We start from the raw sequence: 54,775 nt of genomic DNA, 5'->3' as shown, positions 1-54,775 counted from the left end.
CGCTACGCCCGCCGCCATGAGGCGAAGAACGGCGAGTCCGGCCGTGGCGCCGACTGCTTCGGCGCCGCCGCCCAGGACGTGGTGCTGCGCATGCCGGTGGGCACGATCATCACCGACACCGCCACCGGCCAGGTGCTGGCCGAGCTGATCGAGCCCGACGTGCCGGTGCTGCTGGCCAAGGGCGGCGACGGCGGCTTCGGCAACCTGCACTACAAGAGCAGCACCAACCGCGCGCCGCGCCAGTCCACGCCGGGCTGGCCGGGCGAGCGCTTCAACCTGAAGCTCGAGCTGCGTGTGCTGGCCGACGTGGGCCTGCTGGGCATGCCCAACGCCGGCAAGTCCACGCTGATCGCCGGCGTGTCCAACGCCCGCCCGAAGATCGCCGACTACCCCTTCACCACGCTGCACCCCAACCTGGGCGTGGTGCGTGTGGGGCCCGAGAAGAGCTTCGTCATCGCCGACATCCCCGGCCTGATCGAGGGCGCTTCGGAAGGCGCCGGCCTGGGCCACCTGTTCCTGCGCCACCTGCAGCGCACCCGGCTGCTGCTGCACGTGGTGGACATGGCGCCCTTCGACGATGCGGTGGATCCGGTGGCCCAGGCCAAGGCCATCGTCGAGGAACTGCGCAAGTACGACGAGGAAGGTCCGAAGCGCCCGCGCCGCCGCGCCCAGGCGCCGATGCCCGATCCGGACGACGAGGACTGGGACGAGGCTGACGAGGCGTTGCCCGAGGACGCCGTCGAGGCCGACGAGCCCGCCCCGCTGCCGCACCATGGCGTGCCGCTGATGTCCAAGCCGCGCTGGCTGGTGCTCAACAAGCTCGACATGGTCCCCGAGGCCGAGCGCGCCGCCAAGGTCAAGGACTTCGTCAAGCGCTTCAAGTGGAAGGGGCCGGTGTTCCAGATCTCGGCACTGACCCGCGACGGCCTGCAGCCGCTGATCCACGCGATCTGGGACGAGGTGGCCAAGGACCAGCAGAAGATCGTCGAGGCACCGGACCCGCGCTTTGCCACGCGCGATGACGACGCGCCCAGCCCCGCCCAGCGCACCCGCAAGGTCACTGCCGGCGTGCGCACGGGCGGCAGCCTGACCAAGCCCGGTCCCAAGGGCCGTGGCAAGACCGAGAAGGTCATTCCCGCGCCCGAGCGCGATCCCCGCTTCGATCCTCCGACCGACGAGTGATGCGCCGATGAGCGAAGGTCCCCTGAAGAACGCCCGGCGCATCGTCGTCAAGGTCGGCTCCAGCCTGGTCACCAACGAGGGCAAGGGCGTCGATGCCGAGGCCATCGGCAACTGGTGCCGCCAGCTCGCCGCGCTGGCCCACCAGGGCCGTGAGGTGGTGATGGTCTCCTCCGGCGCGATCGCCGAGGGCATGAAGCGCCTGGGCTGGCGCACCCGGCCCAAGGAACTGCATGAGCTGCAGGCCGCGGCCGCGGTGGGTCAGATGGGCCTGGTGCAGATGTACGAGCGCCTGCTCAGCGAGCATGGCATGGGCAGCGCCCAGGTGCTGCTCACCCACGCCGACCTGGCCGACCGCGAGCGCTACCTGAACGCCCGCTCGACGCTGCTGACGCTGCTGGGCCTGAAGGTCATCCCGGTCATCAACGAGAACGACACCGTCGTCAACGACGAGATCAAGTTCGGCGACAACGACACCCTCGGCGCGCTGGTGGCCAACCTGGTCGAGGCCGACGCGCTGGTGATCCTGACCGACCAGCGCGGCCTGTACACCGCCGACCCGCGCAGCAACCCCGACGCCCGCTTTGTCGACGTCGCCCAGGCCGGCGATCCGGCGCTCGAGCAGATGGCCGGCGGCGCTGGCTCGCGCGTGGGCACCGGCGGCATGATCACCAAGATCCTGGCCGCCAAGCGCGCCGCCGGCAGCGGCGCCAGCACCGTGATCGCCTGGGGCCGCGAGCCCGACGCGCTGCTGCGCCTGGCCGCCGGCGAGCCGATCGGCACCGCGCTGCTGGCCGGCACACCCAAGCTGGCGGCGCGCAAGCAGTGGATGGCCGATCACCTGCAGTTGCGCGGCGCGGTGCGGGTGGACGATGGCGCCGTCATCAAGCTGCGCGAGGAAGGCAAGAGCCTGCTGCCGATCGGCGTGGTCGAGGTGGAGGGCGAATTCCACCGCGGCGACGTCATCGCCGTGCGCAACGCCGCCGGCGCCGAGATCGCCCGCGGGCTGTCGAACTACGCCAGCACCGAGGCCCGCCTCATCGCCCGCAAACCCTCTTCACAGATCGAGGGACTGCTGGGCTTTGCCAACGAACCGGAACTGATCCACCGGGACAACCTGGTCCTGGCCTGAGGCCAGGACCAGGTTGCGGCGCAGGCTCATGTCTGCGTAGCCCACGTGAAGGCCTGCAGGGCCGGGCCGCAGCCACAACCCAGCGCGGCGCAGCCAGGGTTGCGGCGCAGGCTCATGTCTGCGTAGCCCACGTGAAGGCCCGCAGGGCCGGGTCGCAGCCACAACCCAGCGCGGCGCGGCCAGGGTTGCGGCGCAGGCTCATGTCTGCGTAGCCCACGTGAAGGCCCGCGGGGCCGGGACGCAGCCACAACCCAGCGCGGCTCAGGCCGCCTGCTCCGGCGGCGGCTCCAGCGTGGCGCCCGGCGGCAGCTCGGGCTCGTTCTCGGCGCGGGGGCGCTGGCCCTGGTGGCGCATGCCGCCGCGCAGGTAGCGGTTGTGGTGGTTCACGCGTGGCAGGTAGCGGGCCAGTTCGGTCAGCGCCATCTGGTAGACGTCGCGCTTGAACTCGATCACCACGTCCAGCGGCACCCAGTACTCGTTCCAGCGCCAGGCGTCGAACTCGGGGTGGTCGGTGGCGCGCAGGTTCATGTCGCTGTCGCGGCCCATCAGGCGCAGCAGGAACCAGATCTGCTTCTGGCCCTTGTAGTGGCCGCGTGCATCCTTGCGGATGAAGTGGTCGGGCACGTTGTAGCGCAGCCAGTCGCGGGTGCGCGCCAGGATCTGCACGTGCTCAGGCAGCAAGCCCACTTCCTCGTGCAGCTCGCGGAACATCGCCTGCTCAGGCGACTCGCCATACTTGATGCCCCCTTGCGGGAACTGCCAGGAGTGGGTGCGCAGGCGCTTGCCCCAGAACACCTGGTTGCGGGCGTTGAGCAGGATGATGCCGACGTTGGGCCTGTAGCCTTCCCGGTCGAGCATAATCGAACCCCAATTCTTGAATTGAAATCAATATAGCACTGGCGGCCGCGCGGGCACAGGTTCTCGCTTTCCCGAGGGGCCGGTCATTGCGCCGACGCCCATGAAAGCCTCCCAGTTCTTCATCTCCACGCTCAAGGAAGCCCCCGCCGACGCCGAGGTCGTCAGCCACCAGCTGATGATGCGTGCCGGCATGATCAAGCGCCTGGGCGCCGGCATCTACAACTACATGCCGATGGGCCTGCGGGTGATCCGCAAGGTCGAGGCCATCATCCGCGACGAGATGAACCGCGCCGGCGCGGTGGAGCTGCTGATGCCGGTGGTGCAGCCGGCCGAGCTGTGGCAGGAGACCGGCCGCTTCGACAAGATGGGCCCCGAGCTGATGCGGGTGAAGGACCGGCACGACCGCGACTTCATCATCCAGCCCACCAGCGAAGAGGTGGTGACCGACATCGCCCGCCAGGAGCTGCGCAGCTACAAGCAGCTGCCGAAAAATTTCTACCACATCCAGACCAAGTTCCGTGACGAGCGCCGGCCGCGCTTCGGCATCATGCGCGGCCGCGAGTTCACGATGAAGGACGCCTACTCCTTCGACCGCGACGCGGCCGGCGCCGCGAAGAGCTACGAGCAGATGTTCGCCGCCTACAAGCGCATCTTCGATCGCTTCGGCCTGACCTACCGCGCGGTGGCCGCCGACACTGGCGCGATCGGTGGCGACCTCAGCCACGAGTTCCAGGTCATCGCCCAGACCGGCGAGGACGCGATCATCTACTGCCCCACCAGCGACTACGCGGCCAACATCGAGCTGGCCGAGGCGGTGGCGCCCGCCACGCCGCGCGGCCCCGCCACCCAGGCGCTGGTGAAGACGCCCACGCCCGGCAAGAGCACCTGCGCCGACGTGGCCGCGCTGCTGGGTCTGGACCTGAAGCAGACCGTCAAGAGCCTGGTGCTGGCCACCGATGAGCTGGATGAGCGCGGCGTGGTGGTCAAGACCACTGTCTGGCTGCTGCTGGTGCGTGGCGACCACGACATGAACGAGGTCAAGGTCGGCAAGCTCGATGGTCTGAAGAACGGCTTCCGCTTCGCCACCGTGCCCGAGATCGAGGCGCATTTCGGCTGCAAGCCGGGCTACCTGGGTCCGATCGGCCTGCTCCAGCCGGTGAAGATCGTGGCCGACCGCACGGTCGCGCAGATGAGCGACTTCGTCTGTGGCGCCAACGCCTGGGACCACCACTACACCGGTGCCAACTGGGGCCGCGACCTGCCCGAGCCCGACCTGGTGGCCGACATCCGCAACGTCGTCGAGGGCGACCCCTCGCCCGACGGGAAGGGCGTGCTGGCGATCGAACGCGGCATCGAGGTCGGCCATGTGTTCTACCTGGGCACCAAGTACTCCAAGGCGATGAACGCCACCTTCCTGGACGAGACCGGCAAGCCGGCGCTGATGGAAATGGGCTGCTATGGCATTGGCGTCACGCGCATCCTGGGCGCCGCCATCGAGCAGAACCACGACGCCCGCGGCATCATCTGGCCGGCCAGCATCGCCCCTTTCCAGGTGGCGATCTGCCCGATCGGCTACGACCGCTCGGCCGAGGTCAAGGCGGCGGCCGATGCGCTGCATGCCGAGCTGCTGGCGCTGGGCGTGGACGCCATCCTGGACGACCGCGGCGAGCGCCCCGGCGCGATGTTCGCCGACTGGGAACTGATCGGCGTGCCGCAGCGCGTGGTGCTGTCTGACCGTGGCCTGAAGGAGGGCCTGGTCGAGGTGCAGGGCCGGCGCGAGGCCGAGGCCAGCAAGCTGGCGCTGGCCGAGGTGGCGGCGGCGGTGAAGGCGCGGCTGGGCGCATGACGGGCCCGCACGCGGCCGGGCTCACGCGCCGCGCGCTGCTGGCCGCTCCGGCGCTGCTGGCGGGCTGGAGCAGCCCGGCCCGCGCCGGCCGACAGGCCGAGGAGCCGCTGGCCGATTCGGTGCGCACCGCGCTGTCGGCCGCGATCGCCAACCCGGCGCCGCCCTCGCCGCAGTTCAGCCGCATCGAGGACCGGCTGGCCTACCTGCGCTGGAAGGGCCAGGCCGCCGACCGCCTGAAGCGCCGCATCGCCGAGTTCCAGACACGCTCCGATTTCCTGGACACCCTCTGGTACGAGAGCAAGCGCGCGGCGCTGGAGCCGGCGCTGATGCTGGGCCTGGTGCAGGTGGAGAGCGGTTTTCGCAAGTACGCGGTCAGCGTCGCGGGCGCGCGCGGCTACACCCAGGTGATGCCCTTCTGGGCGCGGCTGATCGGCGACGGCGACGTGGCCAAGCTCTTCCATATGCAGGTCAACCTGCGCTTTGGCTGCGTGATCCTGCGCCACTACCTGGAGCGCGAGCAGGGCGACCTGTTCTTCGCGCTGGGCCGCTACAACGGCAGCCGCGGCCGCGCCGAGTACCCGGACATGGTGATGGCGGCACGCCGCCAGTGGCTGCTGCCGGCCTGATCAGAGCCCGGCCCAGCGCCTGGGCGCGGCCAGGTCCAGCGCCAGCAGCTCGATCGCCCGCTCCACCGTGTCGTCCACCAGCTCATCGATGCTGGCGGGCCGGTGGTAGAAGGCCGGCAGCGGCGGGAAGATGATGCCGCCCATCTCGGTGACGGCGGTCATGTTGCGCAGGTGGGCCAGGTTGAAGGGCGTTTCGCGCACCATCAGCACCAGTCGGCGGCGCTCCTTCAACGTGACATCGGCGGCGCGGGTCAGCAGGTTGTCGCCGAAGCCATGCGCCACCGCGGCCAGCGTCTTCATCGTGCAGGGCGCGATGACCATGGCATCAACGGCGAAGCTGCCGCTGGCGATGCAGGCCCCCACCTCGCCGATGCCATGGCTCTGGTGCGCCAGCGCCGACAGCGCCTCGCGGTCCAGACCCAGCTCATGGTGGACATTGAGCAGACCGGCCGGCGTGCACACCAGATGGGTCTGCGCCCCCAGGGCCTTCAGGCGTTGCAGCAGCCGCACGCCATAGACGGCCCCGGATGCGCCGGTCAGGCCGACGATCACCCGGGCCGGGCGGCCGGCGCGCTCACTCATGGGATCAGGCGGCCAGGGCCTGCTGCAACTCGCCCGCCTGGTACATCTCCATCATGATGTCCGAGCCGCCGACGAACTCGCCGTTGATGTAGAGCTGCGGGATGGTCGGCCAGTTGGCGTATTCCTTGATGCCCTGGCGGATCTCCTCGTCCTCGAGGACGTTGACGGTGTGGAGCTGGTTCACGCCACAGGCCTTCAGCACCTGGACCGCACGGCCCGAGAAGCCGCACATCGGGAACTGGGCCGTGCCCTTCATGAACAGGACCACCTTGTGGCCCTTGACGATCTGGTCGATGCGCTGCTGGACGTCGCTCATGCGGGAGCCTTTCGGGGGAGTTGGAGCAATCCCTGGATTGTCCGACATCCGCCGAGCCCGCGGCGGTGGCAAGGCTTCACGCGGCTGCGCCCGGACGGTCTGAGACCCGCCGCCGTGCGCGCCTGCGCTTGAGGGGCTCAGAAGGCGTAGGACAGGTTCAGCTGGAACACCGGCGAGAGCTGCATGGCCCGCACCGTGTTGTCCAGGCCGGAGCCGCCGGTCAGTGCGCGCAGGCCCTGGCCGGGGCGCTGCGCCATCAGGCCCAGGTCGGCGCTCAGGCCCACGCCAGCGCGTGTCCACCAGGCGCTGTAGCCCACGCCGACATAGGGCGTGGCGGCCGAGTCCGCCGGGTTGTCCGGCAGGCCCACGCTGCGCCACAACGTGGTGGTGCTGGCGGCGCCCAGGGCCAGGCTGCGCGAACCCAGCAGCAGTGCGCCGGTGGCGCGCAGACCGCCCCCGTCGCCCAGGCGGCCCAGGTCGAAGAACAGGTCGGAGGAGACACGCGCCGCGCCCAGCACCGGCGTGTTGACCAGGCTGGCCGGCACCGGCGGCGACACCGTGACGATGGACAGGTGGGTTTGCCAGGAGGTCCAGCTGCTGGGCTCGGTCAGTTGCAGACCGTCACCCACAGGCGCCGCCTGGGCCGACGACAGCGCGGCCAGGGCCGCCAGACAGACCGTGATGGAGCGGTTCGCACGCATGGGACACCTCCTTGGTCTGACCCATGCTACTCCGATGAGTTCAGCGCGTGCGCGGAAAAACGCACAGGAGACATTGCTGTTGCGTGCATCGACGTGAGCGTCGGTGTCAGTCTGTAGCCGGCCAGCGGCCGCCGCTGCAGCGCGCATGACCGGCGAGGTCCTGCCGCGACTGCACCTCGGTGAACCCGTGGTGGGACAGCAACGCGCGCACCGTCGGCGCCTGGTCCCAGCCGTGCTCCAGCAGCAGCCAGGCGCCCGGCGCCAGATGGTCCGGGGCGCCGGCCAGCAGACACCGGATGTCGTCCAGCCCGTCGGCGCCCGAGGCCAGCGCCGACAGCGGTTCGTGCGCCAGCGCCTGCAGGTGCGGGTCGTCCTGGGCGATATAGGGCGGGTTGGACAGCACCAGGTCGAAGCGCTGGCCCGCCAGGCCCTGCCACCAGTCACCCAGGCGCCAGTCCACGTCCAGGCCGAGCTGATCGCCGTTGGCCCGGGCCTGGGTCAGCGCGGCGGCGCTGGCATCGACCGCGGTGAGCCGCACCGCCGGATGCCGGTGCTTCACGGCCAGTGCGATCGCGCCGCTGCCGGTGCCCAGGTCCAGCACCCGCGGCGCGGGCAGCGCTGTGGCGGCCAGGCGCTCCAGCGCCCAGTCGACCAGGACCTCGGTGTCGGGCCGCGGGATGAGCACCGCCGGTGACACCGCCAGCCGCAGGCCGTGGAACTCGCGCTCGCCCAACAGGTAGGCCACCGGCTCGCCGGCGGCGCGGCGGCGGCACCAGTCGGCCCAGCGCGCGGCCTGGGCGGTGTCGAGCCGCGCCTCGTCGTGGGCGATCAGCCAGCCGCGCTTGCGTTGCAGCAGCGCGCCCAGCAGCACGAAGGCGTCCACCCGGTCCAGACCGGCCGTGCGCGCGTCCTGCAGCGCCTGGGCCACGGTGGTGCTCACTGGCCGGTCTCCAGCGCTGCCAGCTGCTGCTGCGCGCGGGCGGCCTGCAGCGCGCCGATCAGCTCGCCCAGGTCGCCGTCGATCACCGCGCCCAGCTTGTACAGCGTCAGGTTGATGCGGTGGTCGGTCACCCGACCCTGGGGGAAGTTGTAGGTGCGGATGCGGTCACTGCGGTCGCCCGAGCCGACCAGCGCCTTGCGCGTGGCGGCCTCGGCGGCGGCGCGCTCCTGCGCCTCCTTGTCGCGCAGCCGGGCCTGCAGCACGGCCAGGGCCTTGGCCTTGTTGCGGTGCTGGCTGCGGTCGTCCTGGCACTCGGCCACCAAGCCGGTGGGCAGGTGGGTGACGCGGATCGCCGAGTCGGTCTTGTTGATGTGCTGTCCGCCGGCGCCGCTGGCGCGGAAGGTGTCGATGCGCAGCTCGGCCGGGTTGAGCGTGACCTCGGCGGCCTCGTCGGGTTCGGGCATCACCGCCACGGTGCAGGCGCTGGTGTGGATGCGGCCCTGGGCCTCGGTGGCGGGCACCCGCTGCACGCGGTGGCCGCCGGACTCGAAGCGCAGCCGGCCGTAGACGCCGTCGCCCTCGACGCGGATGACGATTTCCTTGTAGCCGCCCAGGTCAGAGGCGTTCTCGCTCATCACCTCGCAGCGCCAGCCCTGGGTCTCGGCGTGGCGCAGGTACATGCGGGCCAGGTCGGCGGCGAACAGCGCGGATTCCTCGCCGCCGGTGCCGGCGCGGATCTCGACGAAGGCGTTGCGCGCATCGTCCGGGTCGCGCGGCAGCAGCGCGGTCTGCAGCTGGGCGTCCAGCCGCGCCAGGTCGGCTTGGGCGCTGGCGATCTCGTCGGCGGCCATCTCGGCGAACTCGGGCTCGGCCTGCATCTCGCGGGCGGCGGCCAGGTCACGCTCGCGCTGCTGGAAGGCGCGCCACAGGCCGGTGACCTCGGCCGCCTCGGCCTGCTCGCGGGCGAGCTGGCGGTAGCGGCCCATGTCGGCCACCACGGCGGGGTCGGCCAGGTTGGCGTCCAGCTCGGCCAGGCGCATCGCCAGGCGATCGAGCTGCTGGCGCAGCGGGTCTTTCATGGGTGTATCCGGTGGGACAGGGGCGGGCGGCGGCAGGCCACCCGGGCGGCGCTCAGGGGCGCGCCGCTAACGGCCGGATTCGTCGGCCGGGTTGCGCGTGGTGGTGCGCAGGAACAGGCGCGAGAGCACCTCGGCCGTCTGGTGGCGCTGCTCGCCCTCGGACGCGTGCAGCTCGGCCAGCGCGCCGTGCAGCATCTTCTGCGTCAGGCCGCGGCTGAGCGCTTCCAGCACGGTGTCCAGGTCATTGCCCTTGGCCAGCAGCTTGCGGGCGCGGGCGATCTCGGTGGCGCGCCAGTCGTCGGCCTGGCGGTTCAGGGCCTGGATCAGGGGCACGCTGGCGCGCTGGTCCAGCCAATGGGCGAAGCTCTGCACGCCGGCGTCGATGATGGCCTCGGCCTGCTCCACCGCGGCCTGGCGCTTCTCGCCGGCGGTCTTGACCACCTCGGTGAGGTCGTCCACGGTGTAGAGGTAGATGTCCGAGAGGCGCGAGACTTCAGGTTCGATGTCGCGCGGCACCGCCAGGTCGACCATGAACATCGGGCGGCGGCGGCGCGCCTTCAGCGCCCGCTCGACCGCACCCAGGCCGATGATGGGCAGCGTGGAGGCGGTGCAGGAAACGACGATGTCGAACTCGTGCAGCCGGGTGGTCAGGTCGGCCAGGCGCAGCGCCTGCGCGCCGAAGCGGCTGGCCAGCTTCTCGCCGCGCTCCAGCGTGCGGTTGGCCACGGCCATGGCCTTGGGCTCGCGGGCGGCGAAGTGGGTGGCGACCAGCTCGATCATCTCGCCGGCACCGACGAACAGCACCTGGCTCTCGCGCAGGTCCTCGAAGAGCTGGGCGGCCAGGCGCACCGTGGCGGCGGCCATGCTGATGGAGTGGGCGCCGATCTCGGTGCTGGTGCGCACCTCCTTGGCCACCGAGAAGCTGCGCTGGAACAGCTGGTGCAGCGTGGTGCCCAGCGTGCCGGCCTCGTCGGCGCCGCGCACCGCCTGCTTCATCTGGCCCAGGATCTGCGGCTCGCCCAGCACCATTGAATCCAGACCCGAGGCGACGCGGAAGGCGTGGCGCGCCGCGTCCCTGTTCTCGAGCACATAGGTGTGGTCGACCAGCTGGCTGCCGCTGATGCCGCCCTGCGAGGCCAGCCACTCGATGGTGGGGCGCACGATCTCGGCGGCCCGGCCCTGGCCGGCCGCCACGTACAGTTCGGTGCGGTTGCAGGTGGACAGGATGGCCGCTTCAGGCACCGCGCGCAGCAGCTGGTGGCGCAGCGCCTGCAGCGCGGGGGTCAGCTGCTCAGGCGCGAACGCGAACCGGCCGCGGATATCCAGCGGGGCGGTGTGATGGTTCAGGCCGAGCGCAAAGACACTCATGGTCCCGGATTATAAAATCCCCAGCTGAAGCTCGAATGACATCAGGTGTGTCAATGTGGTCTGACTTGATGGGAATCAAGATTTGAACCGCATGGACAGCACCTTCACCACCTCGTATTCACCATGGGACCGCTGGACGCGCTCTGGCATTTGCTGAATTTTGCCGCCCCGGCGCTGGGCGTGGGCCTGCTGACCACCGTGCTGGCCAAGGGACTGTTTCGCCGCGAACTGGCCGGCGCCGCATGGCGCGCGCTGCTGGCCTGGAGCGTCGGCGCCGGGCTGGTGGTGCTTTTGGCCGGGCTGGTGGTCTTCGGCCGCGACGGCCGCATGGCCACCTATGGCCTGCTGGTGGCGGCCACCGCGCTGGCGCTGTGGTGGCGGGGCTTTGTGATCAGGCGCTGACCGACTCGCCCACCACCACCGCACCGCGCAGCGAGTGCGGCAGCGCGCTGGTGATGCTGACGTCGATCATCTGGCCCACCAGCCGCGCCGGGCCGGCGAAGTTGACGATCCGGTTGCACTCGGTGCGCCCCATCAGCTCGTTCGGGTCCTTGCGCGACGGACCTTCGACCAGGATGCGCTGCACCGTGCCCACCCGGGCGGCGCTGATCGCCCGCACGTTGTCTTCCAGCCGCGCCTGCAGGGTCTGCAGCCGCGCCAGCTTCACCGCATGCGGCGTGTCGTCGGCCAGCGCGGCCGCCGGCGTGCCGGGACGCGGGCTGTAGATGAAGCTGAAGGACGCATCGAAGCCGACGTCGTCGACCAGCTTCATCAGCTTGGCGAAGTCCTCGTCGGTCTCGCCCGGGAAGCCGACGATGAAGTCGGTGGACAGGCTGATGTCGGGGCGGATGGCCTTGAGTTTGCGGATCGTGCTCTTGTATTCGAGCGCGGTGTAGCCGCGCTTCATCGCCATCAGGATGCGGTCGCTGCCGTGCTGCACCGGCAGGTGCAGGTGGTTCACCAGCTGCGGCACGCGGGCATAGACGTCGATCAGGCGCTGGCTGAACTCGTTGGGGTGGCTGGTGGTGTAGCGGATGCGGGCGATGCCGGGGATCTCGGCCACGTATTCCAGCAGCAGCGCGAAGTCGGCCAGCTCGGCGGTGTCGCCCATCCGGCCGCGGTAGGCATTGACGTTCTGACCCAGCAGCGTCACCTCCTTGACGCCCTGGGCGGCCAGGCCGGCGATCTCGGTGAGCACGTCGTCAAAGGGGCGCGAGACCTCGTCGCCGCGGGTGTAGGGCACGACGCAGTAGGTGCAGTACTTCGAGCAGCCTTCCATGATCGAGACGAAGGCGCTGGCGCCGTCCACCTTGGCCGGGGGCAGGTGGTCGAACTTCTCGATCTCGGGGAAGCTGATGTCCACCTGCGGGCGCTTCGCACGCTGGCGCTCGGCGATCATCTGCGGCAGGCGGTGCAGGGTCTGCGGACCGAAGACGATGTCCACGTAGGGGGCGCGCTCGACGATGGCCGCGCCCTCCTGGCTGGCCACGCAACCGCCCACGCCGATCAGCACGCCCTTGCTCTTGAGGTGCTTGACGCGGCCCAGGTCGGAGAAGACCTTTTCGGCGGCCTTCTCGCGCACCGAGCAGGTGTTGAACAGCACCAGGTCGGCTTCCTCGACGTTGTCGGTGGGCTCGTAGCCTTCGGCGGCGCGCAGCACGTCGGACATCTTGTCCGAGTCGTACTCGTTCATCTGGCACCCGAAGGTGCGGATGTAGACCTTCTTGCCGCTCATGGCCGGGTCCAGGTCTGGGCCACGTAGTCGAACTGCCAGGCCTGGCGTTCGGCGTCGGTGCGGGGCCAGGGCTTGCGCGCGGCCTCGTCGGCGGTCAGCACCCAGATCTCCTTGGGCTGACCCAGCTGGTCGACGGTGTAGTTCACCACGGCCTTGGTGCCTTCCAGCGCGCCGAAGACGATGCCCATGTTCTGTGCGTCGCGGATGTGCGCGCCGGGCGCCAGCTGGGTGGTCTGGCCGTTCAGGCGCACCGTAGGCGGCGCGTCGAACGCGATCTCGCCACGCAGGGCCTGGTAGGGAAAGAGGCGCTGCACCTGGGCCAGGGCCGGTGCAGCAGCGACCAGCGTGGCCGCAAGAAGAACAGAGACCGAGCGGAGCATGGTGTGGATCCAGAGGCTGGGTCAAAACAAAACGGCCCGAAGTGTGAACACTTCGGGCCGGGATTCTGGTGGCGCTTCAGGGACTCGAACCCCGGACCTGCGGATTATGATTCCGTCGCTCTAACCGACTGAGCTAAAGCGCCAAGAGCCCATCAGTATAGCGCATGTTTTTCTGGGTTGCCAAGCCGCCCGCGCGCGCGTGTTCAGCCCAGCCAGCCCTTGATGCGCCGCCCCAAGGCCTCGCGGCTGATGCCGTAGCGGTCGTGCAGCGTGGGCAGGGCGCCGGCGTCCAGGAAGGCATCGGGCAAACCGGCCAGGCGGAAGCGGGCCGGCGTCACGCCGTGGCGCAGCAGCGCGCTGGCCACCGCCTCGCCCAGGCCGCCGATCACCGAGTGGTTCTCGGCAACCACCACCAGGCGGGGTGCCTGGCCCACGGCCTGGACAATGGTGGCCTCATCCAGCGGCTTGATCGTCGGGCAGTGCAGCACCGCCACGCCCAACCGGTCCTGGGCCAGGTCGGCGGCCACCTCCAGCGCGCGCATGGTCATGATGCCGCTGGAAATCACCAGCACGTCGGCCCCCTCGCGCAGCATCTTGGCCTGGCCCAACTCGAAGCGGTAGCCCTCGATCTCGTCCAGCACCAGGGGCACCTGACCACGCAGCAGACGCATGTAGACCGGTCCGGGGTGGGCGGCAATCTGCGGCACGGCCTGGGTGATGTCCAGGGCATCGCAGGGATCGACAATGGTCAGGCCCGGCACGCCGCGCATCATCGCCAGGTCCTCGGTGGCCTGGTGGCTGGGGCCGTAGCCGGTGGTCAGACCGGGCAGGGCGCAGCAGATCTTGACGTTGAGGTGCTCCTCGGCAATCACCTGGTGGATGAAGTCATAGGCGCGCCGGGTCCCGAACACCGCATAGGTGGTGGCAAAGGGCACCAGGCCCTCCTTGGCCATGCCGCCGGCGGCGCCCAGCAGCAACTGCTCGGCCATGCCCATCTGGTGGAATCGCTCGGGGTAGGCCTGGGCGAACAGGTGCAGGTCGGTGTACTTGGCCAGGTCGGCGGTCAGGCCCACCACCTCGGCGTGGGTGGCGGCGTACTCGACCAGCGCCTTGCCGAAAGGCGCGGCCTGCACGCGCTGCCCCTCGGAGGCGATCGAGGCGATCATCGCCGAGGTGGTCAGGCGCTTCTTCTCTGCGACGGGGGCGTTCATGCCAGGGCTCCTTGCGGGTTCTGAAGCGATTGATCGAGGATCTGCAGCGCCTGCTGCCATTCGGGCGGGTCCACGCGGATGAAGTGGTTCTTCTCGCGCTGCTCCAGTAAGGGCACACCCTTGCCCATCAGCGTGTTGAACAGGATCACGCGCGGCTGGGCGGCGGTCAGTGCGCGGGCGGTGTCAAAGGCATCGCGCACCGCCGCCAGGTCATTGCCCTGCACGCGCTGCACATGCCAGCCAAAGGCGGCCCACTTGTCGGCCAGCGGCTCGAAGCCCAGCACCTGGCTCGAGGGGCCATCGGCCTGCTGGTTGTTGATGTCGACCAGGCAGATCAGGTTGTCCAGGCGGTGGTGGGCGGCCGACATCGCGGCTTCCCAGGTTGAGCCTTCGTCCAGTTCACCGTCGCTCATGCTGTTGTAGACGAAGGCCGGGTTCTTCTTCTGTTTCAGGCCCAGCGCCATGCCCACGCCGATCACCAGGCCCTGGCCCAGCGAGCCGCCCGAGATTTCCATGCCCGGCGTGTAGGTGGCCATGCCCGACATGGGCAGGCGGCTGTCGTCGCTGCCGTAGGTCTCGAGCTCGCTCTCGGGGATCACACCGGCCTCGATCAGCGCCGCGTAGTGGGCGATCGCGTAATGGCCGTGCGACAGCAGGAAGCGATCGCGGCCCTCCCAGGTGGGCTCATCGGGACGCAGGTTCAGCGCGTGGCGGTAGGCCACCGCCAGCACGTCGGCCCAGCCCAGCGCCTGGCCGATGTAGCCCTGGCCTTGCACCTCGCCCATGCGCAGCGCGTAGCGGCGGATGCGCCAGGCGGCCTGAGCCAGGTCTTTCAGATCGTGGTCCATGGGGAAGTCCTTTCGGGGAGTCACTTGATGATGCTGGCCGGAACGTACGACACCAGGGCCAGCACGCCGAAGGCCACCAGGTAGAACGGACCCAGCTCGCGCACGGTCTGGCCGACCTTGACCTTGGCCAGCGCGCTGGTGATGAAGAGGGTGGTGCCGACCGGCGGCGTGTACAGGCCGATCGCCAGGTTCACGACCATCATGATTCCCAGCTGGGCCATGTCCATGCCAATGCCATTGGCCAGCGGGACGAAGACCGGTGTCAGCAGCAGCACTGCGGCGGGCAGGTCGATGAACATGCCCAGGAACAGCATCAGCAGGTTCATCAGCAGGATCACCAGCCACTGGGTGTGGACGTTGTCCTGCACCCAGCGGGCGATGTTCTGCGGCATCTGGTCGAAGGTGAGCAGCCAGCCGATGGCGGCCGACGCCATGATCACCAGCAACACCACGCCGGTCGCCAGGCCGGCATGGATGACCGAGTCGTGCAGCCGCTTCCAGCCGAGGTCGCGGTACACCGCCATCGACACCACCGCCGCATACAGCGTGGACAGCACCGCCACTTCGGTGGGCGTGGCGATGCCGAAGCGCAGGAAGATGATGATCAGCACTGGCAGCACCAGCGCGGGCGAGGCATAGGCCAGGTGGCGCCGAAAAGCCGGGCCATCAAAGGGTGCGGTTTCCCGCGGGAAGTTGCGCCGCCGACCCACCCACCAGCAGGCGGCCATGAAGCCGCCGCACATCAGCAGGCCCGGCAGCACGCCGGCCACGAACAGCTCGGCGATCGAGGCGTTGGACGACAGCGCGAACAGGATCATCGGGATCGACGGCGGGATCAGGATGTCGATCGTGGCTGCCGCCGCCAGCGTGGCTGCCGAGAAGGCCGCCGGGTAACCCAGGCGTTTGTGCCAAGGAATGAGCAGCGAGCCGATCGCCGAGGCATCGGCCACGGCAGAGCCCGACACGCCGCCGAACAGCGTCGAGGACAGCACGCCCACTTGCGCCGGCCCGCCATGGAAGCGCCCCAGCAGCGTGGACAGCACGCCCACCAGCGCCTCGCCCAGCTTGCCGCCCATCATCAGTGAGCCGGTCAGCATGAAGAACGGAATCGCGATCAGCGGGAAGCTCTGGACCTGCGCCACCATCTGCTGCACCAGCAGGTCCAGCGGCACCCGATCGGAGGTGGCTGCGGCGGCCATCGCGGCCACCAGCAGCGCGTGGGCAATGGGCATGGCGGCGACGGCCGCGACCATGAACACCCCCAGGATCAATGCAGTCATGTCAACTCCTTGGACGATGGCTCACCAGTGCGCGGCGGGCACGGGGGGCTCGGCATCGGCGACGGCGGCCGGTGGTGCACGCCAGGCGTGCCAGGCCGACTGCAGCGCCAGCAGGCCCAGCAGCGCCATGCCGGCCATGACACAGCCGTAGGTGATCGAGCCGGGCAGCTGCAGGATCGGCGACTTCTCGTCGTGGACGATGTCCAGCATGCGCCAGGTGGCGCCGGCCAGCGTGCCGTACAGCACCGCCACCACCAGCCACGCTGCGGTGGCCACGACGCGTCGGCCGGTGGCTGGCAGCGCCTCCATCAGAAAGGTGGTGGCAATGTGGGCGCCCTGTTGGGCGGCAATCACCACGCCGGCCATGACCAGCCAGGGGAACAGCAGCTCGGGCACTTCGTTGGCCCATTGCAGGCTGCTGCCGGTGAGGTAGCGCAGCACGGTGTTGGCCACCAGGATCACGAAGATCATGCTGGTCGACAGCCACAGCACCAGCTGGCACAGCGTGCCGATGGCGCGATCGATCAGTCCGCGGGGTTCAGTGGACATGCTTGTCTCCTGCAGGGTGGGCGGGCGCCGCCATACGCTGACGGGCGCCCGCGGCGCGTCATTGGCCGGCGGCCACGACCTTCTTCACATAGGCACCGATCGGTCCGGCTTCCCACTTGGCGGTGACCTCGGCGGTGGCCTTGGCGAAGGCTGCCTTGTCCGGCGTGCTGACCTGCACGCCCTTGGCCTTCAGGTCGGCCAGCAGCTTCTCGTCGGCCTCGGCCGAAAGTTTGCGCTGCAGCGCCGTGGCCTCGGCGGCGGCCTCCTGCACCGCCTTCCTGTCGGCCTCAGAGAGACGGTCCCAACTGCGCTTGCTCATCAGGAAGGGCGTCATCTGGAACTGGTGGTTGGTCAGCGCCAGGTACTTCTGCACTTCATAGAGCTTGCTGGCGTGGATGTTGACCAGCGGGTTCTCCTGGCCGTCCACCACGCCCTGCTGCAGCGCCACGTACAGCTCGGCGAACTTGATCTGCTGCGATTCGGCGCCCAGGGCCTTCATGATGTCGACCAGCGTGGCGTCTGGTGGCACGCGCATCTTCAGGCCCTTCATGTCCTCGACCTTGGTGATCGGGCGCTTGCTGTTGGTCATCTGGCGGATGCCGTTGTCCCAGGTGCCCAGCAGGACCAGGCCCTTCTCGGCCGACTTGTCCGCCAGCTCCTTGCCCAGCGCGCCGTCCAGCACCTTGAAGGCGGCGGCCGGGCTGGAGAACAGGAAGGGCATGCCGAAGGCAGCGTACTCGGGCACCGCATTCGCCACCGCACCCTGCGAGTTGGCGCTCAGGTCCAGCGCGCCGGTGCGCAGCGCGGTGACCATCGCGGCGTCATCGCCCAGTTGGGCGGCCGGTGCCACCTGCACCTCGATGCGGCCGGCGGTCTTGGCCTTGAGCACCTCGGCAAACTTGACGGCGGCCTCGTGGCGCGGGTTGCCGATCGCGGCGCCGTGGCCCAGCGTCAGCTTGACGGCCTGGGCCTGCGCGCCGACGGCGCGCATCAGCGCGGCCGTGGCCAGCAAGGAGCGAAGGAAAGTGCTGCGGTTCATGGTGGCTTGTCTCCTGTGTGTGGTGGTGTGTGGACGTCAATGGATCAGCATGCCGCCGTTGACGTCGAGGGTGATGCCGGTGCAGTAGGCCGACAGGCTGCTGGCCAGGAAGACGCAGGCGCCGGCCACGTCGTCGGCGCGGCCCAGGCGGTTCAGCGGGATGGTCGCGTTGATCTCGGCCTTCTTCTCGTCGGACAGCTTGCCTGCGGTGATGTCGGTCTCGATCAGGCCCGGCGTGATGCAGTTGATACGCACGCCCTCGGGACCGAACTCGCGCGCCATCGCGCGGGCCAGGCCCAGCACACCGGCCTTGGCGGCCGAATAGTGCGGACCGCCGAAGATGCCGCCGCCGCGCTGCGCCGACACCGACGAGATGCAGACGATCGAGCCTGCACGCTGCTGGCGCATGGCCGGCAGCACCGCCTGCGACATGTACAGCGTGCCGCGCAGGCTGACATCCAGGATGCGGTCGTAGTCGGCGCCGGTGATCTCCAGCGTCTTCACCGGCTGGGTGATGCCGGCGTTGTTCACCAGCACGTCGATGCGACCAAAGCGCTGCAGTACCGCGGCGGCGGCGGCCTCGCAGGCCGCCTTGTCGGTGACATCGGCCACCAGGCCCAGGTGCTGTTCGCCCAGGCGGGCGGCAGCAGCGGCCGGCTCAGCGCGGGCCAGGTCGAGGATCACCACGGTGGCGCCCTGCGCCGCCATCTGGCGGGCGGTGGCAAAGCCCAGGCCGTTGAGCCCGGCGCCGCCGGTGATCACGGCCACTTGGTTCGTCAGCAGCATCAGCGAGTCTCCTGAAGGGGGTTGCGTTGGGTTCGCATCTTCGGGACCGGCTCAGATGATGACAAGCGAAGTGTTCTCAGCCTAAGATGACATTCCGTCATCTAACGACAGGGTTCACCCGATGTCCAGCCTGCCCCCGGTGGCCAACCTTCAGGCCTTTGAAGCGGTGGCCCGTCGGCGCAGCTTTGCGCTGGCAGCGGCCGAGTTGCACCTCACCGCCTCGGCGATCAGCCACCAGGTGGCACGGCTGGAATCGCAGCTGGGGGTACGCCTGTTCGAGCGCAGTGCGCACGGCGTGCGGCTGAGCGCCGCCGGCGACCGCTACCTGGTGCGGGTGGGCGGCGCCCTGCGGGCGATCTCATCGGCCACCGAGGACCTGCGTCAGGGTGTCAGCAACAGCCTGTACGTGCACTCGGCACCCAGCATCGCCAGCCTGTGGCTGATGTCGCGGTTGCAGGGCTTTGCACAGGCCTGCCCGGACATCTCGCTGAACCTGTCGGCGGCGCACACGCCCAGCGATTTCGAGCTGGGCCAGGCCGACATCGACATCCGCTACGGCGTGCCCAACTGGCCCGACCTGGTGGTGGAGCCGCTGTTCGAGGAGCGCATCCTGCCGCTGGCCAGTCCGGCCTTCATCCGGCAGCACCGGCTGCGGCGGCCCGAGCAGTTGCTGGACGTGCGCCTGATCCAGAGCAACGTCAGCGTGGTGCAGTGGTCAGACTGGTTCGGCCGCTTCACCGCGCTGCGTGCGCCGGAGCGTTTCCCGGTGCGCTTCGACCGCGCGCAGATGTCGCTGGACGCCGCCACCCAGGGCCTGGGCGTGGCGCTGGAAAGCGCCACGATCGCCGGCCACCACATCGCCGAGCGCAAGCTCCGGCCCGTGTTTGATCCGTCGATGGCGGTGCTGGTCAAGGCGCACTTCGTCGTCTATCCGCCGCGCCACGCCAAGCGGCCAGCGGTGGAGGCTTTCCTGGCCTGGATCCATGGTGAGGCCGCGCGCGGCTGAGCCGCTCGGTGTCTCAGGCCGGGTTCTCCAGCAGCACCGCAATGCCCTGGCCGCCGCCAATGCAGGCCGAGGCCACGGCCCAGCGGCCGGCGCGGCGCTGCAGCTCGCGCGCGGCGGTGATGGTGAGGCGCACGCCGCTGGCGGCCAGCGGGTGGCCCAGCGCGATCGCGCCGCCGTTGACGTTGAGCTTGGCGCCGTCCAGTTCCAGCGCGCGCTGCACGGCCAGCGTCTGCGCGCCCTGGGCCTCATTGACCTCGACGAGCGTGATGTCGTCCAGCGTCAGGCCGGCGCGCTGCAGAAGCAACTGGATCGCCGGCGCCGGGCCGATGCCCATGGTCTCGGGCGGCACGCCGACCACGGCCACGGCGGCCACGCGGGCCAGTGCCGGGCGCCCCCAGGCGGCCTTGACGGCACCATTGGCCACCAGCGCCGCGGCGGCGCCATCGGTCAGACCGGAGCTGTTGCCGCCGGTCTGCACGCCGCCCTCGTAGACCGCGCGCAGCTTGGCCAGCACCTCGGGCGGTGACAGGCGCGGGTGGGTGTCCTTGTCGGCCACCGGCGCCTTGCCGGCCAGACGGATGCCGCGGGTCTTGTAGCCACTCAGCTCGAACTTCTCGCTGCTGACGGGCACGATCTCGCCGGCCAGGAAGCCGCTCTCCTGCGCCGCCACCGCCTTGGCGAACGAGGCCGAGGCGAAGGCGTCCACCTCTTCGCGGGTGATGCCGTACTGCCTGGCCAGGTTCTCGGCGGTCTGGATCATCGTGATGCCGGCGGCCGGGTCCTTCAGCATCTCCCACAGGTTGTCGCGGAAGTTGACCGGCGCGCCCAGCTTGAAGCCCTGGCGGTGGTCGAAGGCCATCACCGGGTTGCGCGACATCGATTCGGTGCCCACCACCAGCGCCAGGCTGGCGAGGCCGCTGCCCAGCTGCTCGCCGGCCTGGCGGAACAGCTCGAAGCCGGTGCCGCAGATGCGCTGCACCATCAGCGCCGGCACGTGCTGGGGCACACCGGCGTACAGGCCGATGTGGCGCGGCACATAGAACTGGTCGAAGTCGCCCGGCGCCATGTTGCCGGCCAGCACCGAGTCCACCTGCTCGGCGCTCAGGCCGCTGCGGGCGATCACCTCGCGTGCCACCTTGATGCCCAGGTCGATCGGGTTCACATCGGCCAGCGCGCCGCAGTAGTCGACAAAGGGCGTGCGGAGGCCGTCGAGCATCCAGACATCGTTGAAGGCCTGGAACTGGCCGCGGGCGGTGCTCATCGGGGCGTCCTCTCAGTGACCCAGCGCGACGACGCGCGCGTCGATCGTCTCGGCGTACAGCGTGGCCACCTCCACCGCGCGGCGGCTGAGCACGGCGCGCTGGTTGATGTAGCCCTTGTCGGTGATCTCGCCGGCGTCGGCATTGGGCGGCTCGGTCATCAGCAGCACGCGTGCCGGGCACTGCGATGAGCCGCCGCCGCGCTTCAATTCCTGCAGCGCCGCCTGCACCTTGGCGTGCAGCGCCTCGCGCTCCATCGCCTGGCCGGCGGGGCTGAGGAAGAGCAGCGCGCCGATCTCGTCGCGATCATGGCCGGTGATCACCGCATCGGTGGCCAGCGGCGCCAGCGCCGACACCAGCTTCACCCGCAGCGTGCCCACCGAGACCCAGGTGCCGGTGGTCAGCTTGAAGTCCTCGGCCACGCGGCCATTGAACATCACGCCTTTCTCGGGGTGGGCCGGATCGACCAGGAAGCCGGCGTCGCCGATCCGGTAGTAGCCCTCTTCGTCAAAGGCCTCGGCGCTGAGCTGCGGCTGGCCGCGGTAGCCGGGGAAGATGTTGACGCCGCGCACGCGCAGCTCCAGCTTCTCGCCGTTGGGGATGAACTTCAGCTCGGTGCCGGGCAGCGGCAGGCCGATGCAGCCGGCGCCCTCCAGCATGAAGTGGGCGCTGGTGACGGCCGGCGCGGTCTCGGTGGAGCCCCAGGAGGTGGTGAGCCACAGCGGTTCCTCGCGCACCTTGGCGGCGATCGCCTGCAGCCGCTGCCAGCTGGCCTGCGGCAGCGCGGCGCCGGCGTAGAACACGGCGCGCAGCGGTGACAGCACCTTCTTGGCGAAGGCCAGGTCGTCCTCGAAGAAGCCCATCAGCATGTCCAGGCCGCGGGGCACGTTGAAGTGGATGTTGGGCTGGCAGTCCTTGAGGTTGCGCACCGTCTTCTCGATCGCGCCAGGCACCGGGCGGCCGTCGTCGATGTAGAGCGTGCCGCCGTGGCACAGCACCATGTTCAGGTTGTGGTTGCCGCCGAAGGTGTGGCTCCAGGGCAGCCAGTCCAGCAGCACCGGCTTCTCGCGCCGCAGGAAGCGCCAGGTCTGGGCCATCATCTGCTGGTTGGCGCACAGCATGCGGTGGGTGTTGATGGCCACCTTGGGGTGGCCGGTGGAGCCGCTGGTCAGCAGGTACTTGGCCACGGTGTCGGGCAGCAGGCGGCCGAAGGCCTGCATCACGCCCGGGCCCTCGGGGCGGCTGGCCAGGGTGTCCCAGGGGAAGGCACCGGGCACCTCGTCGGCGCCGGTGCCCAGCACCACCACGCCCTTGAGCGCGCCGCCGTCCAGGCAGGCGCGGATGGCGGGGCCGTAGGTGGCAGCGTCGCTGGCGTAGACCAGCGCCGGATCGAGCATCTGCACGATCTCGCGGATCTTCACGTAGTCCTTGCTCAGGCGGCAGTAGGCGCTGCTGACGGTGCACACCGGACGGCCGATGTGCATGCCCGCCAGCATCAGCACCAGGTGGTCGACCGAGTTGTCGGACAGCACCACCACCGGCTTGTCGGCCGGCAGGTGCAGACCCAGCAGGCCCTGCGCCACCCGGCCCACACCGGCGCGCAGCTGCGCCCAGGTCAGCTGGCGCCAGTCGCCACTGGGCGCGCGCTCGGCCACGGCCAGCGCATCGGGCGTGTCCTTCGCCCACTTCTCCAGCCAGTCGCCGATGCAGCGGGCGTAGGGGCCCAGCGCTTGCGGCGAGCGCAGCACGAAGCTGCCGTCGGTCAGCGTGAGCAGTTCGGCGCGGGGCGGCGCGACGTTGTCGGTGTCGTCGACGAAGGTGGCCATGGGTGTCTCCTGCAGCGGTGGGCGGCCGCGGCGCGATGCACTGTTTTTCTGATCTAGCGCAAAGTGCCGACCGAACGACAGGCATGATACTGCATACGCCGTGAGGGTTAACGCATCAAAGTGCATGGAAAACCCTCAGTCCACCGACACCCCCCGAGGAGACAGCCGTGAGCACCCTGAACACCGACTCGCTGGTCGAGGACCGTGAATCGATCGAGAGCGACAAGTTCGTCGAGGTCAACTACGACGACCGCATCCCCAACAACGTCGACCTGTCCAGCGACCGCCAACTGCAGCGCGCCCTGGAGAGCTGGCAGCCCAACTACGTCGACTGGTGGAAGGAAATGGGCCCCGAAGGCTTCCAGAACGCCGACGTCTACCTGCGCACCGCAGTGGGCGTGGACCCGGCCGGCTGGGCCAAGTTCGGCTATGTGAAGATGCCCGAGTACCGCTGGGGCATCCTGCTGGCGCCGAAGGTGGAAGGCCGCACCATCCCGCACGGCAAGCACAAGGGCGAGCCGGCCTGGCAGGAAGTGCCGGGCGAGTACCGCTCGCTGCTCAAGCGCCTGATCGTGGTGCAGGGCGACACCGAGCCGGCCAGCGTCGAGCAGCAGCGCTGGCTGGGCGCCACCGCACCCAGCCTGTACGACATGCGCAACCTGTTCCAGGTGAACGTGGAAGAGGGCCGCCACCTGTGGGCGATGGTCTACCTGCTGGTCAAGTACTTCGGCAAGGACGGCCGCGAAGAGGCCCAGGCCCTGCTGGAGCGCCGCAGCGGCCACCAGGACAACCCGCGCATCCTGGGCGCCTTCAACGAGAAGACGCCCGACTGGCTGAGCTTCTTCATGTTCACCTACTTCACCGACCGCGACGGCAAGATGCAGCTGGCCGCGCTGGCAGAGAGTGGCTTCGACCCGCTGAGCCGCAGCTGCCGCTTCATGCTCACCGAAGAGGCGCACCACCTGTTCGTCGGCGAGACCGGCGTCGGCCGCACGATCGAGGCCACCTGCGCGGCCATGGTCAAGGCCGGCATCACCGACCCGTACGACACCGACGCCATCCGCAAACTCGGCGTGGTCGACCTGCCGCTGCTGCAGCGCAAGGCCAACTTCCACATGAGCGTGACGCGCGACCTGTTCGGCAGCGAGATCAGCTCCAACGGCGCCGACGCCTTCAACACCGGCCTGAAGGGCCGCTTCAACGAGGCCAAGCTCGAGGGCGACGACCACCAGCTGCAGGACGCCACCTACCCCGTGCAGCGCGTGGTGGGCGGCGAGCTGGTGTGGGAAGACGTGCCGGCGCTGCGCGCCATCAACTCCCGCCTGCTCGACGACTACATCGCCGACTGCCAGGGCGGCATCGACCGCTGGAACAAGATCATCGAGAAGGCCGGCATCAGCTTCAAGATCACCCAGCCGCACAAGGGCTTCAACCGCCGCATCGGCGAGTTCGCCGGCCACAAGATCAGCCCCAGCGGCGAGGTCATGAGCGCCGAGGTCTGGGAGGCCAGCAAGCACGAGTGGCTGCCCAATGCCGAGGACCTGGACTTCATCAACTCGCTGATGAAGCCCCACCACGAGGCCGGCCAGTACGCCAGCTGGATCGCCCCGCCGCGGATGGGCATCAACCAGCAGCCGGTGGACTACGAGTACGTGAAGATCGACTGAGCGCCTCGCGGCGTTGAGCGAACAAGGGGCGTCCCGGGCGGGCGCCCCTTTGTCCGTGGGCGGTCAGTCGGCGGTGACGCCGGTGTCACGCACCAGGCGGCCCAGGCGGACCGATTCGGTGCGCACCAGCTGTCCGAAGGCCTCGGGCGTGCCGGCCACCACTGGCGTGCCGATCGCCTCCCACTTCTGGCGGAAGGCCGGGTCCTTGAAGATGTCGAGGAAGGTGGCGTTGAGCCTGGCGATGATCGGCGCCGGCGTGCCGGCGCGCACCGCCACGCCGTGCCAGGCGGTGGTCTCGAAATTCGCCAGGCCCGCCTCGGCCATGGTGGGCACCTTGGGCAGCGCCGGGCTGCGCTGGGCCGAGGTCACCGCGATCGGCTGGAGCTTGCCCGCCTGGATGTGCGGCAGCGAGCTGCCCAGGATGTCGAACATCACCTTGACCTGACCCCCCAGCACGTCGTTGAGCGCCGGACCGGCGCCCCGGTAGGGCACATGCACCAGCGGCACGCCCGCGGCGCGCGAGAACAGCTCGCCCGCCAGGTGCTGGGGCGTGCCATTGCCCGCGGAAGCGAAGGTGAACGGCTCCTTCTGCGCCTTGGCCACCGCCAGGAACTCCTTGAGCGTCTTCACGTTCAGCGACGGATGCACCTCCAGCACCAGCGGGAAGGCCGACAGCTGCACCACCGGCGCGAGGTCGTTGATCGCATTGAAGGGCATGTTGCGGAACAGCGTGCCGTTGACCGCCATCGGGCCGCTGGCGGCCAGCAGCAGGGTCTGGCCGTCGGCCGGCGCCTGCTTGGCAACTTCCGCGCTGCCTACGTTGCCGCCGGCGCCGCCCTTGTTCTCCACCAGCACCGGCACGCCCAGGCGCTTTTGCAGCTCCGGTTGCAGCATGCGGGCCATCAGGTCGGTGGGGCCGCCGGGCGGGTAGGGCACCAGGAAACGGATCGGCCCGTTGGGGTAGGGCGCCTGCGCGTGTGCCAGCGTGCCCAGGCCCAGGGCCAGGGCGGATACAGCGGTGCGGCGCGACAGCGTCATGGGAAGTCTCCTGTGAGTGGTTGTGGGTCGACCGTGGGTTCAGGCGCCGAAGCGCGCACGGATCTGCGCGGCCGTGGCCAGCGGGCGGCCCAGTGCATGGGCCACTTCGGCGGCCTGGCGCACCAGGGCCGCGTTGTCGGGCGCCAGACGGCCATCGCGCAGGCGCAGGTTGTTCTCGAAGCCCACGCGGGCATGGCCGCCCAGTGCCGCGGCCGCGGCCACGCAGGCGTTCTCGCTGGGTCCGAAGGCGCACATCGCCCAGGGCTCGGTGCCGGTGTGCGCCTGCACGAAGGGCAGCAGCTCGCGCGGGTCGGAGGTCTGGGTGGCGCTGTAGCGGCCCAGCACGAAGAGCAGAAACCACGGCGCGTCGGGCACCGTGCCCGCGCGGCGCAAGGCCTGCCAGCGCTGCAGGTCGGCCAGGTCGTACAGGATCACCTGGGTCATCGTGCGTTGCGCGACCAGCTCGGCCAGGAAGGCGGCCAGACCGGCCTCGCCGATCTCGGGCTGGTCGATCTCACGCAGGCCCACCGACACCGCTTCGGGACGCAGCGTGCGCACCATGGCGATCTGCTGCTCGGCGCGGTAGACCTTGGCGGCTTCACTGGTGATCTGCAGCACCATCGCCTCGCCGACAGCGGCGCGCACCACGCGCAGCGCTTCGCGGTAGCCCTCGACGTCCAGGCTGTGGCGACCCTGCGCATCGCGGATGTGCAGGTGGAGCATGGCGGCGCGCGCGTCCAGGCAGCGCTTGGCCGTGTCGGCGAGGGCCGCCGGGGTGAGCGGCACGGCCGGGTGGTCGGCCGACTGCTTGTAGGCGCCATTGGGCGCGACGGTGAGGATCAGCGGGTCGGTCATGGCGGCGAAGCGGGGGACGAGGGCAGCGGCGGCAGCTCATCGCGCAGCAGGTCCAGGCCAGCGCGCAGCAGGCGGTCGTAGCGGGCACGCTCGGCGTCGCGGCGCTCGTCCGGCCAGTCGGTGAAGCCGGCGCCGGCCTTCATGCCCACGCGGCCCGCGGCCACCTGCTCGCGCAGCACGCGGGCGGGCTGGCTGTCGTTGCACAGACTGGGGTAGATCGTGGCGGCGGCGGCGCAGTGGATGTCCAGGCCCGCGTGCTCGCGCTGCAGCACCGGCCCGGCGGCCAGGAAGCGAAAGCCGAAGCCGAATCGCACGGCCGCGTCGATGTCCTCGGCGCTGGCCACGCCGTCGTCCAGCAGCGCAAAGGCCTCGCGCGCCAGCGCGTGCTGCAGCCGGTTGGCCAGAAAGCCCGGGCGGTCCTTGCGCACCAGCACCGGCACGCTGGCGCAGCGGCGCATCGTGGCCATCAAGCGCTGGGCGCCGGCCTCGTCGCTGGCCGGCCCCATCACCACCTCGACCAGCGGCACCAGGTGCGCCGGCATGAAGAAGTGCAGACCGAACATGCGTGCCTGGGTGGGCAGGCCCTGGGCGATCTGGCTGATCGGCAGGCCCGAGCTGTTGCTGGTGAGCAGCGCGTCGGGCGGCGCGCGGCGCACCAGTTCGGCGAAGAGCTGCTGCTTGGCGTCGAGCTGCTCGACAATGCACTCCACGACCAGGCCGACACCGGACCACTCGACCTGTTCAAGGCTGGCGACCAGGCGCGGCGAATGCGGACGGCCGAGTGCGGCGAGCTCGCGGCCGATGCGCTGCGCGGCGCGTTCGGACTGGGCGGCAGCGCGCTCGACGACGGTCACATGCAGGCCACCACGCGCCAGCACGACGGCCACATCGGCGCCCATCGTGCCGCCACCGATGACCACCGCATGGGCGGGCAGGGCTGGGTTCATGCGGCGCAGTCTAGGAAGCCGCGCTGATCCGGTCCAGTCGCATTTGGCGATGGATTGATAATCCATCATGATCAATTGGACGATCCGCGAAATCGAGGTCTTTCTCTCGCTGGCCGACACGCTCAGCTTTCGGCGCACCGCCGAGCGCATGCACCTGTCGCAGCCCGCGGTGTCCGGCGTGGTGGCGCGCCTGGAGGCCGGATTCGGCGCCGCGCTGTTTGAGCGCAGCACCCGTGCGGTGCGCCTGACCGACGCCGGCCAGGCCCTGCTGGTGCATGCGCGCGGCCTGCAGGCACAGGCCGGCGCGGCCGCGGCGGCGGTGCGCGATGTGGCCGAGCTGCGCCAGGGCCGGGTGCGCGTGGCGGCGCTGCCGTCCCTGGCCGCCACCGTGGTGCCCGCGGTGTTCGCGCGCTTCGCCGCCGAACATCCGGGCGTGCGCCTTGACCTGCTCGACACGCTGTCGGTGGCCTCCTTCGAGCTGGTCCGCTCGGGCGAGGTGGATTTCGCGCTGACGGCCGAGAATCCGGCCTACGCCGACCTGTCCTATGTTGCGCTGGCCAGCGACCCCTTCGTGCTGCTGCTGAGCGCCCGGCACCCGCTGGCGCGCAGCCGTGCGCCGCTGACCTGGCGGCGCGTGGCCGAGCTGCCGCACATCTCGATGCCCGCGCCCACCAGCGTGCGCCAGTACGCCGACGCGGCGCTGCTGCAACTGGGCCAGCGCTTCGAGCCGCGCTACGAGGTGGAGCACCTGGCGTCGATCAATGCGATGGTGGCGGCGGGCCTGGGCGTGTCGGCGCTGCCCGAGCTGGCGGCGCGGGTGGCGCGCGGCGCCGACGTGGTGCAGCGCCGCCTGATCGAGCCGGAGGTGCAGCGCCCGATCGGCCTGGTGACGCTGCAGGGCCGGCGTCTGTCCACCGCGGCGCAGGCCCTGGCCGGTCTGCTGCGTGACGAGGTGCTGCGCACCTTGCGGCAGTCGGGCCGGGGCCGCGGTGCGGCTGTGTAGCCGGATCAGCGCCGGCGGTGGTGGCCGTCGGTCCGCCACCGACCGATCGGCCGCGCCATCACTGGAAGGCGAAATCCAGTTCCGGCTTCATGCCGCTGACGATGCGCGCAATGCTCTTGCCCGAGCCGCAGGCATGCGTCCAGCCCAGCGTGCCGTGGCCGGTGTTGAGGAACAGCTTGCCCACCCGGCTGCGGCCGATCAGCGGCACGTTGGACGGCGTGGCCGGGCGCAGGCCGGTCCAGAACTGGGCCTGCTCGGTGTCGCCGGCGCCGGGGAACAGTTCCTCGGTGCGGCGCACGATGGCTTCGCAGCGCACGCGGTTGAGGTCGCGGTCGTAGCCGTTGAGCTCGGCGGTGCCGGCGATGCGCAGGCGGTCGCCCCCCGGTGTGCCGTCAGGCAGCGCCGGCGAGGTGAGTCTCGAGAAGACCAGCTTGAATTCGTCGTCGGTCAGCGAGACCTGGTGCGCCTTGCTGGCGTCCTTGACCGGCATCGTCACCGAGTAGCCCTTGGCCGGGTAGATCGGCAGCGAGATGCCCAGTGTCTGCGCATAGACCGGGCTCAGCGAGCCCATCGCCAGCACGTAGGCGTCGGCGCGCAGGCGCTGGAAGCGGCCTTCGGCGTCGGTGGCTTCCACGTGGTCGATCTCGCCGCCGGCGGTGCGCAGCGCGGTGACGGTGTGGCTCATCAGGAAGCGCACGCCGTCTTCCTCGCAGCGCCTGACCAGTTCGCGGGCGAAGCGGTTGGCGTCGCCGGACTCGTCCTCGGCGGTGTAGGTGGCGCCGGCGAGCTGCGGGCGGATGTGGGCCAGCGCGGGCTCCAGCTTCACCGCTTCATCGGCGCTGATGACGCGGCGGTCGCAGCCCAGATCGCGCATCTGCTGCGCGGGCGCTTCGGCGGCGTCGAATTCCTTCTGGCTGGTGTAGAAGTGCAGGATGCCCTGGGTGCGCTGGTCGTACTCGATGCCGCGCTCGGCGCGCAGCGCCTGCAGCTCGCTGCGGCTGTAGGTGCCCAGGCGGACGATCTGCTCGATGTTGTGGCGGGTGCGGCCCGGCGTGCACTCGCGCAGGAACTGCAGGCCCCACAGCCACTGGCGCATGTCGGCGCGCAGGCGGAACAGCAGCGGGGCGTCTTCCTGGCCCAGCCACTTCAGCAGCTTGGCGGGGGCACCGGGGTTGGCCCAGGGCTCGGCGTGGCTGACCGAGATCTGGCCGCCGTTGGCGAAGCTGGTTTCAGCGGCCGGCGTGGCCTGGCGGTCGACGACCGTGACCTCGTGGCCGAGCTGGCGCAGGTAGTAGGCGGACGTGGTGCCGAGCAGGCCGGCACCCAACACGATGACGTGCATGGGAGAGTCTCCATTCAAGGATGGGCAGCAATGGCATCCGCAGCGGTGAGGCTGCCGATGTGCCGCTCCCCCTGTCCTTGGTACCTGAGAGATTCGGCGCCAGCCTTGCGGGCCGGGCCTTGCTCCTTCGGTGCGTCAGCCCTGGTGTGAACAGGCGCTGACGGCTCTCCAGACGGCGTGTGTGAGGTGGCAGTACGGGACCTGAGCGTGCATGGGAGTTTGCGCCTTCGGTGGCTGCGGCGCAGGGCCGCAGCACTCTCCTGCCAGGGATCAAGTTTACGCGGGAATCAGGAACCTCCGCGCCAGCAGCGTCCAGTAGGCGGCGCCGACGGCGATGTTGTCGTCGTTGAAGTCGTAGCCGGGGTGGTGGACCATGCAGGCATGGGCCGGCACGCTGGACTCCGGGCCGCCGTTGCCGATCAGCAGGTAGCTGCCGGGCACGCGCTCGAGCATGAAGGCGAAGTCCTCGCTGCCGGTCAGCGGCGGGCCCTGGCGGGTGATGCCGGCTTCGCCGCGCAGCTCGGCGCCCACGGCGCGGGCGAAGGCGGTGGGCTCGGCATGGTTGACCAGCACGGTGTAGCCGGGCCGCCAGTCGACCTCGGCGCGCAGGCCGTAGCCCTCGGCCTGGGCCGCGGCCAGCGCGCGGATGCGCTGCTGCAGCGTGGCGCGCACGCCCGGGTCCAGCGCACGCACGCTCAGCTCCAGCCGGGCGCTGGCCGGAATCACGTTGTTGGCCTGGCCGGCCTGCAGCGCGCCCACCGTGACCACCGCCGCCTGCAGTGGGTCCACATTGCGCGAGACCACGGTCTGCAGCGCCATCACCAGGCTGGCTGCGGCCACCACCGGGTCGGCGGTGTGCTGGGGCATGGCGCCGTGGCCGCCCACGCCGTGCAGGGTGATCGTGGCGTAGTCGCTGGAGGCCATGGCCGGGCCGTCGCGGAACACCAGGTGGCCCTGCGGCGTGCCGGGCATGTTGTGCATGGCGAAGACGGCGTCACAGGGGAAGCGCTCGAACAGGCCGTCGGCCATCATGCGCAACGCGCCGCCGCCGCCTTCCTCGGCCGGCTGGAAGATCAGGTGCAGCGTGCCGTCGAAGCCGCCTTCATCGGCCAGGCGACGCGCGGCCGCCAGCAGCATCGCGGTGTGGCCGTCGTGGCCGCAGGCGTGCATCAGGCCCGGCTTGCAGCTGGCCCAGGGGCGGCCGGACTGCTCGCTGATCGGCAGCGCATCCATGTCGGCGCGCAGGCCCAGGCGGCGCGGGCCGCTGCCGCGGCGCAGCGTGCCCACCAGGCCGGTGCCGCCCAGGCCGGTGACCACCTCGTAGCCCCATTCGCGCAGGCATTCGGCCACCAGGCCGGCGCTGCGGTGCTCCTCGAAGGCCAGTTCCGGATGCTGGTGCAGATCGCGCCGCAGCGCGACGAAGTCGTCCAGCGTGGCGGCACTCATTGCGCTTCCAGCTTGATGGCCTTGGCGATGGCGCGAAAGCGCGCGGTCTGGGCGGCGTATTCGCTTGAGGCATCGGCCAGGCTCAGCGGCTTGGCGGGCATCACCGCCTGCTGCTCCAGCTGGGTGTGCACGGCGGGGTCGGCCAGCACGGTGGAGAGCGCCTTGTGCAGGGCCTGCACCACCGGCTCGGGCGTGTCCTTCTTGACGAAGTAGCCGGTCCAGATGTTGAACGCGAAGTCCTTGACCGACTTGCTGTCGTTGACGCTGGGGTACTGCTTCAGGAACGGGGCTTCCACCTTGCCGGCCGGGGCCAGCGTGCCGATGATCTTCAGGCGGCCACTGTCCACCAGGCCACCCACCTGCGCACCGCTGACGATGATGGAGATGTCCACCATCTCGCCGCCCAGGTCCTGGAAGATCGGCGCGATGCCCTTGTAGGGGATGTGCGTCATCTTCGCGCCGATGGTCTGCGAGAAGTGCTCGCCCAGCACGTGGTAGAACGAGCCGATGCCCACGCTGGCGTAGGTCAGCGGCTTGTTGTCGGCGGCGGCCTTGCGGGCCAGCGCCACCAGCTCATCCACGTTCTTCGCCGGCAGGCCCGGGCGGGCCAGGATGGCGATCGGCGAGACGCCGATCATCTGCACCAGGCGGAAGTCCTCGCTCTTGAACTTGACCGCGTTGCTGGCCAGCGGAGCCAGGATCAGCTCGTTGGGCGAACCCTGGAACAGGTACTGGCCGTCCGAGGGGGCGCCCAGCACCTTCATCGCGCCCAGCGCGCCGCTGACGCCGCCCAGGTTCTCGACGATCACCTGCTGGCCCAGCGCCTTGCCCAGCGGCTGGTTGACGATGCGGGCGATCACGTCCGACAGGCCGCCGGCGGGGTAGGGCACCATCAGGTTCATCGGCTTGGCGGCCGACTGGGCCAGGGCACCAGTGGCCAGACACAGGCTGGCCATCAGCGTGGCGACCAGGGTGGGAATGCGACGCAGCAGGGAAGTCATGGGTCAGGCTCCGGCAGGGGGTGGGTGTCAGGCAGATACTAGGCAGCGCACTCGCGGCAGTCCAATGCATTGCAATGCTCTGTTCAATGAGTTCTACTCATGATCATGACCCTGGTCCAGCTGCGTCACCTGATCAGCCTGGCCGACACCGGCTCGTTCAGCCGGGCGGCCGAGCGCCAGCACCTCACCCAGCCCGCGCTCAGCCGCAGCATCGCGGCGCTGGAGGACGAGGTTGGCGGCCGCCTGTTCGACCGCATCGGCCGCCGCGCCGAACCCACGCCGCTGGGCCGCGAACTACTGACCCGCGCGCGCCAGCTGGTGGCCGATGCCGACGAGCTGGTGGCGCAGGGCCAGGCGGTGCGCGGCGCACGGGCTGGCACGCTGCGCGTGGGCCTGGGCTCGGGTCCGGGGGCGCTGCTGACCGTGCCGCTGCTGCAGCGTGTGGCCGCCCAGGGCCAGGGGCTGCGGCTGGAGCTGCGCCGCGGCGGCACCGCGCTGCTGGTGGACGCGCTGCGCGCACGTGCGCTGGACGCACTGGTGGTGGACGCGTATTCGCTGCCGCCGGCACCGGACCTGCGCTGCGAGATCATCGGCGAACTGCCCGGCGGCTTTCTCTGCCGCCGCGGCCACCCGCTGCTGCGCAAGCGCCGACCGCTGCGCTTTGCCGAGCTGCAGGCCTGGCCCATCGCCGCCACGCCGCTGAGCGACGCGGTGGCCGCGGTGCTGATGGACCGCTACGGTCCCGAGGCCCACCCCGAGCGCTGCGTCACGCTGCGCGGCGACGACCTGGCGGGCCTGGTCGAGGCCACCGCCGCCAGCGATGCGGTGCTGATCGCGGTGCGCGCCGCGGCGCCCGGGCTGGCCGAGCTGAGGGTGGAGCCGCCCCTGCAGGCCGTGGCACGCTTCGGCCTGGTGACGCTGGCCGGGCGCAGCCCGCCGCCAGCGCTGGCGCTGCTGCGCACGCTGGCGCGCGAGCGCTGCGCCTGATCAGCGCGCAGCCAGCTGCCGCGCCAGCGCGCGCAGCGAGGCCTCGTCCAGCGCCGCCAGCGTGTGCCGCTCGGCCTGCGCCAGGCGCAGGAAATCGCCGCGCTGCGAGCGGGCGTAGGCGGGGTCGTAGTGCTGCACCATCAGCGCCTCGAACAGCGGCGCCAGCTCGCCCGCCAGCGCCCAGGCCTGCCACTGGTCGATCGTGGCGTGGGCATGCAGGCCGCGCAGCAGACCGATCTGCCGGGCCAGCGCGGCCGGGTCATCGCCCAGGTAGGCATAGTCCTGCAGCAGGTAGTCCAGGCGCGCCGGCACCGGAGCCAGCAGCTCCACGCAGGGGCTGGCGCGCATGCGCTCGAGCACCGGTGTGGGCAGCTGCACCTGGCCGATGCGCCGGCTTTCGGCCTCGACAAACACCGGCCGAGCCGTGTCCAGCGCCTCGATCGCCTGCCACAGCCGGGTCTCGAAGCCCTTTTGCGTGGGCTGCCGCGCACCGGGCACCTGGCCCAGCACCGAGCCCTTGTGCACCGCCAGCGCCTCCAGATCCAGCACCTGCGCGCCTTCCTCGGCCAGCAGGCGCAGCAGCCGGCTCTTGGCGCTGCCGGTGGGGCCGCAGACCACACGCAGGTCCAGGCGGGGCGCCTTGTCGTTGATGCGGGCGATCACATGGCGCCGGAAGCTCTTGTAGCCGCCCGCCAGCTGCTGGGCGTCCCAGCCCACCATGCGCATCCAGGTGACCATCGAGCCGCTGCGCATGCCGCCGCGCCAGCAGTAGACCAGCGGCCGCCATCGCTCGGGCATGCCGCTGAAGTGCGTGCGCAGGTGGTGCGACAGGTTGGCCGCCACCATTGCGCCGCCGATGCGCCGCGCGACGAAGGCGCCCTGGGTGGCGTAGAGCGTGCCGACGATGCGGCGCTCCTCGTCATCCAGAACCGGGCAGTTGATCGCGCCGGGCAGGTGGTCTTCGGCAAATTCGGCGGGCGAGCGGGCGTCGATGATCGCGTCGAAGCGGCCGAGCTGGTCGACGCCGACGGGGCGGTGGGCACTCATGGCCGCTATTGTCGGCGCCATTCGTGGGGGAGGTCGGGCGCGCCGCCTGGACAAGGCGGGCCGGGCGTGCCAAGGTGCCGCGCTTCACCATCATCCCCGGAGGAGTCACCCATGTCCGATCCCAAGATCCCGTCGCGTTGCCTGCCCGGCCTGCTGCTGGCCGCTGGCCTGCTGGCGGCCGGCGCCGCGCAGGCCGAGCGCGTGGGCGCCTACCACGCCTACCTCACGCCCGAGGGCTGGGCCCAGCGCGGCCGCGTGGCGCCCACCGAGGCGGCCGCCGGCTCGGTGCTGTACTACGGCGGCTCGGTGATTGGCAACGTCAAGCTGGTCTCGGTGATGTGGGGCGCCAACGTGCGCAGCACCACGGTCAGCGGCATCCCGGGCTTCAGTGCGGCCCTGGTCAACAGCAGCTATGTGGACCAGATGGCCGAATACGACACCTTCCTGCGCGCCGTGGATGGCCGCCGCGGCACCAAGCAGCACATCCAGCGCGGCAGCTACCTGGGCCAGGTGCAGATCACGCCCGCCAACACGTCCAAGTCACTGAGCAACGCCGACGTGGTGGCCGAGCTGACCGGGCAGATCGCCGCCGGCGTGCTGCCACCGCAGGACCCGGACACCTTGTACATGGTGTACTTCCCGGCCGACACCTCGGTCACGATCGATGGTCTGCGGTCCTGCACCCACTTTGGCGCCTACCACTTCGCGTCGAAGACCAAGCGGATGCGGCCGGACAACATCCTCTTCTCGGTCGAGCCCGATTGCGGCTACAGCTTCAACACCATCACCTTCATCGCCGCCCACGAGTTCGTGGAGGCCGTGACCGACGCCATCCCCACGCCCGGCAGCAACCCCGCCTACCCGCAGGCCTGGAACACCAGCAATGGCTACGAAGTGGCCGACCTGTGCAGCAACAGCGGCAGCCTGATGACGGCGACCGCCACCTACAGCGTCAGCCAGTTCTACCGCAACACCACGGCGGCCTGCAGCACCGGCAACTACACCAGCCCCTGAGCGTCATCAACACCGATGACGTCAACGCGACTTCTCCTCTGAACAGGGGAGGTTGAGCGGGAACGAGGGCCGCAAGCTGCGGCCCTCGCATGGCCAGTCGGGCCGTGCCATTCAACCCCAGGAGGTCCTCATGTTCCGACGTCACCTGCTGGCAGCCGCCTGCGCGCTGCTGCCCCTGTCCCTGCTGTCCACCGGCGCGCACGCGTCGGGCGACTGGCCCACCACGCTGGAAGGCATCGACCTGGACCCGTCCAAGCCGGGTTTCGAGGCCTACTACGACTCCCGCCTGGGCATCACCTGGCTGACCGACACCGGCGCGGTGCAGCGCAGCACCTACGCCTGGCGGGACGACCGCGCCAACTATGCCAAGGCGCCGCTGACCCAGTTCGACAGCGCCAACGCCTGGCTGGCCGAGGCCACCTTCGGTGGCGTGGGCGGCTGGCGGCTGCCCTCGCGCACCGAGTTCAGCTCGATGTTCTTCCAGACCCTGGGCCACACCAGCAACGTGCTGAGCGAGCGCGGGCCATTCCAGACCCTGGGCGCCTACCAGCCCTACGGCGACTGGATCGGCGCCTATGTCTGGACCAGCGAGACCTGGGGCAGCGTGATCACCACCTTCGGTCTGGATGGCACCGGTTGGAACACCGCGCTGTCAGACAACCCGAACATCGCCTGGCCCGTGCATGACGGCCGCGTCGTGCCCACCACCGGCGTGGCCGGCAAGGCCGACTGGGCCACCACGCCCTATCAAGTGACCTGCACCAACGGCCGCACCGGTCAGACGGTGACCCTGAGGAAGGTGAAGAAGCCCGGCTTCGACTGCCGCGACAGCGGCTTCAGCGCGGCCAGCGGCGATGCGGTGACGGTGACGATCACCGGCACCGTGCGCTGAGCGCCGACGGGCTCAGGCGGCCAGCTGGAACAGGCTGGTCGCCTCCAGGTCCAGCACCTCGGCGCCGTCCTGGTTGAAGAGCTGCCAGCGCCAGCGCAGGATGCCCATGGGCTTGGCCGAGGCGCGGCGGGTTTCGACGACGGTGGCGACCACGCGCAGCGTGTCGTTCGGCCGCACCGGCTTGAGCCATTTCACGTACTGCAGGCCGGGCGAGGCGAAGCTCTCGCTGCCGGCCAGGGCCTTCTCGGCCAGCAGGCGCATCGCGATGCCGCAGGTCTGCCAGCCGCTGGCGATCAGGCCGCCGTGCGGGCCCTGGGCGGCGGCCTCGGGATCGGTGTGGAACCACTGCGGGTCCCAGGCGGTCGCGAAGTCGAGGATCTGCTGTTCGGTGATCGTGTAGGGGCCGGCCTCGATCACCTGGCCGGCGTGGAACTCAGCAAACTTCATGCGGCGCTCCACACCCGCTGGCGCAGCCAGGGGCTGACGCGGTAGCGCTCACCGCGGTAGTGGGTGTCCAGGCGGTCGAGCAGGCCCACCACGGCGGGGGCACCCGCGCGGGCCAGCCATTCAAAGGGACCGGCGGGGTAGTTGACGCCCAGCTTCATCGCGGCATCGGCGCCCTCGGGGCTGCACACGCCTTGCAGCACGGCGTCGGCGGCTTCATTGACCAGCATGGCGATGGTGCGCGCCACGACCAGACCGGCGGCATCGGCCACGCGCAGCGGCTGCCAGCCGGCAGCGGCCAGCACGCCGGCGGCGCGGGCGGCAAAGGCGTCGCTGGCGCCGCTGGCCACCGCGAAGGCGATGGGTGTGCCGGGGGCCACGGTCTCGGTGACGCTCCAGTCGAACACGGCCACGTCGCGCGCGCCGCCTTCAAAGGCGAGCTGGGCCGCGGGTCGGCCATCGGTGGGGCGCAGTTCGCCGCCCTCGGCCAGCGTGATCGCCACAGCGGCGGCCGTGGTGTCACGCGTGACGCTGAGGCCGGCTGCACTGAGCGCGTCGGCGATGCGTGCTGCCCAGGCGCACTGGCCGTGCACGGTGAGCGCGCCCGGCGCGGCCTGAGGCGCGGCGGGCAGGGCCTTGTCGGCGTCGGTCTGGGGGTAGGTGTAGAAGCCGCGACCATTCTTGCGGCCCAGCCAGCCGGCATCCACCAGGTCGCGCTGCACGCCCGAGGGGCCGAAGCGCTTGTCCTGGAAGTAGGCGCCGTAGACCGAGTTCGTCACCGCGAAATTGGTGTCGTGGCCGATCAGGTCCATCAGCTCGCAGGGGCCCATGCGGAAGGCGGCACCGCGCAGGCAGGCGTCCAGCACCCCCGGCGTGGCGGCCTGCTCCTGCAGCAGCGCCAGGGTCTCGGCGTAGTAGGGCCGGGCGATGCGGTTGACGATGAAGCCGGGCGAGCTCTTGGCATGCACCGGTACCTTGCCCCAGGCCTTGGACAGCGTGAAGATGGCCTCGGCCACCGGCGGCTCGGTGTGCAGGCCCGAGACCACCTCGACCAGCTTCATCAGCGGCACGGGGTTGAAGAAGTGCATGCCCACCAGGCGGCCCGGCCGGCGCAGGCCGTTGGCGATGGCGGTGACCGAGATCGACGAGGTGTTGGTCGCCAAAATCGCGTCATCGGCCAGCAGCGCCTCCAGGTCGCGGAACAGGCCGCGCTTGACCTCGAGGTTCTCGACGATGGCCTCCACCACCACGCGGGCGGCGGCGGCCTCGGCCAGCGCGCTGATCGGGGTGATGCAGGCCAGTGCGGCCTCGGCGGCGTCGGCGGCCAGCTTGCCTTTGTCCACCAGGCCCTGCAGCGTCTTGGCCAGGGCGGCCTTGGCGCTGGCAGCGGCGCCTTCGCGGGTGTCGTGCAGCCACACGGGGTGGCCGGCCTGGGCGGCCACCTGGGCGATGCCGGCGCCCATGATGCCGGCGCCCACCACGAGCACCGGGGCGTTGGTCAGATCAGTCATTCGTTGTGGGAACCCAGGGGGCAGGTTGTTTCGCGAGGAACGCGGCGAAGCCGGCGCGGGCTTCCTCGGTCCCGCGCACGCGGGCAATGGTACGGGCGGTCAGCTCGCGCACGTCCGGGCTGATCGGGCCCACCGCGAACTGGGCGAACAGCGCCTTGATCTCGGCCAGTGCATGGGGCCCACCGTTGAGCAGTTCGGCCACGGTGGCGTCCACCGCGGCGTCCAGCGCATCGGCCGCCACCACCTGCTGGACCAGGCCAATGGCCAGGGCTTCTGCGGCGCCAATGCGCTGCGTGGTCAGCGCCAGCCGCAGCGCCTGGCGCTTGCCGACCGCATTGGTCAGGTAGGGCCCGATGACCGAGGGCAGGATGCCGAACTTGGCTTCGCTGACCGAGAACTTGGCGTCCTCGCTGGCGATGGCGATGTCGCAGGCGCAGGTCAGGCCCACACCGCCGCCCAGGGCCACGCCGTGCACCCGCGCGATCGTCGGCTTGGGGCAGCGGTGGATCGTGTGCAGCATGCCGGCGAAGCGGCGCGCATCGGCCTCGTTCCATTCGATGCTGGCAGTACTGGCGCGCTGCATCCACTGCAAATCGGCACCGGCGCTGAAGGCCTTGCCGGCGCCCTCCAGCACGATCACCCGCACCGACGGATCGGCGGTGAGGGCGCTGAAGGCCTGGTCCAACTCGCCGATCATCGCCTCGTCAAAGGCGTTGAAGACCTGGGGGCGGTTCATCCGCACCCGGGCAACGGGGGCGACGGTGACATCCAGCGTGCTGTAGCTCATCGGGGTCAGTAGGTTTCGAGATGCAGGCGACCTTCGGTCTTCAGGGCAGCGCCGATCGTGTCCCAGCTCAGGCCGGCCTGCTGTGCCACGTCGCGCAGCGCCAGCACCACGCCTTCTTCCATCGACTTCAGGCCGCAGACGTAGATGAAGGTGTTCGGGTCCTGCAGCAGCGCGGCCAGGTCGGCGGCGCGCTCGCGCATGGCGTCCTGCACGTAGCGCTTGGGCGCGCCGGCGGTGCGCGAGAACGCGAAGTTGATGTCGATGAAGTCCTTGGGCAGGTTCTGCAGCGGGCCGAAATAGGGCAGCTCTTCCTGGGTGCGGGCACCGAAGAACAGCATCAGCTTGCCGCCCTCGAACTTGCCGCTGGCGCGCAGGCGCCGGCGCCACTCGGTCATCGCCCGCATCGGCGCGCTGCCGGTGCCGGTGCAGATCATCACGATGTTCGAGCGCGGGTGGTTGGGCATCAGGAAGCTGGTGCCGAAGGGGCCGATCACCTGCACCGTGTCGCCCACCTGGAGGTCGCACATGTAGTTGCTGGCCACACCCCGTACCGGCTTGCCGGCGTGGTCTTCCAGCACCCGCTTGATGGTCAGCGAGAGGTTGTTGTAGCCCGGGCGCTCGCCGTTGCGCGGGCTGGCGATCGAGTACTGGCGCGCATGGTGCGGCTTGCCCTTGTCATCGGTGCCCGGCGGCACGATGCCGATCGACTGGCCTTCCAGCACCGGGAAGGGCATGGCGCCGAAGTCCAGCACGATGTGGTGGGTGTCGTAGTCCTTGCCGACCTCGGTGACTCGGACGTTGCCGGTGACGGTGGCGGTGACCGTCTTCTGCACAGCCTTCGGGCCGTACAGGTTGGTGTAGGCGTGCGCGGCCGACCAGGGCGGCAGCGTGGCGCCCCAGTCGGCGCTGCGGAAGGCGGTCTCGCCGCTCGGGTCCGCCGCGGGCGCAGCGGCAGGCTCAGCGGCCACGGCGCTGGCGTCACCGCCGGACTCGGCCACCGCGGCCTGCAATTGGTCGGGACTCAGCTCCGCCGGCAACTCGTCCCAGCTGAACTGCTCCTCCAGCGTGTAGGGCCGACCGGCCGGCACGCTGCGGTAGTTGTCGATCGAGCCGGTGGGGCAGGGCGAGATGCAGGCGTTGCACCAGTTGCAGGTCGCCACGTCGATCACGTAGTTGCGCGAGTCGTGCGTGATCGCGCCGACCGGGCAGGTGGCTTCGCAGGTGTTGCAGCGGATGCAGATCTCGGGATCGATGACGTGCTGCTTGACGACAGTGGGCAACGGTGCATTCATGACGGGCCTTGCAGTGGCACTAGCTAACCAAGTGCCGTCGCGGAACCGGCTTCGCCGGGCCGCAGACGGCGCCCCCTGGGGGGAAGCGGCGCAGCCGCCTCGGGGGGGTCAATTAAATCGCACGTAGTCGAAGTCGACGGGCTGGCGGTTGATGCCCATGACCGGCGGCGCGATCCAGTTGGCGAACTTGCCCGGCTCGACGACACGGCCCATCAGGCTGGCGACAAACGCGCGGTCCTCGGCGCTGGGCAGCCAGTCCTTCTCGCGGGCCGCGAACTCGGCCGCGCTGACGGCCTGGCCGTCCGGCGTGATGTGCGCGCCCGAGAGCGTGCCGATCTTGCGGTTGAAGGCCTTGTGCGGCGTGGTCAGGCGGAAGGGGATGCCGGCCTTCTCGATCACCTTGTTCCAGCGGCTCACGCCACCGATCGAGTCCTTGATGTAGTCGTCGCGCAGCACCTCGTTCAGCGCATTGAGCATCGGCACCTCGCGCTCGACCAGCTGGCCGTCCTTCAGGCCCAGCACGGTGTAGTGCTGGCCCTGCAGGCGGTGGTCGTCGCTGCGCTTGGTTTCCTCGTAGCGACCCTTCAGGCCCGAGTTGTAGAAGATCGCGGCGTTGCTGGATTCGTCGGCGCCGAACAGGTCGATCGTCACCGAGAAGTGGAAGTTCAGGTAGCGCTGGATGGTGGGCAGGTCGATCACGCCGGCGGCGCGGATCTTGGCCGGGTCATCGGTCTTGAGCTCGTTCATCACCTGGCAGGTGCGGGCGATCACGCGGCTCACGCCCGACTCGCCCACGAACATGTGGTGGGCTTCCTCGGTCAGCATGAACTTGGTGGTGCGGGCCAGCGGGTCGAAGCCCGACTCCGCCAGCGCGCACAGCTGGAACTTGCCGTCGCGGTCGGTGAAGTAGGTGAACATGTAGAAGCTCAGCCAGTCGGGCGTCTTCTCGTTGAAGGCCTGCAGGATGCGCGGGTTGTCGGCATCGCCCGAGTTGCGCTGCAGCAGCGCGTCGGCTTCCTCGCGGCCGTCACGGCCGAAGTACTTGTGCAGCAGGTAGACCATGGCCCACAGGTGGCGGCCTTCCTCGACGTTCACCTGGAACAGGTTGCGCAGGTCGTACTGGCTGGGGCAGGTCAGGCCCAGGTGGCGCTGCTGCTCCACCGAGGCCGGCTCGGTGTCGCCCTGGGTGACGATGATGCGGCGCAGGTTGGCGCGGTGTTCGCCAGGCACGTCCTGCCAGGCGGCTTCACCCTTGTGCTCGCCGAAGTTGACCTGGCGGCCTTCTTCCTTGGGGTTCAGGAAGATGCCCCAGCGGTAGTCGGGCATCTTGACGTGGCCGAACTGGGCCCAGCCGTCGGGGTCGACGCTGACGGCGGTGCGCAGGTAGACGTCGAAGTTGGTCGAGCCGTCCGGGCCCATGTCCTGCCACCACTGCAGGTAGTTGGGCTGCCAGTGCTCCAGCGCACGCTGCAGGGTCTTGTCTTCCGAGAGGTTGACGTTGTTGGGGATCTTTTCCGAGTAGTTGATCGAGGACATGGTGTCTCCGTGTGCCGGGATCGGGGGAGTGGTGTTTCGGTGGCGGCGCGCTCCACCCGGAACCGCGCCGCCCAACGTCGAAAGTGGGGCGCTGGCCTCAGACCCGGTTCATGTCGAACTGGCTCTTTTCGCCCTTGCCGTAGACCTTGAGCGCGCCCTTCTCGCCGACGGCGTTGGGGCGCTGGAAGATCCAGTTCTGCCAGGCGGTCAGGCGGCCGAAGACGCGGGTGACCATGTTCTCCGGGCCGTTGAAGCGCAGGTTGGCTTCCATGCCGGTGAGCGCGTCGGGCGACATGGCGGCGCGCTCTTCCAGGGCCAGGCGCACTTCGTCGTCCCAGTCGATGTCGTCGGGGTTGGAGGTGACCAGGCCCAGCGCGAAGGCGGCGTCGGCGTCCAGTGCCTGGCCGATCGTGGCGCGCACCGCGGCCAGAGGGGCGGCTTCCTCGTAGAAGCGGCGCGCCAGGCGGCTCTGGCCGGTGGCCATGGGGAACAGGCCGAAGTTGATCTCGCCCACACCGATCTTCGGCGCCTTGGCCGCGTCGTCCGGCAACGCCAGGTGGTAGATGCGGTCGCAGGCCAGGGCCAGCTCCAGCAGGGTGCCGGTGAAGCACGAGCCCGGCTCGATCAGCGCGAACAGCGAGCGCGAGGACACGTCCAGGCGGCTGAGGGTGCGGCGCAGCAGGCCGGTGGTCTCGCGCACCAGCCAGTGGTTCTGGTTGGTCAGCAGCAGGGCGTCGAGCGCCTTCACGGCCTCGGCGTCGCCGCTGGTCTTCAGCACCCAGGTGCCGATGTCCAGTTCGTTGGTGCGCAGGTGCAGGATGGCGTCGTCCAGTTGGCGGGCCAGGGCCAGCGCGTACCAGTCGGCACCGGCGGCAACGATCTGCTCGACGCTGCCCGGCTGCGCACCCTCGGGCGCCTTGACGGTGATGACGGCCTGGCGCTTGGCGCGGTCGATCTCGACGCCCACGTGCTGCCACTGCAGGCTGTCGCCGTTGAACGTGCGCTGGATCGGGGTCAGGGCCACGCCCTGGGCGCCCGCCGGGCGGTCGCTCTGCTCGGCCAGTTGCAGTGCACGCTCCTGCACGCGGGCGGCGAACTGGGCGGGCTTGGCGATCTCGTCGACCAGGCGCCAGGCCACGGCCTTCTGGCCGCGCACGCCTTCGGTGGTGGTGCAGAAGATGTCGGCCAGGTCATGGCGCACCTTGCGCTTGTCGGTGACGCGGGTCAGGCCACCGGTGCCAGGCAGCACGCCCAGCAGCGGCACTTCGGGCAGGCTCACCGCCGAGCTGCGGTCATCGACCAGCAGGATCTCGTCGCAGGCCAGAGCCAGCTCATAGCCGCCGCCGGCGCAGGCGCCGTTGACCGCGGCCAGGAACTTCAGGCCGGAGTGCCTGGACGAATCCTCGAAGCCGTTGCGGGTCTCGTTGGTGAACTTGCAGAAGTTCACCTTCCAGGCGTGGCTGGAGACGCCCAGCATGAAGATGTTGGCGCCCGAGCAGAACACGCGCTCACGGCTGGAGGTCAGCACCACGGTGCGCACCTCGGGGTGCTCGAAGCGGATGCGGTTGATGGCGTCGTGCAGCTCGACGTCCACGCCCAGGTCGTAGCTGTTGAGCTTGAGCTTGTAGCCGGGGCGCAGGCCGGCGTTCTCGTCCACGCCCATGGCCAGCGTGGCGACCGGGCCTTCGAACTTCAGGGTCCAGTGGCGGTACTTGCCGGGCTCGGTGCGGTAGTCGACCAGGGCGGCGGTGTCGGGGGTGGTGCTCATGGTGTCTCCGGGTCAGGGGCGGTGGGTGAGGGGTTGATGCAAGATCGTGCAGCAACCATGGATAGGCATCATAGTGCAGAAAATCCGCTTGTCAAGCGAAAACTGCAGTTTAGTGCATACCCTGAGCCGCCCGGTGCATCGGCTCGACCAGCCGGCGCAGTTCGGCAAAAGCCTGCTCCAGCGGCTTGCCGCCGGTTTCCAGTTGCAGATCGGCCTGGCTGTAGAAGGGGGTGCGCTCAGCCAGGATGTGCTTGAGGTCGTCCATCGCCTCGCGGTTGCCGGCCATCGGGCGCAGGTCGCCCTGGGCCATCACGCGGGCCATGTGTTCCTCGGGCGTGGCCTTGAGCCAGACGGTGACGCAGTGGCCCAGCAGCAGGTTGAAATTGGCCGGGTCAGAGACCACGCCGCCAGGGGTGGCGATCACCGCGTCCGGGTAGAGCTGGATGGTCTCTTCCAGGGCCCGGCGCTCGTAGCGGCGGTAGGCGGCCGAGCCCAGCAGGTTGTGGATCTCGGGCAGGCTGCAGCCGCCGACGCGCTCGATCTCGGTGTTCAGCTCGACGAAGGGCACGTCCAGCGACTCGGCCAGCAGGCGGCCCAGCGTGGACTTGCCCGCACCGCGCAGGCCGATGAGCGCGATGCGCTGGGCACGTGCATCGGGTGCGCCGGACTGGCCATACAGATCGGTCAGCGCCATGCGGCCGCGGCGCAGCTCGTCCTCGCTGCGGCCACGCAGCAGGTCGCGGATCAGCGCCCATTCGGGTGAACTGCTGGTCTCGTCGCCCAGCAGTTCGGGCAGCGGGCAGTCCAGCGCGCGGCAGACCTGGCGCAGCACCAGCACCGAGGCATTGCCCACGCCCAGCTCCAGGTTGGCCAGGTGGCGCTCGGACACCTGAGAGTGTTGGGACAAGGCCTTGCGGGTCAGGCCGCGGCGCGCCCGCAAGGAGCGCACGCGCTCGCCCAGCGCGGTCAGGAAGGGGTCGCGCGGGTCGCTGGGGCGCTCGGTGGCGGGGGGGTCGGCCAGAGTCGGATCAAAGTCGTCCATGGATTCAGTGATTACCCGAAGCATGCAATATAGTGCTTGACGCGGCCGCTCCGGCCGGGTAAGTTTCGTACATGCACTAAATTTCCACAAGCCTCGCGACCCCCGGGGAAGCGAGGCCCAGGAGACACCGAATGAGCACTGTCGACACCTTCCAGGACCTGATCGCCCCGCTGACCGCCTCGCTGGCCGGCCGCCCGCTGGATGAGGCGCTGGCCGCCGAACTGAACCGCACCCACCCGGCCGGCAGCCTGCTGTTCGAAGCCATCGTCGCGGCCTGCCGGGCCGGTGACGCCGCCGGCTGGATCTGCCCGCACGAGCACGGCGGCATCCGCTACGGCCGGGTGATCAAGCCGACACCGGCGCTGAATGGCTTTTCGGTCGATGTGGTCGACATGCGCGATGTGGTGGGCCCGCACCACGTGCACCCGAATGGCGAGATCGACCTGGTGATGCCGCTGGACGGCGACGCCCGCTTTGACGGCCAGGCCGCCGGTTGGAAGGTCTACCCGCCCGGCAGTGCCCACCGCCCCACCGTGACCGGTGGCCGCGCCTACGTGCTGTACCTGCTGCCCGAGGGCGCGATCCAATTCACCAAGGCCTGAGATGGAATCCCTGAAGAACTTCGTGGCCGGCCAATGGGTGGCTGGCCAGGGCGCCGGCACCACGCTGCACGACCCGGTCACCGGCGAGGCGCTGGTGACGGTGTCCAGCGCCGGGCTGGACCTGGGCGCGGCCTTTGCCTTCGCCCGCCAGCAGGGCGGTGCCGCGCTGCGGGCGCTCAGCTACGGTGAGCGCGCCGCGCTGTTGTCGCGCATCGGCGAGGTGCTGGTCGCGGACCGTGATGCCTACGACGAGATCGCCACCCGCAACTCGGGCACCGTGAAGAGTGATTCGGCGGTGGACATCGACGGCGCGATCTACACCCTGGGCCAGTACGCCCGCTGGGGCGCCAGGCTGGGTGAGGCCCGGCTGCTGCTGGACGGCGAGCCGGTGGCGCTGGCCAAGGACAACGCCTTCGCGTCGCAGCATGTGATGACCCCCACCCGCGGCGTGGCGCTGTTCATCAACGCCTTCAACTTCCCGGCCTGGGGCCTGTGGGAGAAGGCGGCGCCGGCGCTGCTGTCGGGGGTGCCGGTGATCGTCAAACCCGCCACCGCCACCGCCTGGCTGACCCAGCGCATGGTGGCCGATGTGGTGGCTGCGGGCATCCTGCCGCTGGGCGCGCTCAGTGTGGTCTGCGGCAGCTCGGCCGGCCTGCTCGATCAGCTGCAGGGCGAGGATGTGCTGAGCTTCACCGGCTCGGCCGAGACGGCCGCCGTCATTCGCTCGCACCCGGCCGTGGTGCGCCACTCGGTGCGCGTCAACATCGAGGCCGACAGCCTGAACTCGGCGCTGCTGCTGCCGGTGGGCGAGGGCTCCGAGGCGTTGTCGCTGTTCGCCCGCGAGGTGGCGCGCGAGATGACCGTGAAGTCGGGCCAGAAGTGCACCGCGATCCGCCGCGCCTTCGTGCCGCGTGCGCTGTACACCGCGGCGGCCGAACTGATCTCCGCCCAGCTGCGCAAGACCGTGGTGGGCAACCCGCGTGACGCATCGGTGCGCATGGGCGCGCTGGTCAGCCTCGAACAGAAGCGGCACGTCGAGGAAGGCCTGGCCGTGCTGCAGTCCGAAGCGGTGCTGCTGCACGACGGGCGCCTGCAAGCGCTGGTCGGTGCCGATGCCGGCTCGGCCTGCGTGGCACCGGTGCTGCTGGGCTGCGAGCAGCCCGTCACCGCCACACGGGTGCACGACACCGAGGTCTTCGGCCCGGTGGCCACGCTGATGCCCTACGACGACCTGGCCCAGGCCCAGGCCCTGGTGCGCCGCGGTGCCGGCTCGCTGGCCTGCTCGCTCTATGGCGACGACCCGGCGGCGCTGGCCGCCTGCGCCACCGAGCTGGCCGACCTGCACGGCCGTGTGCACATCGTCACCCCTGCGGTGGCGCGGCTGCACACCGGCCACGGCAATGTGATGCCGCAATCGCTGCACGGCGGCCCCGGCCGCGCCGGTGGCGGCGAGGAACTGGGCGGCCTGCGGGCCCTGAACTTCTACCACCGCCGCAGCGCGCTGCAGGCGGCCCCCGAGGTGCTGGCGGCCCTGGGTCCGGCCACCCGGCTCTGACCGGCACCCGAACGATCGGCGACAGGAGACACGCCATGAACGCACAGACCACCGAGCTCGCCGGCGTCCCCGGCCTGGCCGAGCACTTCAACTTCGCGGCGCACCTGCTGTCGCTCAACACCGGCCGCGCCGCCAAGGCGGCCTTTGTCGACGAGACCGGCAGCACCAGCTACGGCGAGCTCGACCAGCGCGTGCGCCAGCTGGCCGCCGCGCTGCGCGCCCAGGGCGTCAAGCGCGAGGAACGCGTGCTGCTGCTGATGCACGACTGCCGCGACTGGCCCGTCGCCTTCCTGGGCGCGATGTACGCCGGCGTGGTGCCGGTGGCCGTCAACACCCTGCTGACGGCCGACGACTACGCCTACATGCTGGAGCACTCGCGCGCCCAGGCCGTGCTGTGCTCGGGCGCGCTGCTGCCGGCCGTGACCGCGGCGATGGTCAAGTCCGACCATGAGGTGCAGAAGGTGGTGGTGTCGCGCCCGATCGCGCCGCTGCACCCCAGCGAGGTCGAGTTCGAGGCCTTCCTGGCGCCGCACGCGCCGCTGGGCAAGCCCGCCGCCACCGGGCCGGACGCGCCGGGCTTCTGGCTGTATTCCAGCGGCTCCACCGGCCGCCCCAAGGGCACGGTGCACTCGCACGGCAACCCCTACTGGACGGCCGAGCTGTATGGCAAGGGCGTGCTGAAGCTGCGCGAGGACGACGTGTGCTTCTCGGCCGCCAAGCTGTTCTTCGCCTACGGCCTGGGCAATGCGCTGAGCTTTCCGCTCAGCGTGGGCGCCACGGTGCTGCTGATGGGCGAGCGGCCCACGCCGGACGCCACCTTCAAGCGCTGGCTGGGCGGCATCGGCGGCGTCCAGCCCACGGTGTTCTATGGAGCCCCCACCGGCTTCGCCGGCATGCTGGCGCATCCGGCGCTGCCGGCGCGCAGCGACGTGAAGCTGCGCCTGGTGTCCTCGGCCGGCGAGGCCCTGCCGGCCGAACTGGGTCAGCGCTTCAAGGCGCACTTCGGGGTGGACATCGTTGACGGCATCGGCTCGACCGAGATGCTGCACATCTTCCTGTCCAACACGCCCGAGAAGGTGGCCTATGGCACCACCGGCTGGCCGGTGCCGGGCTACACGATCGAGCTGCGCGGCGACGAGGGCCAGCCGGTGCCCGACGGCGAGCCGGGTGACCTCTACATCCAGGGCCCCTCGGCGGCGATGATGTACTGGGGCAACCGGCAGAAGACCCAGGAGACCTTCCAGGGCGGCTGGACCAAGAGCGGCGACAAGTACGTCCGCAACGCCGACGGCAGCTACACCTACGGCGGCCGCAGCGACGACATGCTCAAGGTCAGCGGCATCTACGTCAGCCCCTTCGAGGTGGAAGCCACGCTAGTCCAGCACCCGGCGGTGCTGGAGGCGGCGGTGATCGGCGTCGAGGATGCCGAGGGCTTGACCAAGACCAAGGCCTTCGTGGTGCTCAAGCCCGGCCAGCAGACCGACGAGGCGGCGCTCAAGGCCTTCGTCAAGGACCACCTGGCGCCCTACAAGTACCCGCGCCAGATCGAGTTCGTCGAAGACCTGCCCAAGACGGCCACTGGCAAGATCCAGCGCTTCAAGCTGCGCGACCAGGAACGCGCCAAGGGCCCGGCGGCATGACCCAGCGGGTGCGCATCGACTGGGCCGGACGGCCGGTCGACATCGAACACACCTGGGTCGGGGTGGACGACCCCGCGGCGCCGCTGCTGGTGGTGCTGCACGAGGGCCTGGGCTCGGTGTCGATGTGGCGCGACTTCCCGGACCGGCTGGCGCGCGCCTGCGGCGTGCGGGCGCTGGTGTACTCGCGCCCCGGCTATGGTCGTTCCACGCCGCGCGCGGCCGATGAGCACTGGGGCCTGGACTTCATGCACCGCCAGGCGCAGCAGGTCTTGCCGGCGCTGCTCGACGCGCTGGGTGTGCGCGGCCCTTATGCGCTGCTGGGCCACAGCGACGGCGGCTCGATCGCGCTGTTGCATGCGGCCCACGCACCCCAGCGGGTGAAAGCCTGCATCGTGATGGCGCCGCACATCCTGGTCGAGGAATTCGGTCTGAAGAGCATCCGCGAGGCCCGCGTGCAGTACGAGCAGGGCGGGCTGCGCGCACCGCTGTCCCGCCACCACGACGACGTCGATTCCGCCTTCTACGGCTGGAACGACATCTGGCTGGCCCCGGACTTTCCCCAGTGGCAAATTACTTCAGAACTAAAGAATATCATGGCACCCGTGCTGGCCATCCAGGGGGAGGACGACCCCTACGGCACGATGGCCCAGATCGATGGAATCGCCAATGGACTGCCGGCCACGCAACTGGTCAAGTTGCCCGGTTGCGGGCATTCGCCGCACCGTGACCATCCTGAGCCGGTGATCCGCGCCTGCCAGGCCTTTCTTGCCCCCTTGCTTCACCAGGAGACACACGCATGAACGCTCGCACCTCGCTGACCGCCCTGGCCGCTGCCGCGGCCCTGCTGGCCTCGGCTTCGGCCATGGCCCAGGGGGCCAAGCTCAAGGTCGGCCTGATGCTGCCCTACACCGGCACCTACGCCGCGCTGGGCGTGGCCATCGAGAACGGCTTCCGGCTGTACCTGGCCGAGCAGGGCGGCAAGATCGGCGGCCGCGAGGTCGAGTTCAGCAAGGTCGATGATGAATCGGATCCCGCCAAGGCCACCGAGAACGTCAACAAGCTGATCAAGCGCGATGGCGTGGACGTGCTGATCGGCACCGTTCACTCGGGTGTGGCCATGGCCATGGCCAAGGCCGCCAAGGACAACAACGTGCTGCTGATCGTGCCCAATGCCGGCGCCGACGCGGTGACCGGCCCGATGTGCGGCAACAACATCTACCGTTCCTCGTTCAGCAACTGGCAGCCGGGCTACGCCACCGGCGAGGTGATGGCCAAGAAGGGCATCAAGAAGGCCGTGACCATCACCTGGAAGTACGCGGCCGGCGATGAATCGGTCAAGGGCTTCAAGGAGGCCTTCGAGAAGGGCGGCGGCTCGGTGGTCAAGGAGCTGACGCTGCCCTTCCCGAACGTCGAGTTCCAGGCCCTGCTGACCGAGATCGCCGCCATCAAGCCTGATGCGGTCTACACCTTCTTCGCCGGCGGCGGCGCGGTCAAGTTCGTCAAGGACTACGACGCGGCGGGCCTGAAGAAGAGCATCCCGCTGTACGGCTCGGGCTTCCTGACCGATGGCACGCTGGAGGCCCAGGGCGCCTCGGCCGATGGCCTGTTCACCGCGCTGCACTACGGCGACAGCCTGGACAATGCCAAGGACAAGAGCTTCCGCCTGGCCTACGCCAAGACCTACAAGCTGCAGCCGGACGTGTACGCGGTGCAGGGCTATGACGCGGCGCAGATCCTGGGCATCGGCCTGAATGCGGTGAAGGGTGACGTCAGCAAGAAGGCCGAGTTCGCCGCTGCGGTGGAAAAGGCCAAGATCGACAGCCCGCGCGGCGCCTTCACGCTGAGCAAGGCGCACAACCCGGTGCAGGACATGTACCTGCGCCAGGTGGTGGGCAAGGAGAACAAGGTGGTGGGCATTGCCTCCAAGTCGCTGGCCGACCCGGCCCGTGGCTGCAAATCGTGAGCCCCCAGGCTCGCTAGCGCTCGCCACCCCCCGCGGGGGCTCCACCAGCGGACCGGCATAGCCGGATCCGCGGTGGTTACTTGAGGGGGCGTCGGCCTTCCGGCCTCCTTTTCTTCTGCGGCGTTGCGGCGCCTTGATGGACTGTTGTGGATCTCGCCACTTTTCTCATCCAGTGCCTGAATGCGGTGCAGTACGGGCTGCTGCTGTTCCTGGTGGCCTCGGGGCTGACGCTGATCTTCGGGATCATGGGCGTCATCAACCTGGCGCATGGCAGCTTCTACATGATCGGCGCCTACATGGCCTATGCGCTGGCGCCGGCGGTGGAGCAGTGGCTGGGCGGCGGCTTCTTCACGGTGATGGCGGTGGGCATCGTGCTGTCGGTGCTGCTGGGTTACGTGCTGGAGTGGGTGTTCATCAGCTACCTGTACGAGCGCGAGCACCTGCAGCAGGTGCTGATGACCTACGGCCTGATCCTGGTGTTTGAGGAACTGCGCTCGATCATCGTGGGCGATGACGTGCACGGCGTGCAGCCGCCGGCCTGGCTGTCGGGCAGCATTCCGCTGGGCGAGGTGATGACCTACCCGGTCTATCGCCTGTTCATCTCGGCGGTGTGCGTGGCGGTGGCGCTGGCGATGTGGGCGGTGCTGGCGCGCACGCGGCTGGGCATGCGCATCCGCGCCGGGGCCAGCAACCGCGACATGGTGCGGGCCATGGGTGTGGACATCCGGCTGCTGTACCGCGTGGTGTTTGCGGTGGGCGTGGCGCTGGCGGCGCTGGCCGGGATGATCGCGGCGCCGGTGTCCTCGGTCTACCCGGGCATGGGCTCGAGCGTGCTGATCATCTGCTTCGTGGTGGTGGTGATCGGCGGTATCGGCTCGATCAAGGGCGCGCTGATCGCGGCGCTGCTGGTGGGCTTTGTCGACACCTTCGGCAAGGTGCTGGTGCCGGGCATCGCCGGTGTCTCGGTGTACCTGCTGATGGCGGTGATGTTGTTGTGGAAGCCGGAAGGGCTGTTCAAGGCAGGCTGATGTTCGAGACCGGTTTCCTTCGCAAGGCGGTGCCCGTGGCACTGGCCTTCATCCTGCTGGCACTGTGGCCGCTGTGGGCACCGCCCTTCTATGCCGAGCTGGCGATGAAGATCATGATCCTGGCGATCTTCGCGCTGAGCCTGGAACTGCTGGTCGGCCAGACCGGCCTGGTCTGCTTCGGTCAGGCGGCGTTCTTCGGCATCGGCGCCTATGCGGCTGCGGTACTGACGCCGCAGAGCGAGGCGGCCTCGCTGTGGCTGACCGCGGCGGCGGCGGTGGCGGCGGCCGGCGGCTATGCGCTGCTGGTGGGCGCGCTGTCGCTGCGCACCAAGGGCGTGTACTTCATCATGATCACGCTGGCCTTTGCGCAGATGGCCTTCTTCGTGGCGCACGACACCAACTGGGTGGGCGGCAGCGACGGCATCTACCTCTACTTCAAGCCCGATGCGTCGATCTTCGGCTGGAAGCCCTTCGACCTGGACCAGGGCCACACGCTGTACTGGCTGGTCTGGGCCTGCCTGCTGGGCGTGGCGGCGTTCTGGTCGGTGATGCTGCGCAGCCGCTTCGGCCGCGCGCTGGCCGGCATCAAGGTCAACGAACAGCGCATGCGGGCGGCGGGCTTCGCCACCTACCCGTACAAGCTGGCGGTGTTCGTCTTCTCGGCCATGCTGGCGGGGCTGGCGGGCTATCTGTTCGCGGTGAAGGATGGTGTGGTGAACCCCGAGCTGATGTCCTGGCACCAGAGCGGCGCGGTGCTGATCATGATCATCCTGGGCGGCCTGGGGCATCTGCGCGGTGCGCTGATCGGCGCGCTGGCCTTCACGCTGCTGCAGGAGCTGTTCCAGTCGCAGGCGGTGTTCGGCCCGTTTGCCAAGCACTGGCAGCTGATGCTGGGCCTGGCCATCATCGCCTTCGTGGCACTGCTGCCGCGCGGTCTGATCGGCCTGGTCACGCCGAAGGAGGGCGCATGAGCGGTGATGCCCTTCTGCTGCGCGCACAGGGCCTGTCGCGCTTCTTCGGTGGCCTGAAGGCGGTCGAAGGCGTGACGCTGGACCTGCGCCAGGGCGAACTGCACGCGGTCATCGGCACCAATGGCGCCGGCAAGTCCACGCTGATCAATCTGCTCTCGGGCGAACTGCCCGCCTCGGCGGGCACGGTGGAACTGCTGGGCGAGGACGTGACCGGCCGGACCCAGCCGCGCCGCGCCCGCGCGGGTCTGGGCCGCAGCTACCAGCGCAACACCATCTTCCTGCCCTTCAGCGTGCGCGAGAACTGCCGCCTGGCGGCCCAGGCGCGGTGGCAGAAGCCCTGGAACTGGCTCACCCCCGCCACCGCCTGCCGCGACGCCATGCAGGCCGCCGACGAGGCCTTGGCGCGCACCGGCCTCGCCGAGGTGGCCGAGCGGACCGCCGGCGTGTTGTCGCATGGCCAGAAACGCCAGCTGGAGATTGCGATGTGCCTGGCGTCCAACCCCAAGGTCCTGCTGCTCGACGAGCCGCTGGCCGGCATGGGCGCCGAGGAGACCGAGCGCATGCTGACCCTGCTGGGCGAGCTCAAGGCCGGCCACGCGATCCTGCTGGTGGAACACGACATGGATGCGGTGTTCCGCGTCGCCGACCGCATCACCGTGATGGTCAACGGCCGTGTCATCGCCAGTGGCGCACCGACCGAGGTGCGCGCCAACCGTGACGTCCAACTGGCCTACCTCGGGGATTCCCATTGATGAGCGCCGCCCCGTTTCTTCAGGCGCGCGATGTGCACGCGCACTATGGCCAGAGCCACATCCTGCACGGCATCAGCCTGGCCATTGCGCCGGGCGAGGCGGTGGGTCTGCTGGGCCGCAACGGCATGGGCAAGACCACGCTGATCCGCACGCTGATCGGCCAGTTGCGCGCCAGCGCCGGCCAGGTGCAGGTGGCGGGCCGCGACATGACCGGGCAGCCGCCCGAGAAGATCGTCCGCCTGGGCATTGGTTATGTGCCCGAGGGCCGCGGCGTCTTCCCCAACCTCAGCGTGCGCGAGAACCTGGTGATGGCGGCGCGCGCCGGCACCCGAGGCCAGGTCGACTGGACCTTCGAGCGCGTGCTGGAGACCTTCCCCTGCCTGGCCGAGCGCCTGACCAACGGCGGCGGCCAGCTCAGCGGCGGCGAGCAGCAGATGCTGGCCATCGGCCGCGCGCTGATGACCAACCCGGACCTGCTGATCCTCGACGAAGCCACCGAGGGCCTGGCGCCGCTGGTGGTGGCCGAGATCTGGCGCGTCATCAGCCTGGTGCGCCGCACCGGCATCGCCTCGCTGGTGGTCGACCGCGACTTCCGCAAGGTGCTGGCGAACACCGACCGCGCGCTGGTGCTGGAAAAGGGTCGCCTGGTGCTGGAAGGCGCTTCGGAGACACTGTCTGCTGACGAAGCCGCGCTGCACCGCTACCTGGGCGTCTGAGCCCGCGCCACCCCACGCCATTCGAGTCTGACTCCTTTTTCAGGAACCTGCTGCCATGAGCACCCGCCACGCCTTCATCTGCGATGCCCAACGCACGCCCTTCGGCCGCTACGGCGGCGCCTTGTCGTCGGTGCGCACCGACGACCTGGGCGCCGTGCCGCTGCAGGCGCTGATGGCACGCAACCCGAAGGTCGATTGGGCCGCGGTGACCGATGTGATCTTCGGCTGCGCCAACCAGGCCGGCGAGGACAACCGCAACGTGGCGCACATGGCCAGCCTGCTGGCTGGCCTGCCGCTGGAGGTGCCGGGCACCACGGTGAACCGGCTGTGTGGCTCGGGCATGGATGCGGTGGGCATCGCCGCGCGCGCCATCAAGGCGGGCGAGGCCGGTCTGATGATCGCCGGCGGTGTCGAGAGCATGAGCCGCGCGCCCTTCGTCATGCCCAAGGCCGAGAGCGCCTTCAGCCGTGCCAATGCGGTGTACGACACCACCATCGGCTGGCGCTTCATCAACCCGAAGATGAAGGCCGCCTACGGTGTGGACGCGATGCCCGAGACCGCCGAGAACGTGGCCACCGATTTCAGGATCGAGCGCGAGGCCCAGGACCGCATGGCCCTGGCCAGCCAGAAGAAGGCCGTGGCTGCGCAGTTGGCTGGCTACTTTGACGCCGAGATCTGCCCGGTGACGATCCCGCAGAAGAAGGGCGAGGCCATCGTCGTCGCCAAGGACGAGCACCCCCGCGACACCAGCCTGGAAGCGCTGGCCAAGCTCAAGGGCGTGGTGCGCCCCGACGGCACGGTGACCGCCGGCAACGCCAGCGGCGTCAACGACGGCGCCTGCGCGCTGCTGCTGGCCGACGAGGCCAGCGCCGCCCGCCACGGCCTGACGCCGCGCGCCCGCGTGGTGGGCATGGCCACCGCTGGCGTGCCGCCGCGCATCATGGGCATCGGCCCGGCGCCGGCCAGCCGCAAGGTGCTGGAACTGACCGGCCTGAGTCTGGCGCAAATGGACGTGATCGAACTCAACGAGGCCTTCGCCGCTCAGGGCCTGGCCGTGCTGCGCGACCTGGGCCTGCAAGACGACGACCCGCGCGTCAACCCGAACGGCGGCGCCATCGCCCTGGGCCACCCGCTGGGCGCCAGCGGCGCGCGCCTGGTGACCACCGCGGTCAACCAACTCCACCGCAGCGGCGGCCGCTACGCGCTGTGCACGATGTGCATCGGCGTGGGGCAGGGCATTGCGTTGATCGTCGAGCGGGTCTGAAAAACGGCGGCTGGCTGCCCTAGGCAGTCATTGCCCGCGGAAGTGGTTGAGGCGAGGTGGGGGAAAGGGGTCTCTCTCATGTCCCCCGGCCTGCGGCCTCCTCCTTGACTTCGTTCGAC

At 69.9% G+C, this 54,775-nt stretch carries 52 protein-coding genes, 1 tRNA gene and 1 riboswitch (1 of these 54 cut by a window edge); of the genes, 21 read left to right on the top strand and 32 right to left on the bottom strand.

The genetic code is table 11. The features are described 5' to 3' along the window. Window positions 1–1,182, top strand: the 3' portion of a protein-coding gene (cgtA, locus tag KAK03_RS25070; RefSeq protein WP_247661241.1) for an Obg family GTPase CgtA. The gene continues 177 nt to the left of window position 1, outside the view; 1,182 of the gene's 1,359 nt are visible here — the last part of the coding sequence; the start codon falls outside the window, past its left edge; its stop codon occupies window positions 1,180–1,182. 7 nt (window positions 1,183–1,189) lie between these two features. Next, on the top strand, window positions 1,190–2,311 hold the full coding sequence (gene proB / locus KAK03_RS17615) for a glutamate 5-kinase (RefSeq protein WP_210855789.1): 1,122 nt from the start codon (window positions 1,190–1,192) through the stop codon (window positions 2,309–2,311). A gap of 261 nt (window positions 2,312–2,572) precedes the next feature. Here proB and KAK03_RS17610 read toward each other — a convergent pair whose 3' ends face one another. Continuing rightward, window positions 2,573–3,169 (bottom strand): RNA pyrophosphohydrolase, encoded by a 597-nt coding sequence (locus KAK03_RS17610; protein WP_210855787.1) that lies wholly within the window; start codon window positions 3,167–3,169, stop codon window positions 2,573–2,575. Window positions 3,170–3,269: 100 nt separating this feature from the next. On the opposite strand from KAK03_RS17610, the gene KAK03_RS17605 reads away from it, so the two are divergent. Next, window positions 3,270–5,015: a proline--tRNA ligase gene (locus KAK03_RS17605; RefSeq protein WP_210855785.1), complete on the top strand. Its 1,746-nt coding sequence runs from the start codon at window positions 3,270–3,272 to the stop codon at window positions 5,013–5,015. Beyond that, on the top strand, window positions 5,012–5,641 hold the full coding sequence (locus KAK03_RS17600) for a lytic transglycosylase domain-containing protein (protein WP_210855783.1): 630 nt from the start codon (window positions 5,012–5,014) through the stop codon (window positions 5,639–5,641). Before KAK03_RS17605 ends, KAK03_RS17600 begins: the two co-directional genes overlap by 4 nt. On the opposite strand, the gene KAK03_RS17595 is transcribed toward KAK03_RS17600, so the two are convergent. The 6 genes from KAK03_RS17595 to hemA form a co-directional block, all read right to left on the bottom strand. Further along, window positions 5,642–6,223, bottom strand: a complete 582-nt coding sequence (locus KAK03_RS17595; protein ID WP_210855781.1) for a UbiX family flavin prenyltransferase — start codon at window positions 6,221–6,223, stop codon at window positions 5,642–5,644. A gap of 4 nt (window positions 6,224–6,227) precedes the next feature. Then, window positions 6,228–6,539, bottom strand: coding sequence for a Grx4 family monothiol glutaredoxin (gene grxD / locus KAK03_RS17590; protein ID WP_210855779.1), 312 nt, complete (start codon window positions 6,537–6,539; stop codon window positions 6,228–6,230). A 137-nt stretch (window positions 6,540–6,676) separates the two neighbouring features. Further along, complete coding sequence (locus tag KAK03_RS17585; RefSeq protein WP_210855777.1) at window positions 6,677–7,240, bottom strand: hypothetical protein; 564 nt, start codon at window positions 7,238–7,240, stop codon at window positions 6,677–6,679. Window positions 7,241–7,346: 106 nt separating this feature from the next. Continuing rightward, window positions 7,347–8,180 (bottom strand): peptide chain release factor N(5)-glutamine methyltransferase, encoded by an 834-nt coding sequence (gene prmC / locus KAK03_RS17580; protein ID WP_210855775.1) that lies wholly within the window; start codon window positions 8,178–8,180, stop codon window positions 7,347–7,349. Continuing rightward, window positions 8,177–9,259, bottom strand: a complete 1,083-nt coding sequence (gene prfA, locus KAK03_RS17575) for a peptide chain release factor 1 (protein WP_210855774.1) — start codon at window positions 9,257–9,259, stop codon at window positions 8,177–8,179. Before prfA ends, prmC begins: the two co-directional genes overlap by 4 nt. Before the next feature lie 66 nt (window positions 9,260–9,325). Beyond that, complete coding sequence (gene hemA, locus KAK03_RS17570; protein WP_210855772.1) at window positions 9,326–10,627, bottom strand: glutamyl-tRNA reductase; 1,302 nt, start codon at window positions 10,625–10,627, stop codon at window positions 9,326–9,328. A 123-nt stretch (window positions 10,628–10,750) separates the two neighbouring features. Between hemA and KAK03_RS17565 the strand changes: the two genes are divergently transcribed. Then, window positions 10,751–11,029 (top strand): hypothetical protein, encoded by a 279-nt coding sequence (locus KAK03_RS17565; RefSeq protein ID WP_210855770.1) that lies wholly within the window; start codon window positions 10,751–10,753, stop codon window positions 11,027–11,029. Here the strand turns inward: KAK03_RS17565 and miaB are convergent. From miaB to KAK03_RS17520, 9 genes are all read right to left on the bottom strand, one after another. Then, the gene (gene miaB, locus KAK03_RS17560) at window positions 11,019–12,362 is read right to left on the bottom strand and encodes a tRNA (N6-isopentenyl adenosine(37)-C2)-methylthiotransferase MiaB (RefSeq protein ID WP_210855768.1); all 1,344 of its coding nucleotides are present in this window, start codon (window positions 12,360–12,362) and stop codon (window positions 11,019–11,021) included. The two genes, KAK03_RS17565 and miaB, sit on opposite strands and share 11 nt — an antisense overlap. Next, complete coding sequence (locus tag KAK03_RS17555) at window positions 12,359–12,742, bottom strand: hypothetical protein (protein WP_210855766.1); 384 nt, start codon at window positions 12,740–12,742, stop codon at window positions 12,359–12,361. The genes miaB and KAK03_RS17555 overlap by 4 nt, the downstream gene beginning before the upstream one ends. A gap of 66 nt (window positions 12,743–12,808) precedes the next feature. Then, a tRNA-Met gene (locus KAK03_RS17550) sits at window positions 12,809–12,885 on the bottom strand. Between the two features lie 60 nt (window positions 12,886–12,945). Continuing rightward, window positions 12,946–13,953 (bottom strand): transketolase family protein, encoded by a 1,008-nt coding sequence (locus KAK03_RS17545; protein ID WP_210855764.1) that lies wholly within the window; start codon window positions 13,951–13,953, stop codon window positions 12,946–12,948. Beyond that, window positions 13,950–14,801, bottom strand: a complete 852-nt coding sequence (locus tag KAK03_RS17540) for a transketolase (protein WP_210855762.1) — start codon at window positions 14,799–14,801, stop codon at window positions 13,950–13,952. Before KAK03_RS17540 ends, KAK03_RS17545 begins: the two co-directional genes overlap by 4 nt. Window positions 14,802–14,821: 20 nt before the next feature. Continuing rightward, complete coding sequence (locus tag KAK03_RS17535; protein ID WP_210855759.1) at window positions 14,822–16,081, bottom strand: TRAP transporter large permease; 1,260 nt, start codon at window positions 16,079–16,081, stop codon at window positions 14,822–14,824. Window positions 16,082–16,102: 21 nt separating this feature from the next. Next, entirely contained in the window at window positions 16,103–16,630 is a 528-nt protein-coding gene (locus KAK03_RS17530; RefSeq protein WP_210855757.1) for a TRAP transporter small permease, read from the bottom strand. Between the two features lie 58 nt (window positions 16,631–16,688). Continuing rightward, a complete protein-coding gene (locus tag KAK03_RS17525) occupies window positions 16,689–17,669 on the bottom strand; it encodes a TRAP transporter substrate-binding protein (protein WP_210855756.1) in 981 nt (326 codons plus the stop codon). Window positions 17,670–17,705: 36 nt separating this feature from the next. Then, window positions 17,706–18,455, bottom strand: a complete 750-nt coding sequence (locus tag KAK03_RS17520; protein WP_210855754.1) for an SDR family NAD(P)-dependent oxidoreductase — start codon at window positions 18,453–18,455, stop codon at window positions 17,706–17,708. 121 nt (window positions 18,456–18,576) lie between these two features. Here KAK03_RS17520 and KAK03_RS17515 point away from each other — a divergent pair, with 121 nt between their 5' ends. After that, window positions 18,577–19,461 (top strand): LysR substrate-binding domain-containing protein, encoded by an 885-nt coding sequence (locus tag KAK03_RS17515; RefSeq protein ID WP_210855752.1) that lies wholly within the window; start codon window positions 18,577–18,579, stop codon window positions 19,459–19,461. 13 nt (window positions 19,462–19,474) lie between these two features. On the opposite strand, the gene KAK03_RS17510 is transcribed toward KAK03_RS17515, so the two are convergent. Next, complete coding sequence (locus KAK03_RS17510; protein WP_210855750.1) at window positions 19,475–20,722, bottom strand: thiolase family protein; 1,248 nt, start codon at window positions 20,720–20,722, stop codon at window positions 19,475–19,477. A 12-nt stretch (window positions 20,723–20,734) separates the two neighbouring features. Continuing rightward, window positions 20,735–22,546 carry a feruloyl-CoA synthase gene (locus KAK03_RS17505; RefSeq protein WP_210855748.1) on the bottom strand — a complete coding sequence of 604 codons (1,812 nt, stop codon included), beginning with the start codon at window positions 22,544–22,546 and terminating at the stop codon, window positions 20,735–20,737. Between the two features lie 176 nt (window positions 22,547–22,722). On the opposite strand from KAK03_RS17505, the gene boxB (KAK03_RS17500) reads away from it, so the two are divergent. Next, window positions 22,723–24,213 carry a benzoyl-CoA 2,3-epoxidase subunit BoxB gene (gene boxB / locus KAK03_RS17500; RefSeq protein ID WP_247661246.1) on the top strand — a complete coding sequence of 497 codons (1,491 nt, stop codon included), beginning with the start codon at window positions 22,723–22,725 and terminating at the stop codon, window positions 24,211–24,213. A gap of 63 nt (window positions 24,214–24,276) precedes the next feature. Here boxB (KAK03_RS17500) and KAK03_RS17495 read toward each other — a convergent pair whose 3' ends face one another. Genes KAK03_RS17495 through KAK03_RS17485 form a run of 3 tightly spaced genes read right to left on the bottom strand, consistent with a single transcriptional unit; the run spans window position 24,277 to window position 27,053 of the window. Beyond that, on the bottom strand, window positions 24,277–25,251 hold the full coding sequence (locus KAK03_RS17495; protein ID WP_210855746.1) for a Bug family tripartite tricarboxylate transporter substrate binding protein: 975 nt from the start codon (window positions 25,249–25,251) through the stop codon (window positions 24,277–24,279). Window positions 25,252–25,290: 39 nt separating this feature from the next. Next, window positions 25,291–26,106 (bottom strand): beta-keto acid cleavage family enzyme, encoded by an 816-nt coding sequence (locus KAK03_RS17490; RefSeq protein WP_210855744.1) that lies wholly within the window; start codon window positions 26,104–26,106, stop codon window positions 25,291–25,293. After that, window positions 26,103–27,053, bottom strand: a complete 951-nt coding sequence (locus tag KAK03_RS17485; protein WP_210855742.1) for a 3-hydroxyacyl-CoA dehydrogenase family protein — start codon at window positions 27,051–27,053, stop codon at window positions 26,103–26,105. The genes KAK03_RS17490 and KAK03_RS17485 overlap by 4 nt, the downstream gene beginning before the upstream one ends. Before the next feature lie 64 nt (window positions 27,054–27,117). Here KAK03_RS17485 and KAK03_RS17480 point away from each other — a divergent pair, with 64 nt between their 5' ends. After that, on the top strand, window positions 27,118–28,056 hold the full coding sequence (locus KAK03_RS17480; protein WP_210855920.1) for a LysR family transcriptional regulator: 939 nt from the start codon (window positions 27,118–27,120) through the stop codon (window positions 28,054–28,056). Window positions 28,057–28,114: 58 nt separating this feature from the next. Here KAK03_RS17480 and KAK03_RS17475 read toward each other — a convergent pair whose 3' ends face one another. From KAK03_RS17475 to KAK03_RS17465, 3 genes are all read right to left on the bottom strand, one after another. Further along, a complete protein-coding gene (locus KAK03_RS17475; protein ID WP_210855740.1) occupies window positions 28,115–29,398 on the bottom strand; it encodes a D-amino acid dehydrogenase in 1,284 nt (427 codons plus the stop codon). A 61-nt stretch (window positions 29,399–29,459) separates the two neighbouring features. After that, window positions 29,460–29,580, bottom strand: a riboswitch (glycine riboswitch). Window positions 29,581–29,674: 94 nt separating this feature from the next. Then, window positions 29,675–30,844 (bottom strand): M20 aminoacylase family protein, encoded by a 1,170-nt coding sequence (locus tag KAK03_RS17470; protein ID WP_210855738.1) that lies wholly within the window; start codon window positions 30,842–30,844, stop codon window positions 29,675–29,677. After that, window positions 30,841–31,845 (bottom strand): tripartite tricarboxylate transporter substrate binding protein, encoded by a 1,005-nt coding sequence (locus KAK03_RS17465; RefSeq protein ID WP_210855736.1) that lies wholly within the window; start codon window positions 31,843–31,845, stop codon window positions 30,841–30,843. Before KAK03_RS17465 ends, KAK03_RS17470 begins: the two co-directional genes overlap by 4 nt. Before the next feature lie 99 nt (window positions 31,846–31,944). Here KAK03_RS17465 and KAK03_RS17460 point away from each other — a divergent pair, with 99 nt between their 5' ends. Then, complete coding sequence (locus tag KAK03_RS17460) at window positions 31,945–32,832, top strand: LysR family transcriptional regulator (protein WP_310738648.1); 888 nt, start codon at window positions 31,945–31,947, stop codon at window positions 32,830–32,832. On the opposite strand, the gene mnmH is transcribed toward KAK03_RS17460, so the two are convergent. Further along, window positions 32,833–33,879 carry a tRNA 2-selenouridine(34) synthase MnmH gene (gene mnmH, locus KAK03_RS17455; protein WP_210855734.1) on the bottom strand — a complete coding sequence of 349 codons (1,047 nt, stop codon included), beginning with the start codon at window positions 33,877–33,879 and terminating at the stop codon, window positions 32,833–32,835. A 111-nt stretch (window positions 33,880–33,990) separates the two neighbouring features. Here mnmH and KAK03_RS17450 point away from each other — a divergent pair, with 111 nt between their 5' ends. Both KAK03_RS17450 and KAK03_RS17445 read left to right on the top strand, forming a co-directional pair. After that, window positions 33,991–34,893, top strand: coding sequence for a hypothetical protein (locus KAK03_RS17450; protein ID WP_210855732.1), 903 nt, complete (start codon window positions 33,991–33,993; stop codon window positions 34,891–34,893). A 130-nt stretch (window positions 34,894–35,023) separates the two neighbouring features. After that, window positions 35,024–35,785 (top strand): hypothetical protein, encoded by a 762-nt coding sequence (locus KAK03_RS17445; RefSeq protein WP_210855730.1) that lies wholly within the window; start codon window positions 35,024–35,026, stop codon window positions 35,783–35,785. A 12-nt stretch (window positions 35,786–35,797) separates the two neighbouring features. On the opposite strand, the gene KAK03_RS17440 is transcribed toward KAK03_RS17445, so the two are convergent. The 7 genes from KAK03_RS17440 to KAK03_RS17410 form a co-directional block, all read right to left on the bottom strand. Beyond that, window positions 35,798–36,232 (bottom strand): MaoC family dehydratase, encoded by a 435-nt coding sequence (locus KAK03_RS17440; protein ID WP_210855729.1) that lies wholly within the window; start codon window positions 36,230–36,232, stop codon window positions 35,798–35,800. After that, complete coding sequence (locus KAK03_RS17435; RefSeq protein ID WP_210855726.1) at window positions 36,229–37,740, bottom strand: 3-hydroxyacyl-CoA dehydrogenase; 1,512 nt, start codon at window positions 37,738–37,740, stop codon at window positions 36,229–36,231. Before KAK03_RS17435 ends, KAK03_RS17440 begins: the two co-directional genes overlap by 4 nt. Beyond that, complete coding sequence (locus tag KAK03_RS17430) at window positions 37,733–38,527, bottom strand: enoyl-CoA hydratase-related protein (RefSeq protein WP_210855724.1); 795 nt, start codon at window positions 38,525–38,527, stop codon at window positions 37,733–37,735. Before KAK03_RS17430 ends, KAK03_RS17435 begins: the two co-directional genes overlap by 8 nt. 5 nt (window positions 38,528–38,532) lie before the next feature. Then, window positions 38,533–39,819 carry a benzoyl-CoA 2,3-epoxidase subunit BoxA gene (gene boxA / locus KAK03_RS17425; protein ID WP_210855722.1) on the bottom strand — a complete coding sequence of 429 codons (1,287 nt, stop codon included), beginning with the start codon at window positions 39,817–39,819 and terminating at the stop codon, window positions 38,533–38,535. Window positions 39,820–39,927: 108 nt separating this feature from the next. Continuing rightward, complete coding sequence (boxB, locus tag KAK03_RS17420; RefSeq protein ID WP_210855721.1) at window positions 39,928–41,355, bottom strand: benzoyl-CoA 2,3-epoxidase subunit BoxB; 1,428 nt, start codon at window positions 41,353–41,355, stop codon at window positions 39,928–39,930. Window positions 41,356–41,452: 97 nt separating this feature from the next. Then, complete coding sequence (gene boxC, locus KAK03_RS17415) at window positions 41,453–43,123, bottom strand: 2,3-epoxybenzoyl-CoA dihydrolase (protein WP_210855719.1); 1,671 nt, start codon at window positions 43,121–43,123, stop codon at window positions 41,453–41,455. Between the two features lie 109 nt (window positions 43,124–43,232). Beyond that, complete coding sequence (locus tag KAK03_RS17410; RefSeq protein ID WP_210855717.1) at window positions 43,233–44,165, bottom strand: helix-turn-helix transcriptional regulator; 933 nt, start codon at window positions 44,163–44,165, stop codon at window positions 43,233–43,235. Between the two features lie 131 nt (window positions 44,166–44,296). Here KAK03_RS17410 and KAK03_RS17405 point away from each other — a divergent pair, with 131 nt between their 5' ends. From KAK03_RS17405 to pcaF, 10 genes are all read left to right on the top strand, one after another. After that, a complete protein-coding gene (locus KAK03_RS17405) occupies window positions 44,297–44,767 on the top strand; it encodes a 4-hydroxylaminobenzoate lyase (RefSeq protein WP_210855715.1) in 471 nt (156 codons plus the stop codon). A 1-nt stretch (window position 44,768) separates the two neighbouring features. Beyond that, window positions 44,769–46,322 (top strand): 3,4-dehydroadipyl-CoA semialdehyde dehydrogenase, encoded by a 1,554-nt coding sequence (locus tag KAK03_RS17400; protein ID WP_210855713.1) that lies wholly within the window; start codon window positions 44,769–44,771, stop codon window positions 46,320–46,322. Between the two features lie 35 nt (window positions 46,323–46,357). Continuing rightward, window positions 46,358–47,962 carry a benzoate-CoA ligase family protein gene (locus KAK03_RS17395; RefSeq protein ID WP_210855710.1) on the top strand — a complete coding sequence of 535 codons (1,605 nt, stop codon included), beginning with the start codon at window positions 46,358–46,360 and terminating at the stop codon, window positions 47,960–47,962. Then, on the top strand, window positions 47,959–48,762 hold the full coding sequence (locus KAK03_RS17390; protein ID WP_210855708.1) for an alpha/beta fold hydrolase: 804 nt from the start codon (window positions 47,959–47,961) through the stop codon (window positions 48,760–48,762). Before KAK03_RS17395 ends, KAK03_RS17390 begins: the two co-directional genes overlap by 4 nt. Further along, the gene (locus tag KAK03_RS17385; protein ID WP_210855707.1) at window positions 48,759–49,925 is read left to right on the top strand and encodes an ABC transporter substrate-binding protein; all 1,167 of its coding nucleotides are present in this window, start codon (window positions 48,759–48,761) and stop codon (window positions 49,923–49,925) included. The genes KAK03_RS17390 and KAK03_RS17385 overlap by 4 nt, the downstream gene beginning before the upstream one ends. A 146-nt stretch (window positions 49,926–50,071) precedes the next feature. Further along, complete coding sequence (locus tag KAK03_RS17380) at window positions 50,072–50,953, top strand: branched-chain amino acid ABC transporter permease (RefSeq protein ID WP_210855705.1); 882 nt, start codon at window positions 50,072–50,074, stop codon at window positions 50,951–50,953. After that, a complete protein-coding gene (locus KAK03_RS17375; RefSeq protein WP_210855703.1) occupies window positions 50,953–51,924 on the top strand; it encodes a branched-chain amino acid ABC transporter permease in 972 nt (323 codons plus the stop codon). The genes KAK03_RS17380 and KAK03_RS17375 overlap by 1 nt, the downstream gene beginning before the upstream one ends. Further along, entirely contained in the window at window positions 51,921–52,676 is a 756-nt protein-coding gene (locus tag KAK03_RS17370; RefSeq protein WP_210855701.1) for an ABC transporter ATP-binding protein, read from the top strand. Before KAK03_RS17375 ends, KAK03_RS17370 begins: the two co-directional genes overlap by 4 nt. Next, the gene (locus KAK03_RS17365; protein WP_210855699.1) at window positions 52,676–53,392 is read left to right on the top strand and encodes an ABC transporter ATP-binding protein; all 717 of its coding nucleotides are present in this window, start codon (window positions 52,676–52,678) and stop codon (window positions 53,390–53,392) included. Before KAK03_RS17370 ends, KAK03_RS17365 begins: the two co-directional genes overlap by 1 nt. A gap of 55 nt (window positions 53,393–53,447) precedes the next feature. Beyond that, a complete protein-coding gene (gene pcaF, locus KAK03_RS17360; RefSeq protein ID WP_210855697.1) occupies window positions 53,448–54,656 on the top strand; it encodes a 3-oxoadipyl-CoA thiolase in 1,209 nt (402 codons plus the stop codon). Window positions 54,657–54,775 lie beyond the last annotated feature (119 nt).

Source organism: Ideonella alba, from assembly GCF_018069845.1.
Taxonomy (GTDB): Bacteria; Pseudomonadota; Gammaproteobacteria; order Burkholderiales; family Burkholderiaceae_C; genus Ideonella; species Ideonella alba.
Note: the sequence above shows the minus strand (reverse complement) of the source record. Positions and strands in the feature narration are given on the sequence as shown.

Coding starts and splice junctions, on each gene's coding strand:
- KAK03_RS17390 (WP_210855708.1), top strand. CDS start 47,959: ATGACCCAGCGGGTGCGCATCGACTGGGCCGGACGGCCGGTCGACATC.
- KAK03_RS17475 (WP_210855740.1), bottom strand. CDS start 29,398: ATGCACGTCATCGTGTTGGGTGCCGGCCTGCTCGGCACCACGTCCGCC.
- hemA (WP_210855772.1), bottom strand. CDS start 10,627: ATGAGTGTCTTTGCGCTCGGCCTGAACCATCACACCGCCCCGCTGGAT.
- KAK03_RS17495 (WP_210855746.1), bottom strand. CDS start 25,251: ATGACGCTGTCGCGCCGCACCGCTGTATCCGCCCTGGCCCTGGGCCTG.
- KAK03_RS17545 (WP_210855764.1), bottom strand. CDS start 13,953: ATGAACGCCCCCGTCGCAGAGAAGAAGCGCCTGACCACCTCGGCGATG.
- proB (WP_210855789.1), top strand. CDS start 1,190: ATGAGCGAAGGTCCCCTGAAGAACGCCCGGCGCATCGTCGTCAAGGTC.
- KAK03_RS17540 (WP_210855762.1), bottom strand. CDS start 14,801: ATGGACCACGATCTGAAAGACCTGGCTCAGGCCGCCTGGCGCATCCGC.
- KAK03_RS17600 (WP_210855783.1), top strand. CDS start 5,012: ATGACGGGCCCGCACGCGGCCGGGCTCACGCGCCGCGCGCTGCTGGCC.
- KAK03_RS17555 (WP_210855766.1), bottom strand. CDS start 12,742: ATGCTCCGCTCGGTCTCTGTTCTTCTTGCGGCCACGCTGGTCGCTGCT.
- boxC (WP_210855719.1), bottom strand. CDS start 43,123: ATGAGCACCACCCCCGACACCGCCGCCCTGGTCGACTACCGCACCGAG.
- KAK03_RS17445 (WP_210855730.1), top strand. CDS start 35,024: ATGTTCCGACGTCACCTGCTGGCAGCCGCCTGCGCGCTGCTGCCCCTG.
- KAK03_RS17400 (WP_210855713.1), top strand. CDS start 44,769: ATGGAATCCCTGAAGAACTTCGTGGCCGGCCAATGGGTGGCTGGCCAG.
- pcaF (WP_210855697.1), top strand. CDS start 53,448: ATGAGCACCCGCCACGCCTTCATCTGCGATGCCCAACGCACGCCCTTC.
- KAK03_RS17395 (WP_210855710.1), top strand. CDS start 46,358: ATGAACGCACAGACCACCGAGCTCGCCGGCGTCCCCGGCCTGGCCGAG.
- KAK03_RS17525 (WP_210855756.1), bottom strand. CDS start 17,669: ATGAACCGCAGCACTTTCCTTCGCTCCTTGCTGGCCACGGCCGCGCTG.
- boxB (WP_210855721.1), bottom strand. CDS start 41,355: ATGTCCTCGATCAACTACTCGGAAAAGATCCCCAACAACGTCAACCTC.
- KAK03_RS17505 (WP_210855748.1), bottom strand. CDS start 22,546: ATGGCCACCTTCGTCGACGACACCGACAACGTCGCGCCGCCCCGCGCC.
- KAK03_RS17610 (WP_210855787.1), bottom strand. CDS start 3,169: ATGCTCGACCGGGAAGGCTACAGGCCCAACGTCGGCATCATCCTGCTC.
- KAK03_RS17515 (WP_210855752.1), top strand. CDS start 18,577: ATGTCCAGCCTGCCCCCGGTGGCCAACCTTCAGGCCTTTGAAGCGGTG.
- grxD (WP_210855779.1), bottom strand. CDS start 6,539: ATGAGCGACGTCCAGCAGCGCATCGACCAGATCGTCAAGGGCCACAAG.
- KAK03_RS17595 (WP_210855781.1), bottom strand. CDS start 6,223: ATGAGTGAGCGCGCCGGCCGCCCGGCCCGGGTGATCGTCGGCCTGACC.
- KAK03_RS17440 (WP_210855729.1), bottom strand. CDS start 36,232: ATGAAGTTTGCTGAGTTCCACGCCGGCCAGGTGATCGAGGCCGGCCCC.
- miaB (WP_210855768.1), bottom strand. CDS start 12,362: ATGAGCGGCAAGAAGGTCTACATCCGCACCTTCGGGTGCCAGATGAAC.
- KAK03_RS17470 (WP_210855738.1), bottom strand. CDS start 30,844: ATGAGTGCCGCCACGCTGGACGACTTCGTCGCGCTGCGGCGCGATCTG.
- KAK03_RS17450 (WP_210855732.1), top strand. CDS start 33,991: ATGTCCGATCCCAAGATCCCGTCGCGTTGCCTGCCCGGCCTGCTGCTG.
- boxA (WP_210855722.1), bottom strand. CDS start 39,819: ATGAATGCACCGTTGCCCACTGTCGTCAAGCAGCACGTCATCGATCCC.
- KAK03_RS17605 (WP_210855785.1), top strand. CDS start 3,270: ATGAAAGCCTCCCAGTTCTTCATCTCCACGCTCAAGGAAGCCCCCGCC.
- KAK03_RS17385 (WP_210855707.1), top strand. CDS start 48,759: ATGAACGCTCGCACCTCGCTGACCGCCCTGGCCGCTGCCGCGGCCCTG.
- KAK03_RS17530 (WP_210855757.1), bottom strand. CDS start 16,630: ATGTCCACTGAACCCCGCGGACTGATCGATCGCGCCATCGGCACGCTG.
- KAK03_RS17565 (WP_210855770.1), top strand. CDS start 10,751: ATGGGACCGCTGGACGCGCTCTGGCATTTGCTGAATTTTGCCGCCCCG.
- KAK03_RS17465 (WP_210855736.1), bottom strand. CDS start 31,845: ATGACTTCCCTGCTGCGTCGCATTCCCACCCTGGTCGCCACGCTGATG.
- KAK03_RS17485 (WP_210855742.1), bottom strand. CDS start 27,053: ATGAACCCAGCCCTGCCCGCCCATGCGGTGGTCATCGGTGGCGGCACG.
- prfA (WP_210855774.1), bottom strand. CDS start 9,259: ATGAAAGACCCGCTGCGCCAGCAGCTCGATCGCCTGGCGATGCGCCTG.
- KAK03_RS17370 (WP_210855701.1), top strand. CDS start 51,921: ATGAGCGGTGATGCCCTTCTGCTGCGCGCACAGGGCCTGTCGCGCTTC.
- KAK03_RS17365 (WP_210855699.1), top strand. CDS start 52,676: ATGAGCGCCGCCCCGTTTCTTCAGGCGCGCGATGTGCACGCGCACTAT.
- KAK03_RS17520 (WP_210855754.1), bottom strand. CDS start 18,455: ATGCTGCTGACGAACCAAGTGGCCGTGATCACCGGCGGCGCCGGGCTC.
- KAK03_RS17430 (WP_210855724.1), bottom strand. CDS start 38,527: ATGAGCTACAGCACGCTGGATGTCACCGTCGCCCCCGTTGCCCGGGTG.
- KAK03_RS17490 (WP_210855744.1), bottom strand. CDS start 26,106: ATGACCGACCCGCTGATCCTCACCGTCGCGCCCAATGGCGCCTACAAG.
- KAK03_RS17535 (WP_210855759.1), bottom strand. CDS start 16,081: ATGACTGCATTGATCCTGGGGGTGTTCATGGTCGCGGCCGTCGCCGCC.
- KAK03_RS17410 (WP_210855717.1), bottom strand. CDS start 44,165: ATGGACGACTTTGATCCGACTCTGGCCGACCCCCCCGCCACCGAGCGC.
- KAK03_RS17510 (WP_210855750.1), bottom strand. CDS start 20,722: ATGAGCACCGCCCGCGGCCAGTTCCAGGCCTTCAACGATGTCTGGATG.
- KAK03_RS17460 (WP_310738648.1), top strand. CDS start 31,945: ATGATCATGACCCTGGTCCAGCTGCGTCACCTGATCAGCCTGGCCGAC.
- mnmH (WP_210855734.1), bottom strand. CDS start 33,879: ATGAGTGCCCACCGCCCCGTCGGCGTCGACCAGCTCGGCCGCTTCGAC.
- KAK03_RS17585 (WP_210855777.1), bottom strand. CDS start 7,240: ATGCGTGCGAACCGCTCCATCACGGTCTGTCTGGCGGCCCTGGCCGCG.
- KAK03_RS17375 (WP_210855703.1), top strand. CDS start 50,953: ATGTTCGAGACCGGTTTCCTTCGCAAGGCGGTGCCCGTGGCACTGGCC.
- KAK03_RS17405 (WP_210855715.1), top strand. CDS start 44,297: ATGAGCACTGTCGACACCTTCCAGGACCTGATCGCCCCGCTGACCGCC.
- KAK03_RS17435 (WP_210855726.1), bottom strand. CDS start 37,740: ATGACTGATCTGACCAACGCCCCGGTGCTCGTGGTGGGCGCCGGCATC.